Genomic DNA, 57,250 nt, shown 5'->3' with positions numbered 1-57,250 from the left:
GCGTTCCAGATCGGCCTCGGCATCCAGGATAACCATGTCCCGGACTTCCTCCGGCATGGGAATGTCCAGCTTCCAGCGGCCCTCAATGGCCTCACCATAGGTTTTTCCGGCGGACCGGGCGCTGGCGGCCAGCACAGTGAGCTGGAACCAGGGATGGCCGCTGGTGAGGGTAATGAACCGCTGGCCCACCATACCGGTGCAGCCGATGATACCAACTTTGAATTTTTCCATCTCTATCTACCTCCATATCTCTATCCTATGCGAATTCCCGGTAATATGCAAATCCTTTGAAAAAGAAAAAAATCAGCGGCTTTTCAAGCGGCTGATTTTGTACTATAATGTCAGAGATGGTCTTTCATCCCCGCCTTATTAGCCAAAATCAGACAGCGCTCCACCGGCGTCGCCGGTGACAGTCGGGGACGGTACCGCCCGGCGACCAGAGAGGACCCCTCCGGAGGATACTCTCTTCGGCGGCCTCCTCCTTCACTCGGGTCACAGGGCTCCGGAGCCCTCACCGCGCTACCAGGAAAGCCGCGCCTCTATCTGATGGATGTTTTTCTGATACTACCACAACCGCCCAGCGGTGTCAATACATATCAAAAGGAGCAAGCTATGAAGCACAAATGGCTGACTGCCTTCTGCGCCCTGGCCCTTGTCACGGCAAGCCTGCCCGCCGCCCACGCCGACGGCCCCGTGGACCCCCTTGTCCTGGTGGGCCTGGCCTATGGGGGCAACGCCCTGGACGGCGCCAATTTGGAAAACCAGGTGGGCGTGGGCTACCGCTTTGGCTATCTGGACGCCGACCGGACCTTCTTCCAGGTGGGATATACCACCGAGACCGCCGTGTCCGTGGTAAAGACTCAAAACGTCTGGTACGGCTCCTATGACGGCTACACCAGCTACTCCGACGCCATCACCTCCGATATTTTTGTGGGCTGCTGGCACGTACAGCTCCCGCTTATTCCCTCCACCTTTGAGGAGGCGGTCGCCGCCGCCAACGATGTGGGCGGCTTTCCCGCCTGGATCGACGGCGGCTACCAGGTCCGGGTGGGCGCCTACGCCACCCAGGAGGAGGCCCAGAGCGCCGCGTCCCTGCTGGGCGGGACCACGGTGGGAACCAGCGCCTACGCCGTGTCCGTGGTCAAAACAGGGACGGCCGCCGTCTTGTTTCAGTTTGACGGTGGAGCCGACCGCTCCTTGACGGTCAAACCGGGCCAGGATGAGAGTTTAAAGACCGAGATCTGGTTCAAAAAGAACCGTTATTTCGGCGCTTTCCAATATCGGAGGATCGGCGGCGGGGATCTGACCGTCTCCAACGTGATCCCGCTGGAGGACTATATCAACTGCGTCGTGTCCCGGGAGATGAGCCGGAGCTGGCCTCTGGAAGCCCTCAAAGCCCAAGCTGTGTGCGCCAGGACCTACTACGAGATCAACCTGGGCAGGCACAACGCCGACGGGTTCGATATCTGCGCCACCACCCACTGCCAGGCCTACTACGGCATGAGCGAGACCGACGCCCACACGGCCCAGGCCGCCGCCGAGACGGCGGGGCAGAAGGCCTGGTACAACGGGAAACCGGCTCAGACCTATTATTTTTCTTCCAGCGGCGGGGGGACGGAGGACGTGCGAAACGTGTGGGGCAGCACCTCGATCCCCTACCTGTGCGGCGTGGTGGACCCCTATGAGGCCACGGTCTCCAGTAAGATATCCGATTGGAATTGGACCAAGACCCTGACCAGTTCGGAGCTCAACGCCATCGTGGTGCCCACGCTCCAGGCCAAGGGCTATAACTGCGCCGCCATCGTGGACGTCCAGATCACGGAGACTACGCCCACAGGAAATGTAAAGTCAATCTCCTTTATTGATGCGAACGGGAAATCCTGGCCCTTCGTCAAGGAGAGCGGAGTGCGAAATCTCTTGGGCCTCAAGTCTATGCGCTATACGGTCACCGCGGTGGGGGAGACCACCGGCGGGGTATACTATACCGACGGCGGCGGGACCATCTCCTCCATGACTGGGGCTTACGCCATCAACGGAGACGGTTCTGTGGGGAAGATCAGCGGCAACCCCTACGTCATCACCGGCTCCGGCACCCAATTCCTGCCTGCCCCCTCGGGCGGCACGGAGACGGGGGAGAGGGTCTTTACCTTCTCTGGCTCCGGCTGGGGACACAGCGTGGGCATGAGCCAGTGGGGCGCCTACGCCATGGCCCAGCAGGGCAAGACCTTTGAGGAAATCCTGACCTTCTATTACCCCGGCATCGAAATTCGCTGAGAAAGTTGGAATAACACGGATGAAAACCTCAGATTTTTACTATGACCTTCCCCAGGAGCTGATCGCCCAGACCCCTCTGGAGCGGAGAGATGGTTCCAGGCTCATGCTCTTGAATAAAGAGACGGGAGAGATCCAGCACCGTCACTTCTATGAACTGCCCCAGCTCCTCCGCCCCGGAGACTGCCTGGTCCTCAATGACAGCCGGGTCCTTCCGGCCCGCCTCCTGGGCCATAGGGACCCCTCCGGCGGCGCTGTGGAGGTGCTTCTCCTCATTGACAAGGGGGAGAAAAAGTGGGAGTGCCTGGTAAGGCCGGGACGGAAAATGCACACGGGACAAAAAATCGTCTTTGGAGACGGCTCTCTCCTCACCGCCCAAGTTTTGGAGGAGTGCCCCGGCGGTAACCGGATCGTGGAGTTCCAGTACGAGGGCATTTTTTTGGAGATCCTGGAGCAGCTGGGCAAAATGCCCTTGCCGCCCTACATCAAAGAGGAACTCAGCGACCCGGAGCGTTATCAGACGGTCTACTCCCGGGAGGTGGGCTCCGCCGCCGCCCCCACCGCCGGGCTCCACTTCACCAAAGAGCTTCTCAGTCAAGTGGAGGCAGTGGGTGTAACGCTCTGCTACGTGACACTTCATGTGGGCCTTGGGACCTTCCGCCCCGTGAAGGAGGACAACCCCATCGAGCACGAGATGCACTCGGAATACTGCATGATCTCCGCCCAGACCGCCGAGGCCATCAACGAGACCAGACGCAGCGGCGGGCGGGTCATTTGTGTGGGCACCACCTCCTGCCGTACCATCGAGAGCTGGGCTGCCGAGGACGGGACATTGAAAGAGAGCGCCGGTTGGACCAACATCTACATCTACCCCGGTTATCGCTTTAAAGCCCTGGACTGCCTGATCACAAACTTCCACCTGCCGGAATCCACTCTGATCATGCTGGTCTCCGCTCTGGCCGGCCGGGAGCCCATTCTGGCGGCCTACGCCGAGGCCGTGAATGAGCGCTACCGGTTTTTCTCCTTCGGGGACGCCATGTTCATTTATTAAGGAGGAAGTAAAATGGAATTGACCGAGCTTCCCAACGTCGGTCCTGTCCTGGCCGGCAATCTCCAAAAAATCGGCGTCTCGACGCCAGAGGCTCTGCGCGGCATGGGGGCGGAAGAGGCCTGGCTGCGTATCCGTCTCCAAGTGGACAGCGGAGCCTGCCTCCATCAGCTTCAGGCCCTAGCCGGGGCGGTGGAGGGACTGCCCAAAAAAGAGCTCCCGCCCCTGCGAAAAGCCGAACTGAAGGCCTTTTTTGATTCCCATAAATAAAGGAGTTTTTCTGTGTTTGAAGTGATCAAAACCGAGGGCCGGGCCCGCCGAGGTGTCTTTACCTGCGCCCATGGCACCGCCCAGACCCCCGTGTTCATGAACGTAGGGACCCAGGGCGCCATCAAGGGGGCGGTCTCCGCCCACGATCTGAAGGATATCGGCTGCCAGATCGAGCTGTCCAACACCTATCATCTCCACCTCCGTCCCGGAGACGACGTGGTGCGGGAAATGGGAGGGCTCCACAGGTTCATGGACTGGAGCGGTCCCATCCTCACTGACAGCGGCGGCTTTCAAGTGTTTTCCCTTGCAAGCCTTCGTAAAATCAAGGAGGAAGGGGTCTATTTCTCCTCCCACATCGATGGACGGAAGATCTTCATGGGCCCGGAGGAGTCCATGCGAATCCAGTCCCATCTGGGCAGCGATATCGCCATGGCCTTTGACGAGTGCGTGGAGAACCCCGCCGCCTACAACTATGCCAAGGCCTCCTGCGAGCGCACCTTCCGCTGGCTGGAGCGTTGCAAGGTGGAGCATGACAGGCTGAATACCTTGCCGGATACGGTGAACCCTCAGCAGATGCTTTTCGGTATCAATCAGGGTGCCACCTTCCCCGACCTGCGGGTCTGGCACATGGAGGAAATCAAAAAAATTGACTGCGACGGCTATGCCATCGGCGGTCTGGCGGTGGGGGAGCCCACCCAGGTGATGTACGACATCATTGACGCGGTGGAACCTCATATGCCCGCGGACAAGCCCCGGTATCTGATGGGGGTCGGCACGCCCACCAATATCATCGAGGGGGTCGCCCGGGGGGTGGATTTCTTCGACTGTGTCATGCCCGCCCGGAACGCCCGTCACGGGCGGCTCTACACGTGGGAAGGATCCATCAATTTAAAGAACGAGAAATACAGATTGGACGACCGCCCCATTGATCCAACCTGCGACTGTCCCGCCTGCCGCTCCTTCTCCCGCGCCTACCTCCGCCACCTCTTTGTGGCGGGGGAGATGCTGGCCATGCGGCTCGCCGTGCTCCACAACCTCCATTTCTACAACACACTGACCCAGCGTATCCGCGCCGCCCTTGACGCTGGAACTTTTGCCGAGTTTCGGGCGGAATACTCGGAAAAATTGGAACGCAAGATTTAAATTTGGTGGAAAGTCTTGCAATATTCCATTTTCTAAGCTATACTACATTTTACTGCACTATGACTCTAAATTTATTCTTGGAGGGAATTCATCTTGGATCCGAATGTTATGACAATCGTAATGCTGGTGGCCATGATCGCCATTTTCTACTTCATGCTGATCCGCCCGGAGAACAAGCGGAAGAAGGAAGCGGAGAAGATGCGCTCTGAGCTGTCGGTGGGTGACGTGATCACCACCATCGGCGGTATCGTGGGCACCATCTGCGCCGTGAAGGACAACACCATCGTGATCGAGACCAGCGCCGACCGCGTCCGTATGGAGTTCACCAAGTGGGCCGTCTCCAGCAAGGGCACCCAGTCCGTGGAGACCACGAAGTAAGTTCCATCTAAAAAAGACATGCTAAATACCCTCCCCGCATAGGATGTATTGAAAATCCTTACGGGGAGGGTATTTTTATGCGTAAAGCAGAGGAAGAGCAGGGGGCCCGGCTGATGCGATACTGCAAGTCGGTTCTCATCGGCGGCGCGGCCGCCTTCGTGGTGTGTCTGGTGTTCCTGTTCCTGGCGGCCGTTGGCATCTCTCAAGGCCTTCTGGACGCGGGACTGCGTTATCAGCTGGCCGTGGTGGGCTGCGTCTTGGGCAGCTTCTCCGGCGGTTTGTCCGCCGTGCGCCGGTGTCCGGCCCGCGGACTGTTTGTCGGCCTGGCCGTGGGGGCGGTCCTGTTCCTTCTGGAGCTGACTTTGGGACTTCTCATTTATGACACCATGTCCTTTGAAAATGGCGGCCTGGGCCTGCTTTGCGGCGCCCTGTGCGGCGGAGCCGCCGCCGGGATCCTCGGTGGGGGAAGGGGAGGCGCCGGAAAATCTAAAAAACGCCGTTCACGCTGACCGGCGTGTCCACAGAAGAGAGACGCTTACTGTTGGTAACATAAAAATCCCGACGTGGAGCCCGGCCGCATCTCAAACATCTTCTGGGAGCAATGGGTGTCCTATGGCCCATTAAATTTTAAATTTTCCCGGGGAGGGGTATACGGTTTGTAATATTACATTCCGTAATCGCCCGCGCACTTAGAATATAAAGATATTGCGCACTTTCTTTGTGTCGACACAACATCTTGTGCCTGCTCTCTGGTTTTAAGCGACAATTTTTATGTGCGCTTTTCGGTATTTTCTGCGAGTTTACATAATTTAATTTACATAAGTTTTTCTCATAACAAAATTTTTTTAAAAAGGGCTTGCGTCAAGTAGGAAAGTAGATTAAAATAGAAAACACTTTCAAAGTATTTCGCTGATTCCGCACATGGACTTGTCCCACGCCGCATAGAGTGGTCGTGGAGGTGAGGACCATGCGCAGAGCTGTTGCAGGAATATGGGGTTCGCCGGCGGCAGAGGGCACCTCGGCCCTAGTTGTGACGGCGGTCTTTTTTACTCTGGGCGGCCTTTTCGGCTGTTTGATGGCCTTCCGGGCCCAGGGAGGCGGCGGAGATGCTCTGACCGCATATTTGGATCAGTTTTTGGCCTCCGCCAGGGAGGGCGCTCTGGTCCTGCCCGCTTTGCCGGGATTGATCTGGCGTTCCGTTCGCTGGCCCCTGGCGGTGTTCCTGTTCGGATTCACCGCTCTGGGTCTGATCGGGATTCCGGCGCTTTCCGCATTGAGAGGTTTTTTCCTTGCCTTTTCAATCGCCTCTTTTGCCCGCGCCTATGGCCGGCTGGGCATTGAGGTTGCTTTTTTGTTACTGGGTATTACTGGCCTTTTGGCCCTGCCGGTCTTTTTTTTACTGGCGACCCAGAGCTTTCACGCCGCCTGGAGCTTGGCCTGCCGTGGAGAAGGACAGGGAAGGCGTGCGTTGCCCTATCATCGCGACTATTTCCTTCGTTCCGGTTTTTGCGCCGGGGCGATGGGTGTGTGTATCCTCCTGGAGTGTTATCTGGTCCCCGTCCTTGTGTCGGGGACCGCCGGTCTGTTGAACCCATAGGAGGACTTTGGCAAGGGAAGAAGGTGAGCGCAGATGGATCAGTTGGCCCAATACCAGCATTATTTGGTGGAGGAAAAGAAGGCGTCCGGTAATACGGTCAGCTCCTACACCCGCGATGTGGGACAGTATTTTCAGTGGCTTTCCAGCGAAGGCTTGACCTCCGAGGCCGCCACGCAGTCCGACGTGGACCGCTACACCAAATATCTGCTCAGTTTGGGTAAATCCGTCTCTACTGTCACCCGTTCCCTCGCCTCCCTGAAATCTTTTTACTCCTATCTCCAGGAGTGCCGCCTGGTCTCCGCCAACCCAGCCAAGGGGCTGGTGCTGGAAAAGGTGGAGCGTAAGTTGCCACAAATCCTGACCAGCAAAGAAGTGGAGCTCTTTCTGGAACAGCCGGACCCCCACGACGCCAAGGGCTGCCGGGACAAGGCCATGCTGGAACTACTTTACGCCACCGGGATCCGGGTCAGCGAGCTTATCAATTTAAATCTGGAGCACTTGAATCTCAGCGCCGGATTCATCCGCTGTGTCAACGCCAAAAAGGAGCGGGTCATTCCGCTTTATCCCACCGCCATCCGCGCCCTGGCCGACTACATCGAGCATGTGCGTCCCCAGATGATCGACCAGCCGGAGGAGCGTTCCATTTTTGTCAATATGAATGGCTCCCGGATGTCCCGCCAGGGCTTTTGGAAGATCATCAAGCATTATCAGGACATGGCCGGGATCCAGAAGGACATCACCCCCCACACCCTGCGCCACTCCTTTGCCGCCCACCTGCTGGAAAACGGCGCCGACCTGCACTCCATCCAGGAGATGCTGGGTCATGCCGACATCTCTTCCACCCAGGTGTACACTCTGGTGATCAACCAAAAATTGAAGGATGTCTACAACAAAGCCCACCCCCGTACATAATTTTGGTTCTCCTTCTGAATGGAACGGCACTCCCCGGTCGATGACCGCCGGAGTGCCGTTCTTATTTTCCTGTTGAAAAAAGGGGACGGTTGGGCTATAATAATCATGTATCATCGATTTTACCGTTTACGGAGGTATATTTTATGGCTCAGATCACCAAAGATACCATCATCGGCGACATCCTGGACATCGCCCCTCAGACCGCCCCTGTATTTATGTCCATCGGCATGCACTGCCTGGGCTGCCCCTCTTCCCGCGGGGAGACCGTGGAGCAGGCCTGCATGGTCCACGGCGTGGATGTGGACGCTCTGCTGGAAGCGATCAATCAGATGGTCCCCGCCGCGCAGTAAGTCCTACACCTGAAAAAGGAGCGGCTTTGCCGCTCCTTTTTTATTACTTTAATGCGTCAGGAGGGAAAAACCGTGCGGCGTCCCTTTTCTCTTTCTCCCAGGCTCCAGGCCGTGGCGGAACTGGTTCCGCCCGGCGCCAGGCTGGCCGACGTGGGAACGGACCACGGCAGGCTCCCTGTGTGGCTGGTCCAGCACGGGATCGTGGACCAGGTTGTGGCCTCCGACTTGCGCCCCGGGCCCCTGAGCAAGGCCACGGCGCTGGCGGAACGCTGGGGCGTCTCCCATCAGATCTCCTTTCGCCTATGCGACGGGCTGTCCGCCATCTCTCCCGAAGAGGCCGAAGTGGTCACCATTACCGGCATGGGCGGAGAGACCATCGCCGAGATCCTGGCGGCGGTCCCATGGACCCGCCAGAGCGGGCACCGGTACATTTTACAGGCCATGAGCGGGATGGACGGCCTGCGCCGCTATCTGTCGGAGCAGGGCTACTCCATCTCCTCGGAACAGCTGGTCCGGGAGGGGGACACCCTCTACGTGATCCTTCTGGCCCAGCCTGGAGAAATGCCCCCCCTGACCGAGGGGGAAGTTTGGGTGGGCCGCCATGCCCCTGGTATGGACAGTCCCCTCCGAAGCCGCTACCTCGAACAGGAGTTGGAGAAGCTTCGCCGGGCGGCGGATGGGTTGGCCAGGTCCGGCCGGCTTGAGGACCGGGAAAAACTGGCCCGGTTTGAACAGGCGGTCTATGAAGTTGAACAGCTGAAAAAGGAGTGGGAACAATGGCAAATGTAATGGAGATCTACCGTTATCTGGACTCTCTGGCCCCTTTTTCCATCCAGATGTCTTTTGACAACGCCGGTTTTCTCGTTGGCAGGGGAGAGGCTTCCGTTCAAAAGCTGCTGGTCTCCCTGGATATCACCGAGGAAGTCATCGAGGAGGCCCGGTCCCTGGACTGCCAGCTCATCATCTCCCACCATCCGCTGATCTTCCATCCCGCGAAGCGCGTCACAGATGCCGACCCGGTAGGGCGGTGCGTCCTGGCCCTGGCGGAAAACCACATCGCCGCCATCTGCGCCCATACCAATCTGGACGCGGTCTCCGGCGGCGTCAACGACGCCCTGGCCCAAAAGCTGGGGCTTACGGACATCGAACAGCTCCACCAAGACGGGGAGGACGCCTCCGGCCGGCCCTACGGCATCGGCCGGGTGGGCTTCGCGCCGGGACATTTCTATCTGCCCGAATTTGCCGCCTTTGTGCGGGAGCGGCTGGGGGCCGACGGCCTCCGCCTGGAGGATGCGGGAAGGCCCGTCTACCGGGTGGCGGTAGGCGGCGGCGCCTGCGGGGACATGCTGGAGGACGTGATCCGTATGGGCTGCGACACCTTCGTCACCGCCGATGTGAAGTACAACGTTTTTCTGGATGCCCGGGCTATGGGGATCAACCTCATCGACGCCGGTCACTTTTCCACGGAAAACGTGGTCTGCCCGGTCCTGGCCGACTGGCTGGGCCGGGGGTTCCCATCTGTGGAGGTTTTCCTCTCTAAACAGCACAAAGAGGTATTTTATTCCCTTTGACCGTTGCAAAAGGGAATTGAGTATGATAAACTATTTTCGCAACTTTTCAAGAAGGGACAGATCATATGTCGGGACACTCGAAATGGCATAATATCCAGAAAACCAAGGGGGCTGCGGACGCCAAGCGTTCTCAGGCCTTTACCAAGATCGCCCGGGAGATGATCGTGGCGGTCAAGCAGGGCGGCAGCGGCGATCCCAACAACAACTCCCGCCTGGCTACCGTCATCGCCAAAGCCAGGGCCGTCAATATGCCCAACGACAACATCAAGCGCACCATTGAGAAGGCCATGGGCTCCGGCAACGCGGACAACTTTGAAACGGTTACTTATGAGGGCTATGGCCCCTCCGGCGTCGCCATCATCGTGGACGCGCTGACGGATAACCGCAACCGCACCGCACCCGAGGTGCGCCATCTGCTGGACAAATACGGAAAGGGGCTGGGCGCCACCGGCTGCGTCTCCTGGTCTTTCGATCAGAAGGGCGTCATCGTCATCGAAAAGGAAGACCTGGACGAGGATACCGTGATGATGGACGCGCTGGATGCCGGCGCCGAGGACATGAGCTCCGAGGGAGACTGCTTCGAGATCACCACCACTCCCGACGCTTTCGGCTCCGTGCTGGAGGCTATGGAGGCCAAAGGATATTCTTTTGTCAACGCCGCCGTAGAAATGGTTCCTCAGAACTACGTCAAGCTGGAGTCTGAGGAGGACGTGAAAAACATGGAGAAACTCATTGACCTCCTGGAGGAGAACGACGACGTGCAGAATGTCTGGCACAACTGGGATCAGGACTGATTTCCTTTCGTTTCATGTTTCGCCCCCGTGTACCGCCCCATAGGTGGTCGCGGGGGCCTTTTTACGGCTGCCAAACCATTTTCTTACATCTTATAGAAAGGAGGGCGTTCCATGAGACAGCGCAAATTTGCCGTCATTTGGCGTTTCCTTTGCCCGGCGGCGCCTTTGTTCCTCCTCTCGCTGCTGTGCTCTATGCTCAATACTCTTTTTACCGCGCTGACCCCGCAGATCATTCGTTCCGCCGTGGACTCCATCATCGGCAGCCAGCCCTTTCAAGATCTGCCCGCCCCACTGATCCAATGGCTGTCTTCCCTGACCTTTGAAAAGGCCCTCCTCTGGGCCGCCGCCGGGGTGCTGGCCGTCTCTGGCCTGGCCGCCCTGTTCGGGTTTTTGAGCCGGACGGGCACCGCCATGTGCTCGGAGCGCTTTGTGAAGGGCATCCGTGACACCCTGTTCACCCATATCCAAAAGCTGCCCTTCGCCTGGCACACCGCCCACCAGACCGGTGAGATCATCCAGCGGTGCACCTCCGACGTGGAGGTCATCCGCAGCTTCGTCACCACCCAATGTCTGGAGGCCTTCCGGGTCCTGTTCCTCGTTTTTGTCTCCTTCGTCCTCATGTTTTCTATGAGTGTAAAGATTTCCCTGGTGGCCCTGGCTTTTCTGCCGGTAGTGGTCATTTACTCGCTCTTTTTTTACGCCAAGATGGCCCAGCGGTTCCTGGCCGCCGACGAGGCGGAAGGGGAGCTGACCACCGACGTGCAGGAGAACCTCACCGGGGTGCGGGTGGTCCGCGCCTTTGGCCGGGAGGCCTATGAGGTGGGCAAATTTGACGAGAAAAATCAGCGGTTTTCCGACCTTTGGATCAGGCTGGGCAAACTGATGAGCGTCTACTGGGCCTGCGGCGACCTGCTGTGCGGCTTTCAAATCCTGGCCGTGCTTCTGGTGGGCGTCGGCGAGACGGTATCCGGGGCCATCACCCCGGGGACCTTCCTGGCCTTCCTCACCTACAACGCCGCCATGATCTGGCCCGTCCGCGGCCTGGGCCGTGTCCTCTCAGAAATGAGCAAGGCGGGCGTCTCCATCGAGCGCGTGGGCGAGATCATGGACGCCCAGGAGGAGCAGTTCCCCGCCGAGCCCAAGATCCCGGACTGGAAGGGCAACATCGTATTCGACCACGTCACCTTTGGCTACGGCGGAGAGGAACCGGTACTGCGGGACGTCTCCTTCACCGTCCCCGCCGGAACCACCTTCGCCATTCTGGGCGGCACCGGCAGCGGCAAGAGCACGGTGGCCGCCCTGCTGACCCGGCTCTACGACCTGGGGCCGGGGGAGGGGCGCATCACCATCGACGGGATAGACCTGCGGGACATTCCACAGTCTGAGCTGCGGCGGAATATCGGCCTTGTGCTCCAGGAGCCATTTCTCTACTCCAAAACGGTGGAGGAGAACATCAAAGCCACCCGCCCCGCCGCCAGCCGGGAGGAGGTCCGCCGGGCCGCCGGGGTGGCCTGCGTGGATCAGGCCTTGGCCGAAATGGCCCTGGGTTACGACACCATCGTGGGGGAGCGGGGCGTCACCCTCTCCGGCGGCCAAAAGCAGCGGGTGGCCATCGCCCGCACCCTCCTCAGCCAGGCCCCGGTGCTTCTCCTGGACGACTCTCTCTCCGCCGTGGACACCGAGACCGACGAGCGGATCCGGGGCGCCCTGCTCCGGGAGGCCATGGGCACCACCCTGATCCTCATTTCCCACCGGGTCACCACCCTCATGAAGGCCGACCATATTCTGGTGCTGGAGGACGGGCGCGTGGCGGAGGAGGGCACCCACGAGGAGCTGATCGCCCGGAACGGCCCCTACCATCGGGTCTATGAAATCCAGATGAGCCAGGACGACCGGCGTCTGCTGGCTGGGGAAGGAGGTGAGGCGTAATGCCCCGTGAGGAAAAGGAATTTGACACCTCTCTGGACTGGAAGACCTGGAAAGGGATTTTACCTTACTTGAAGCCCTACCGCCGCGAGCTGGGCCGGGTCTTTCTGTGCAACCTGCTGTGCGCCCTCATCGACGTGCTTTTCCCCCTGTTCCAGCGCTACGCCATCGACACCTTTATCGTCGGGGGCCAGACCGGCGGCCTGGCCGTTTTCGGCGTCTCCTACGCCGCCCTGGTCATCCTCCAGGCCCTTCTGGTGATCCGCTTCACCCGCGCCTGTATGCGGGTGGAGATGAACTTCGGCCGGGATCTGCGCCGGGCCCAGTTCGTCCACCTTCAGGAGCTCTCTCTGTCCTTCTACAATGTCACCCCCGTGGGCTATCTCCTGGCCCGGACCATGAACGACACCGGCCGCATCGCGACCCTCATCGGCTGGAATGTCTCCGACCTGCTCTGGGCCATCCTCTATATGGCGGGCTCCTATATCGCCATGCTCTTCCTCAACTGGAAGCTGGCTGTTCTGGTGCTGCTGGTAGTGCCCGTCATCGTCCTGCTTACCGGGTACTTTCAAAACCGCATCCTCAAGTGGAACCGCCGGGTACGCAAGCTCAACTCCCGCATTACCGGGGCCTTCAACGAGGGGATCACCGGAGCCAAGACCTCCAAGACCCTGGTCATCGAGGAACAGAACGCCGCCTCCTTCCAGGACTTGACGGGGGAGATGGAGCGGGCCGGGGTCCGCTCCGCCCGGCTCTCCGCCATCTACGTCCCCCTCATCCTCTTTCTCAGCACCCTGGCCACCGCCCTGGTGCTGGTCCGGGGCGGCTTTCTGGAGCGGGAGGGCCTTCTCCTCCTGGGCACTCTCTCCGCCTTTTTCTCTTACGCCACAGGCCTTTTTGAGCCCATCCAGCAGACCGCCCGAAACCTGTCCGAGTTCATCTCCCTCCAGGCCAGCCTGGAGCGTGTGTTGGGCCTTCTGGAGGAGGAGCCCCAGGTCACGGATGCCCCCGAGGTAACGAAAGCCTACGGCGACGCCTTCCATCCCCGCCCGGAAAACTGGCCGTCCATCCACGGGGACGTCACCTTCGAGGACGTGTCCTTCCGCTATCCCGACGGCACCGAGGACGTGCTCTCCCACTTTGACCTACACATCCCCGCCGGCACCACCGTGGCCATCGTGGGGGAGACCGGGGCGGGGAAAAGCACCCTTGTAAATCTGGCCTGCCGCTTTTTCGAGCCCACCGGCGGGCGGGTTCTGATCGACGGGGTGGACTACCGGGAACGCAGCCAGCTCTGGCTTCACTCCTCCCTGGGCTATGTCCTTCAGACTCCCCACCTCTTCTCCGGCACGGTCATGGAAAATATCCGCTATGGGCGGCTGGACGCCACCGATGAGGAGGTCTACGCCGCCGCCCGGGCTGTCTCCGCCGACACGGTGGTGGAGAAGCTGGAGCAGGGCTACGACACCCAGGTAGGGGAGGGGGGCGACCGGCTCTCCACGGGAGAAAAACAGCTTATCTCCTTTGCCAGGGCCGTGCTGGCTGACCCCCGCATCTTCGTGCTGGACGAGGCCACCAGTTCCATCGACACCGAGACCGAACAGCTCATCCAGAAGGCCACCGCCAGGCTTTTGGAGGGCCGCACCTCCTTCCTCATCGCCCACCGGCTGTCCACCATCCGCCAGGCCGACCTGATTTTGGTGGTCAAGGGCGGCAAGATCGTGGAGCAGGGGACCCACCGGGACCTGTTGGCGAAGAAGGGGTACTATCACGACCTCTACGCCCGGCAGTTTGCGGAGGAGGCCGGGAAATAAGCAAAAAGGAACGGCACCGCTTGTGTGAGCGGTGCCGTTCCATATGGCGCAAGTAAGCCTGTAAGCCGGGTTCTGTCCTTTAAGACAGCCATCTATCTAGGCGCGTCGTTGCCGCCGCGCTCCAGCCACCTCCTGAACACGGCCGGGCCGGCCTGGTGTGTTCCCACGGTGTTGCTCCGGATAGAGTTTACAGCGATGGACTGTTCCCAGCCATCGGGCAGGCTCTTACCTCTGCCTTTCCACCCTTACCTCGTCGGCGCAGACTCCAGTCGCGCCCCACGCCGCAAGCGGCATGGCTCGTTCCTTTCGCCGCGCGTTTCTCCCCACGAAGGGGCGAGGCGGTTTCTCTCTGTTGCACTTTTCCTAGGGTCGCCCCCGGCGGGTGTTACCCGTTATCCTTGCCCTGCGGAGCCCGGACTTTCCTCAGGGAGGACCTTTCGGCCTCTCCCCGCGGCTGCCCAGCTTGCTTGCTGTCTCATTTTATCCTATCAGGGGGCCAATGTCAAACCTGTTTTCATTGAAATCTGCCGCCAAACGCGATATAATATTTTGGCTGATTTTTAGAAGCAAGGAGGGACCACAATATGCGTCTCACCATTCGGGAATACTTGGAGAGTCTCAAGGGCCAGAAGGTAACGGTGCTGGGGATCGGTGTGTCCAACACCCCCCTGATCCAAATGCTGCTGCGCGCGGGCGCGAAGGTGACCGCCTGTGACAAGCGCGGCCGGGAGGACTTCGACGGCCGGATCGAGGCTCTGGAGAGTCTGGGGGCGGTCGTCCATTTGGGGGAGGATTATCTGGACTACCTGGAGGGACAGGATGTCATTTTCCGCACCCCCGGCCTGCGGCCCGACGTGCCCCAGCTGATGGCCGCCCGGGAGCGGGGGAGCGTCCTCACTTCCGAGATGGAGGTCTTTTTTCAGGTCTGCCCCTGTCCTATCATCGGCGTCACGGGCAGCGACGGGAAAACCACCACCACCACCATCATCGCCGGGCTTCTGAAGGCCGCCGGATACAATGTCTATCTGGGCGGCAACATCGGAAAGCCCCTGCTGCCCGACGCGGAGATGATGGAGCCGGAGGACTTCGCCGTGGTGGAGCTCAGCTCCTTCCAGCTCATGACCATGGACCTGAGTCCCCATATCGCGGTGGTCACCAACCTGGCCCCCAATCATCTGGACGTCCACCGCTCCATGGGGGAGTATATCTCCGCGAAGGAAAATATTTTTATCCACCAGACGGCGGAGGACACCGTCATCCTCAACGCCGACAACGACATTACCCGTTCCTTTGCCCCCGGGGCGCCGGGAAAGGTGCGCTTCTTCAGCCGGAAGGAGGAGCCGGAGGGCCCCTCCGTTTTCCTGCGGGACAACGCTATCTGGGTTTCGGACGGGAAGGGGAGCCGGGCGGTGCTGCCCCGGGAGGAGATATTGCTCCCCGGAGACCACAACGTGGAAAACTATATGGCGGCCATCGGCGCGGTGGAAGGGCTGGTGGACGACCAGATCATCCGCGACTTCGCCGCCAGGTTCAACGGGGTGGAGCACCGCATCGAGCTGGTACGGACCCTGGATGAGGTCCGCTATTACAACGACTCCATCGCCTCCAGCCCCACCCGCACCATCGCCGGGTTAAAATGCTTCCCCGAAAAGGTGATCCTCATCGCAGGCGGGTACGACAAGCATATTCCCTTTGACGACCTGGGGCCCGCCATTACGCAGCACGTAAAGTGCCTCATTCTCACAGGGGACACCTCCTCCAAGATCCGTTCCGCCGTGGAGCAGGCCCCCGGCTACGCCGAAGGTTCCCCCGTGATCCAGGAGTATCACGAGTTCCGGGACGCGGTGCTGGCGGCAAACAAGGCGGCACGGCCGGGGGATGTGGTGATCCTCTCTCCCGCCTGCGCTTCCTTCGATCATTTCAAAAACTTCATGGAGCGCGGAGACGCCTTCAAGAAAATCGTACGCGCGCTGTAAGCGCGGTAGAAGGGAAGTCATCAAATGGATTTTTACGATACCCTGCGCCGCCTCTGCTCTCGCTCCGGGCCCTCCGGCTTTGAGGCGGAGGCGGCCCAGACCGCCATGGAACTGCTCTCCCCGCTGGTGGACACGGTCTCCATCGACCGGCTGGGCAGTGTCATCGGCCTGCGCTCCTGCGGCAGGCCGGGGGCGAAAAAGATCCTCCTGGACGCCCACCTGGACGAGATCGGCCTCGTCGTCACCGGCATCGAGGAGGGTTTCCTCCGCTTCGCCCCCATCGGCGGCGTGGACCCCCGTATGCTCCCCGCCCGGGAACTTCTCATCCTGACCAAGCCGGAACCCACCTTCGGCGTGGTGGCCTGCCTGCCGCCCCACGTCCAGACCGCCGCCGACCACGACAAGGCGGTAGCCATTGAGGACCTGCGGATCGACATCGGCCTGAGCCAGGAGGAGGCCCAGCGGCTTGTCCCCATCGGGACCCCCATCGTTTACAAAGAGAGCTGTTTTCCCATGGAGAACGGCCAGATCTGCGGCAAATCCCTGGACGACCGCTCCTGCTTCGCTGTCCTCCTGCGGACCATGGAACTGCTGAGGGACCGGGAGCTGGACGTGGATGTCTACGTCATGGGCAGCGTCCAGGAGGAGGTCTCCGGCTCCGGCGCCATCGTGGGCACCAACGCCATAAACCCCGATTGCTGCGTGGCGGTGGACGTGACCTTTGCCAACACCCCTTGCATCTCCGCCGACGACGCCCCCTGCAAGCTCTTCGGCGGCCCCGCCATCGGCATGGGCCCCAACATGACCTGGGCCCTCACCGACCGCATGGTGGCCAAGGCCAAGGCCCTGGACATCCCCTACCAGCTGGAGGTCATGGAGGGGAGCACCGGCACCAACGGCTGGCATATGCAGACCTGTCTGGAGGGCATCCCCACCTCCGTGGTGTCTCTGCCCCTGAAGTATATGCACAGCCCCATTGAGGTGGTGGCCCAGGAGGATATGGAACACACCGCCCAACTCTTGGCCGCCTTTGTCCAGGACTTTGGAAAGGAGGGGGCGTAATGCTTCTCGATACGGTGAAAACAATGTGTGCCCTCAGCGGCCCCGCCAGCTTTGAGGGGCCGGTCCGGGACTACCTCAGCCGCCGGGCCGCTGCCGCCGGAGCCCAGCTCCGGGTGGACGGCATGGGGAACCTGATCGCCTTCAAGAAGGGCGCCAAGGCCGCCCCCGGCCGCCTGATGCTCTGCGCCCACATGGATGAGGTGGGCCTCATCATCAAGCGGATTACGGACGACGGCTATCTGAAATTAGCCCCCGTGGGCGGCATCGACCGCCGGGTCCTCATCGGCAAGCCGGTCTTTGTGGGGGAGGGGCGTGTCCCCGGCGCCATCGGCCTGAAGGCCATCCACTTGACCGCCAAGGAAGAGCGGGAGAAGATCCCCAAGCTGGAAGAGCTCTATATCGACATCGGCGCCAGGGACAAGGCGGAGGCGGAGCGGCTGACCCATGTGGGGGACTACGCCGTCTTCTCCGACGAAATCGTGGAATTTGGCGACAGGATGCTGAAAGCCAAGGCCATCGACGACCGCATCGGCTGCGCCGTGATGATTGAGCTTCTGGAGCGGGACCTGCCCATAGACTGCACCTTCGCCTTTACCGTCCAGGAGGAGGTGGGGACCCGGGGGGCCTTCGGCGCCGGTTTCTCTGTGTCTCCCGAGATCGCCCTTATCCTGGAGGGTACTACCGCCGCAGACAACCCCACCACGGCGGTCCACCGCCGGGTGTGCGGGCCGAAAAAGGGCCCCGTCATCTGCTATATGGACGGCGCCACCATCTATGACCAGGGCCTTTTCAACCTGCTCCGGGATCTTGCCGAGGAGCACCACATCCCCTGGCAGACCAAGGAATATGTCTCCGGGGGGACCGACGCCAAGGCCATCCAGCGCACCAAAGCCGGTATCCGGGTGGGGGCCGTCTCCGCCGCCGTGCGCTATCTCCACTCGCCGTCCAGTGTGGCGTCCATTCAGGATTTTGAGCATATCGAGACGCTGGCCGGACACTTCATCCAGGCTGTCGCCGATGGGAGGATTTAATATGGAACTGTTTGATCTGATCGAGAAGCTGACCGCCATCCACGGTCCCTCCGGCCGGGAGGCCGCCGTGGCCCAGGCCATCTCGGAGCTGGCCAAGCCCTATGCCGACGAGCTCACCACCGACACCCTGGGCAACCTCATCGTCCACAAGAAGGGGACCGGCCCCAAGCTCATGTTCTCCGCCCACATGGACTCCATCGGCCTGGTTGCCACCTACCTGGAGGACAACGGGATGATCCGCTTCGGCAAGCTGGGCGGCGTTCAGCCCAAGCAGATCCGCAACGTCCCCGTCCGTTTTGAAAACGGCACCGCCGGCACGGTTAAGGTAGATGGAAAGGCCGACGAAAACAACCTCACCCTGGACGACCTCTACCTGGATATCGGCGCCGCCAGCAGGGAAGAGGCGGCGGCCCTGGTAAAGCTGGGCGACACGGCCGTCTACGCCACCCAGACCGCCAAGGCGGGGAGGCGGGTCATCTCCCCCTATCTGGACAACCGGGTCTCCTGCGCCATTTTGCTGCTGGCCCTGAAGCGGCTGAAGGAGAGCAAAAACGACCTTTATTTCGTCTTCTCCGTCCAGGAGGAGGTGGGCCTCCGGGGCGCCAAGACCGCCGCCTATGGCGTGGACCCCGATTTTGCGGTGGCCGTGGATGTCACCGGCGTCTGTGACTGGCCCGGCGCGCCCAAGACCAGCAGCGCCGTGCTGGGCGGGGGAGCCGCCATCAAGATCATGGACGCCTCCATCATCTGCCACACGGCCATGGTGGAAAAGCTCACCGCCCTGGCTCAGGCCGGGAACATCAAGCACCAGATGCACGTGACCACCGGCGGCGGCACTGACGCCGGCGTCATCCATCAAAGCCGCCTGGGGGTCGTCACCGGGGTCGTGGCCATCCCCTGCCGCTACACCCACACCCCCACGGAGATGGTGGACCTGTCCGACGTCTCCGCCTGCGTGGAACTGGTGACCGCCCTGGCCCAGAGCAAATTATAAATCGGAGTTGTAAAACAAAATGCCTTTACAAATAAGTGAAGAGACGCGGCAGCTTGCCGCCCGGGCAGAAGAGGCCCTCAAGGAACAGTTTGCCCGTGTAGACACCATCGCCCAGATCAACGCGGAAAAGGTCCTGGACGCCTTCCAGACCCATCGGGTATCCGAGAGTTATTTTGCCGGCACCACCGGCTACGGCTACGACGATCTGGGCCGGGACAAGCTGGACGAGATCTATGCCCACATCTTCCACACGGAGGACGCCCTGGTCCGCCTTCAATTCGTCAACGGGACCCACGCCATCACCTGCGCCCTTTTTGGCGCGCTGAAGCCGGGGGATATCCTCCTCTACGCCGTGGGCGCCCCCTATGACACCATTCAAAGCGCCATCGGGATCGTGGGAGACGCCCCCGGATCCTTGAAATCCTATGGGATCGGCTACCGCCAGGTGGAGCTGACCGCCGATGAAAAGCCCGATTTGGCTGGTATTTCGCAGGCCGTCCGGGACCCCAAGGTCAAGGTGGTCATGATCCAGCGCTCCCGGGGCTACGCCACCCGGGCGTCCCTCTCCGTGGCGGAGATCGGCGCCATCTGCGACGCCGTGCACAGCGTGCGCCAAGACGTGTCCATCCTGGTGGACAACTGCTACGGCGAGTTTGTGGAGACAACGGAGCCCACCCAGGCGGGGGCGGACCTGGTGGTGGGCTCCCTCATCAAAAATCCCGGCGGCGGTCTGGCTCCTACCGGGGGCTATATCGCTGGCCGGCACGATCTGGTGGAGGGCGCCGCCATGCGGCTCACGGTCCCCGGCATCGGGAAAGAGTGCGGCTCCACATTAGGCAACAACCGCAGTTTCTATCAAGGACTTTTCCTTGCCCCCCATACCACCGCCCAGGCGGTCAAAACCGCCCTCTTTGCCGCCAAAATGATGGAGCTTCTGGGGTATCAGACGGACCCGGCCTCCACCCAGGTCCACCACGATATCATTCAGATGATCCATTTTGGCGCCCCCGACCCCCTGAAAAAATTCTGCAAGGGGATCCAGATGGGGGCTCCAGTGGACTCCTACGTCACCCCGGAGCCCTGGGACATGCCCGGCTACGATACCCCCGTCATTATGGCCGCGGGCTCCTTTATCCAGGGAGCCTCCATTGAGCTGTCCGCCGACGGCCCCATGCGGGAGCCCTACACCGCCTATCTCCAGGGCGGACTGACCTACGAGTCCGGCAAGCTTGGGATTCTTCTGGCGGTAGAGGCGCTGAGGTCCTAAGACAAGCCACGTTTTGCATACTCTGCCCTGAGGGGGTGGAGACTATGGCGAGACAACTGGGGCGCGGGCTTTGGCTCCGTGGACCCAAACGGGTGCGTCGTTGGGGCGGCGAACGGAGCCAGCGGCTTCTGGCGGCGGCTCTGGGGATCGGCTTTGCGCTGTTCCTAATCCACCAGTTTGACGCCGCCCTGCGGCCCCAACTGGTCAGTCTGGCGGAGACCCAGGCCCGCAACCAAATCACGCGAATCGCCGACCGGGCTGTGACGAAAGCGCTGAGCGACCAGTCCATCTCCTATTCTGACATGGTCACCGTTCAGGCGGGCCAAAATGGCGACATCACCACCCTCACCACGGACACCCTTCGCCTCAACAACCTGCGGGGGGTCGTGATGGATGACATCGTCTCCCAGGTGGAAAACTTAGACGAGCGTGATCTGGGCGTCCCCCTGGGGGCCCTTACGGGACTGGACCTGCTTTCCGCTATTGGTCCCCGCCTGCCCGTACAAGTCCTGTCGGTGGCCTCGGCAGAGGCCTCATACCGCAACGACTTCACCGGCGCCGGGATCAATCAGACTCTTCACAGGGTCATGCTGGATGTGACGGTCACGGCCAAGCTCCTTTTGCCTGGTGGTATCGTGGAGACCCAGGTCACAACCCCCGTATGCATTGCCGAAACTGTCATCGTGGGCCAGGTCCCCGAGGCCTATTTGAACTGGAATCAATAAAAAGGGAGGAGGAACGCCATTTGAATTCGATCTTGTCTTACCTCGTTCAAATGGCGTTTCCCGCCCTGCTCGGCGCTCTCGTCTGGCTGATCTGGAGACCCTGGCGGAAAAAGCGTCTGGCCGCTCACGGCCTGATAAGCGGTCCCTTTCGGGAGGGCGCTCTGCTGCTGTTTTTCATGTTTCTCGCCGGGCTCCTCGCGCTGACCCTTACCCCGGCCGGGTTCTGGTCCTCCATTCTCCGGGGGGAACGGCCCCACCTTCCGCCCGCCTTTCAGGGCGGGATCAACCTGGTTCCTGTGCGGGAGAGTATGGCCCTGCTGCGCTACTACGTGCGGCACGGCCTGTGGGACGCCGTCTGGATCAATTTCCCAGGCAATATCGCCATGTTCCTGCCCATCGGCTTTTTTGCCGGACTGTTGGCGGACAAGCCCCGCTGGTGGAAAGGGGTCCTGTCGGCCTTCGCCCTGTCCTTTTTCATCGAGTTTTTCCAGCTGTTCGTCTCCCGAGGTACCGATATCGACGATCTTATTTTGAACACCTTGGGCGGCCTGATCGGCCACTGGCTGTTCCTGCTGCTGCGCCGCGGGGCTCCGGATTTTGTGAAGCGGTGCTCCAAGCTGTAAAAGGGAAGTGCTTAACATGGATTTGAACCAAGAGATTGAGCAGCTCCGGCGAGAGCTGGATCAGGCCAACTACGACTACTATGTGTTGGACGCCCCCACCATGTCGGACTACGATTTTGACCACAAGCTCCGCCGTTTGGAGGAGTTGGAGGCCGCCCATCCCGAACTTCTCACCCCCGACTCTCCCACACAGCGGGTGGGCGGCAAAGTTGCCGACGGCTTTACCGAGGTCGTGCACCGGATCCCTTTGGAGAGCCTTCAGGATGTCTTTTCTCTGGAGGAGCTGGCCGAATTTGACCAGCGGGTCCGTGAGAGCGTGCCGGAGGCGGACTATGACGTGGAACCCAAGGTGGACGGTCTCTCCGTGGCCCTGGAGTACGAAAACGGCGTATTTGTCCGGGGGGCCACCCGGGGGGACGGCCGGGTGGGCGAGGACGTGACCGAGAACCTGAGAACCGTCCGCTCCATCCCGCTCCGGCTTCCGGAGGCCCTGCCCCGGCTCATTGTCCGGGGAGAGGTCTTCCTGCCTAAATCCGTCTTTGCCAAGCTCAACGAGGAACGGGAATTGAACGGCCAGCCCTTGTTCGCCAACCCCCGCAACGCCGCCGCCGGGTCCCTGCGGCAGCTGGACCCTAAGATCGCCGCGGAGCGCCGTCTGGATATCTTGATTTTCAATATCCAGTATATTGAGGGGAAGGAGTTCTCCACCCACGTGGAAACCCTGGAGTACCTGGAAGGCCAGCGCTTCCGGGTCATTCCACACACCTCCTGCGAGACCATCGAGCAGTGTTCCCGGCGGGTCCAGGCCATCGGGGAGGAACGGGAAACCTTTGATTTCGATATTGACGGTGCGGTTATCAAGGTAAACTCCTTGTCAGACCGGGACCTCCTCGGAAGCACAGCAAAATTTCCCCGCTGGGCCGCCGCCTACAAATATCCTCCGGAGCAAAAGCCCTCCAAGGTGACCGAGATCGTAGTCCAAGTGGGCCGAACCGGGGTCCTGACCCCCAAAGCCGTTATTGAACCAGTACGGCTGGCGGGGACCACCGTCACCAACGCCACCCTCCACAATCAGGACTTCATCACGGAAAAGGATGTGCGGGTGGGGGACACCGTTCTGGTCCAGAAGGCGGGGGAGATCATCCCCGAGATCGTCTCCGTCCTGAAAGAGCAGCGCCCCGAGGGCACCGTGCCCTACCATCTGCCCGACCACTGCCCGGTCTGCGGGGCCCCCGTGGTTCGGGATGAGGACGGGGCGGCCCTGCGGTGTACCGGTGCGGAGTGTCCGGCCCAGCTCCTGCGCCACCTGGTCCATTTTGCCTCTCGGGACGCCATGGATATCGAGGGTCTGGGACCCGCCGTGGTGGAAAACCTGGTCAACGCCGGGCTCCTCAAGGCTCCCGGCGACCTGTACCGCCTTCAGGCGGATGAAGTTGAAAAACTGGAGCGGATGGGGAAGAAATCTGCGGAAAACCTGGTGGCCGCCATCGCGAAATCCAAGGAGAACGACCTCTCCAAGCTGCTTTTTGCCTTCGGCATCCGGCAAGTGGGACAGAAAGCGGCCCAAGTCCTGGCCCGGCAGTTCGGTTCTCTGGAGGCCTTGGAGGCCGCCACGGAGGAGGAGCTGACCGCGGTCCCCGACATTGGCGGCATCACCGCCCAAAGCCTTACCGCCTGGTTTCAGGACCCCCAGTCCAAGCATCTGATTGAAACTCTGAAAGAGGCCGGCGTCAACATGAGCAGCCGGGCCGAACCGGTAGGGGACAAGCTCGCCGGCCTCACCTTCGTCCTCACCGGAGAACTGGAGCACTTCAGCCGGAAAGAGGCGGGGGAGAAGATTCAGGCCATGGGCGGGAAGGTGTCCGGCTCCGTGTCCAAAAAGACCTCCTATGTGGTGGCGGGAGAAGCTGCCGGTTCCAAACTCCGTAAAGCGCAGGAACTTAACATTCCGGTTTTAGATGAGACAGCACTGATCGCCCTGCTGGAAGAATAAAAAACGTCTGCGTGGGAAATCCCACGCAGACGCCTTACATATTTGTTCAGCCCTTCCACCAGATAACCTTGTTTTCATCATACTGGTCCTCTCTGGGGTTTACATGTTCGGGGTGCCCAATGGCAATGACCCCCATGGGAAGCTGATTGACGGGGATCTCAAACGCCTTCCGAAAGGAGTCGATCCGATCCTCCGCCGGCGCCAATCCGCACCAACAGGCGCTCAACCCCTGGTGGACCGCCTCCAGCAGCAGGTTTTCAATGGCCGCTCCACAGTCCAGATAGGCGTGTCCCTCCGTAAACGCCTCGTCCAAATCTGCCGAGACAATGATGGCCGCCTGGGCCTGGAGCATCATCTTGGCGTAGGGATGGATCTCACTGATATGGTCCAGGGAAGTCCGGTCTGTTACCACAATGAACCTCCACTCCTGACAGTTTTTTGCCGTTGGGGCGTTCATCGCCGCCCGCAGAAGCTCTGTTAACTCTTCTCGCTTGACAGGCTCCTGTGTATAGTGCCGGACACTTCTGCGCTGAAAAATTTCTGGAAGCATGAAAACGACCTCCTCATTATAAATGACCGGACGGATCCTTGTTATTTCGTTATATCATAAGATTTTACCATCCGCAAGCATTTGTGAAAAAGTTGACAACGAAGTGTGGATGGGTTAGACTAAATAAAATAATTCTTCCTATATCGACAAAGTGAGGTGGACGAATGAAAAAGCAGAAGGTATCCAGCGCAGTCATTCGCCGTTTGCCCCGCTATTACCGCCATTTGACCGATCTCTATCTGGCGGGTGTGGTACGAATCTCCTCCAGCGCGCTTGGCAAATCTATGAATCTGACCGCCTCTCAGATTCGTCAGGACCTGTCTTGTTTCGGGGAATTTGGCCAGCAGGGCTATGGTTACAATGTAGAATCTCTCCGGGATGAGATCGCGGAAATCCTGGGTATGAACCAAAAGCATACCGCCGTTATCCTGGGAGTAGGCAACCTGGGGCGGGCTCTCATGGAAAATTTCCATTTTGACCGCAGCGGCTTTACCCTCACCGCCGCCTTCGATGTGGACCCAAATCTGATCGGCAAGAGCGTTTCCGACGTACAAGTCCATCCAGTTGAGGAACTGGAACGCTACCTGCGGGAGACCTCTGTCAGCGTGGGGGTCCTGACCGTGCCCCGGGCCGCTGCCGCCCCCATGTCGGAGCGTCTGGTGGCCGGCGGAGTAAAGGGTATCTGGAACTTCACCAACGCCGAGCTCGACATGGGCCGGTCCGGCGTCGTGGTGGAGAACGTACATTTTGCAGACAGCCTGCTGGCCCTCAGCTACATGATCTCGGAGGCGCCATGAAACGAAGAAACGCCGTAGCCCTGCTTCTGGCAGGGACCCTGCTCACAGGGGTGGCGGCCATGGCCGCCGACGCCGGCTCCGCGGGAGATCCGCTGATTGCGCTCAACTGGCTGAAAAACACCTTTATCCCCAAAACTGTGACCGCCGCGGAAGAGCGAATCGACGCCCGGACCCAGGAGATGTATCAAAGCGCACGCTCCGCTCAATCCGGCGGAACGGAACTGCGGGTCAAGCGGGGGGACGTACTCCGCCTGGAGACAGGTTCCGGCCTTATCGCCCTGGCCGGATCCCTCTCTGGGACCTCTACCGGCGTGATCGTGGACGTCACGGAGGGAACCCAGCTGGCTTCCGGTGGTACTTTGGCCGTAAACCACCGGTATTTGGCGGCGGAGGAGACCACCGCGGCCTTTTCCGTCACCTCGGATACGGCGGTGGTCCGCCTCACCGGCAGCTATACCATGAGTCCCAGCGGGGAAACAGACTATAACGCTCTTGCGGACGCCCTGAAATCCATGGGGCTGTTTCGGGGGAGCGACGCCGGCTATGGCTCCGGCTACGATCTGGAAAAGGCCCCCACCCGCATCCAGGGCCTTATCATGTTCCTGCGCCTCATGGGCGAGGAGCAGGCGGCTCTGCAATATTCCAGCATCGTCACCTTTGCCGACGTCCCTGACTGGGCTCTGCCCTACGTGGCCTACGCCTACGATAAGGGGTACACGAAAGGCAACGCCGTGGACGAACAGTGGCGGGTGTGGTTCGGCACGGACAGCCCGCTGGCGCCCAACGACTACATGACCTTCCTGCTTCGGGCTCTGGGATATTCTGAATCCTCTGATTTCAGTTGGCTCACCGCCGTGGCCGACGCCAAAAATCTGGGGGTCCTGACAGCGGGGGAGGAGTCCCTTCTCTCAAATGGAACGCCTTTCCTCCGTTCCCATGTAGTTTATCTCTCATACTTCTCCCTTTCTGCCCATTTGAAAGGGGAGAGCACCACACTCCTGGACCGGCTGATCTCCTCCGGGACCGTCAGTGCCCTTGTGAGCGTAGCTGTGGACAGGCTGTAAATAAAATGATGTGTACGCAAAGAGGCGTATGGGCCTGCCCGAAGCTGGGACAGGCCCATGCGTTTTTTCTTTCAGTTGAAAGAGTGGGCGCTCAAAGAGGGGGGAGGAGCTGTTTCAGCCCGGCTAAACTGACACAAACGAGGAAGAAAGAGGGAAAACCCATGAACCGTATTCAAAAGCGCCTAGGCGCGGGACTGTTGTCCGCCGCCATCACACTGTCGCTGTCCCTTCCCACGCTGGCCGTGGAACCGGAAAATGCCCTTTCCGGATACGAGGCCGGTGATGTCCTGACCTGGAAGGCAGTTAAAAATTTCCTTACCGAGCAGGGAGAGCTGGACTTTTCTGTCCCGGAGCTTCGCCCCGCCGCAAATGACCCGCTGACCCAACAGGAGGCCGCCGCTTATCTGCTCCGTTATGCCGGGATGAAAGAATCCCAGTTGGGTGAATATCCCTACGACTACAACTACATGGCGGAAAGCGCCGGTCTCACCAACGGCATAGACTATGCGCCGGAGGCCCAGGTCATTTACAGTGATTTTATGACCATGTTCCAAAATGCCGCCCCACTGTACGACGCCCTCCATGCTGAGCGCAAAGAGCCCCTGTTCCTCAATGGCATGGCTCAGCCCATTTTCGACTATGACGGCGTCATCCGTTTCTGTGTCTATGTGGAGACCAATTACGACACCGACGGTGACGGCAAGCTGGATCTGGTCAAGGCCCTAGTGCAGCTCCCCGGTGACGTGCTGAACGGCATGAAGGTGGCCACCATCTATGAGGCCCGCCCCTATATCACCGGCTGTATCGAGGATACGGAGGGGCTCTATGTGGACGGGGAATTCGACATCGCCTCCCTGTACGCCCGGCCTGCCGCCAGGACGCCCAAGGGCGTCTCCACCACCGCCCAGGCGGCTGAAAACGCTGACCCGGACGATTGGTACTATATCAGCCCCTACGAGAGCGATCCGGAAAACGACTACTACTTTTACGATTATGAGGACCTGACCTGGTACGACCAATACCTGGTCCGGGGCTTCGGCGTCGTGGAGTGCGGCGGCTTGGGCACCAAGGGCTCCGAGGGGTTTGAAACCTGCGGGACCGATTTGGAGATTGACGCATTCAAATGCGTCATCGAATGGCTGACCGGTGACCGGACCGCCTACACCGACCGCACGGGCAATATTGCCATCGAGGCCGACTGGTCCAACGGCAACGTTGGCATGACCGGCCGTTCCTATGCCGGTACAACCCAATTCGGCCTGGCCACCACCGGGGTAAAGGGCCTGAAAACCATCGTCCCCGTGGCCGGCATCGCCAGTTGGTACGATTACACCAACTCCCAGGGCGTCTCCACCGGCGATGTCCCCAATTACAGCGACGACTTGGCCGCCTACTGCGCGGGCCGCTACCTGGATGAGGAGGACTACGCCACCATCGCCGACGCCTACGGCCGCTATTTGACGCAGATCAAAGCGGATCAGCTGGCCAGCAACGGCGATTACAGTGACCACTGGGCCAACCGGGATTACACCTTGAATTGGGAGGGCATCCAGTGTCCCGCCCTGATCGTCCACGGCCTCAATGATACCAATGTCCAGACCAAGCACTTCGACCTCATGTATCAAGCCTACGAAAGGGCCGGAAAGGACGCCAAGCTCCTGCTCCACCAGGGCAGCCACATCACCCCCACCTATGACTCCCAGGGCTACGAGATCACCATTGACGGCACGCTTTACGACGAGATCCTGAACCGCTGGTTCAGCCACTACCTCTATGGCGTGGAAAACGGGATCGAGGATATGTCCCCCGTCACAGTCCAGAGCAACATTGACGGTACGTGGTCCAGCTATGACAGCTGGAAAACCGATGCCCGCACCGCCCTGAACGGCTCCGCCGCCGTCAAGGAACCCACCATGACCCTGGATAAGGACACGCCGAGCGTTTCTTACACCTTCGACGTGGCCGAGGATCTGACCATCCAGGGCCCCGTTCCGGTCCGGCTCAAAGCCGCCCCGGTGTCCGGCCAGCTGGCGGAGCTGGACGGCGTCAAGTTGTCCGTCTCCCTGTCCGATACCAGTGACACTCCCTTCATGGCCTTCGTCAAAGGGGAGAACAGCAGCTATCTTCCCCTGGACACCATCCGGGAGAAGGGAGCCTGGCTGGGCGGCGGGCTGGAGAATTTCGACTTGGTCTCCTTCGCCCAGACCCAGGTCTCTTCCAAGGAAATCGCCACCGGCTGTATCGACCTCTTCAACCCCACCGCCGGGTATGACTCCGCCTCCGCGGGCCAGCGCACTGAGCTGGAGAGCGGCGCAAATTATGACTATACGGTCTATCTTCAGCCCAACTTCTACACCGTGAAAGCCGGGCATCAGCTGGTCCTTACCATTGAGCTGGAGATCCCCGAGACCGCCGGGGACCTGACCCTCACCCTCCAGAACGCCGCCACCCGGACCATCCTTCCCATCCACGGCGAGGCTATGGAAAATCCCTTCCAGGATGTTTCCGCGGACGCCTTTTACACCGACGCCGTCCTCTGGGCCGTTCAGCAGGGTATTACCTCCGGCGTCTCTGCCCGTGAGTTTGCCCCTCTGTCCTCCTGCAGCCGGGGAGAGGTGGTCACCTTCTTGTGGCGGGCCATGGGGGAGCCCGCGTCGAAGCTTGAGATCTCTCCCTTCGTCGACGCCGTCGATGCAGACGCTTATTATTACAGGGCCATGCTGTGGGCCTATGAAAACGGCATCACTGCTGGCACCTCTGCGCAGACCTTCGCGCCAGATACTGCTGTAACCCGGGGTGAATTCGTCACCTTCCTGTGGCGCTGTGTTGATAAACCCTCTGTCTTGACCGGCACACAGTTTGAGGACAACGTCGATGCCGACGCCTATTATCACGACGCCGTCCTCTGGGCTTCCATGGCCGGAGTGACCTCCGGTACCTCCGAGAGCACCTTCAGTCCCGACGGCCCGTGCCAGCGCAGCCAGGTGGTCACCTTCCTGTACCGCTACCTGGCCGGATAAGCCGGAAAGCAGGGAAGAGGCACTTCCTTTCATAGAAAACCCCGCCGCCGGCATAGGAATGCCGGCGGCGGGGTTCCTTTTTCTCCTCCTGGGCATAAGATGGGGAAAACGAAAGGGGGGAGGGCCTTGACGCCTCCTGTCATACCCTATGACCGGGCCGCGGCGGTGGCCTATGCGCACCGGTGGGCCTTTGGCCGAAATCCAAAGTTTTATGACTATGAGGAACTGGGAGGGGACTGCACCAATTTTGCCTCTCAATGCCTGTACGCCGGTACCGGAGTCATGAATTTCACACCGGTCTATGGCTGGTACTACATCGACGCCAACAACAAAGCCCCCGCCTGGACCGGCGTCGAGTACTTCCGCAACTTTCTGACACGGGGCAAAGAGACCCCCGGCCCTTTTGCAGAGGAGACCACTCTGCGCAATCTTCTCCCCGGCGACTTTGTCCAATTTAATTTCAAGGGCGAGGTTTTCTCCCACACCCCCGTCATTATATCTATTGGAAACCCGGCCACACCAGAAAACACCCTGCTGGCCGCCCATTCCTATGACGCCGACTACCGGCCCCTCAGCACCTACTTTTACCAACAGATTCGTTATCTTCATGTTCTCGGAGCCTACCCGCCGGAAAAGACTACTCCTCCGGCTCCGAAGCCGCTGGTTTCTTCCGCCCCGTCCTGACCTTCCCCAGGGGATTGGCCTTTGCCGCCAGACGGAGGTTTTCATTGTCCACGTGGGTGTAGATTTGTGTGGTATTCAGGTTGTCGTGGCCCAGGACCTCCTGGAGCGTCCGCACGTCAACACCGTTTTGCAGCATCAATGTGGCCGCGGTATGCCGCAGCTTGTGGGGGGAGTACTGGCTGCTGTCCAGCCCAGCCTTGGTCAAGTACTTTTTGACCAGCTTTTCCACCGCCGCCTTGGAAATACGGGTCCGGCGGCGGCTCAAAAACAGCGCGTTCTTATCAATGGCTTGTTCGTTCCCTCTGACGGCCAAATAGTCCTGGATCGACTGGATACAGGCGTCATTTAGATATAAAATCCGCTCTTTATTGCCTTTTCCAAGGACACGGAGCTGTTCTCCACGCACGTCCGTCAAGTTTAGACCAATGAGCTCCGAAATACGAACTCCGCAGTTTAGAAAAAGAGTCAGAATGCACCGGTCCCGCTCCTGAAACGGGCCATCTACGCTTTCCAATAATTGGATGCTACTTTCCAGGTCCAAATACCGGGGCAGAGACTTTTTCATCCTGGGAGAGTCCAAATCCTGCATCGGGTTTTCCGCCAAAACCTTCGCCTTATTGGTAAGATATTTGTAGAAAGAGCGGATGGCGGCAACTTTCCGGGCCCGGGAAGTTGCTTTCAGGCCATAGCCGGAATGATCGCTGTTTGGACGCTGGGCCCGATCCCGACTGAGGTAATTCATGTAGGAATAGACGTCGGAGAGCGTCACAGATCGCACCAGATCCAAATCCACGTCACTGATGTCGATGGAGTCAAGCTCAGCCGAACGGGCAGCCATATTTTTTTCGATCTTGATATAACGAAAGAAATTGCGAAGATCCAGAAAATACTCATCCACAGTTTTCCGGGAGTGGCCCTGAATGGTCTCATGATAGACCAGGAAGTCCCGGAGGATCGGCGGCGCTTCTGTACGATAATCCATAAGCAAACTACCAGAGGTTCGGGACAGGATCAACGGCTTTTTTCCGTTTTTCCCTCCCTCCAAGTAAACAAAATTTTCATTTTGTTTACTTGGTTCTCAACCTCCAAGCCTCCTCCCCATACTATAGTCATAGCTAAACCCAGCCTCAGGCCCGCTGAGGCTGGGTTTTCATTTACAGCACAGCCGCCAGAGCCTCCCGGATATTGCGCACTTTGATTAGCTGGAGCCCGTCCGGCGCCGACACTTTTACGCTTCGGGACGGCACCAGGCATTTGGTAAAGCCCAGCCGGTGAACTTCCGACAACCGCTGGTTCAGCGCACTGACGGCCCGCAGTTCCCCTGTCAGGCCCACTTCACCCACGGCGGCCAAGTCGCCGGGTACGGGCTTGTCCCGAAAACTGGACGCCAGGGCAATCACCATTGCCAGGTCCACAGCGGGCTCCTCCAGCTCCAGCCCCCCCACGACATTGACGTAGGCGTCACAGGAATTGACCATCAGCCCTCCGCGCTTCTCCAGCACGGCCAGCAGCAGCATGGTGCGGTTGAAATCCACGCCGGAGACCATCCTCCGGGGCATGTTGAAACTGGTGGGGGTCAGCAAAGCCTGTACCTCCGCCAGCACGGGCCGTACCCCTTCCATGGCACAGGTGACGCAGGTCCCCGGTGTGTCCGTCGGACGGCCCTCCAGGAGCATTTCAGAGGGGTTCGGCACCTCGGAGAGGCCGCTGTCCGCCATTTCAAATACGCCGATCTCGTTGGTCGCGCCAAAGCGGTTTTTGGCCGCCCGAAGGATTCGGTAAGTCGTCTGCTGTTCTCCCTCAAAGTAAAGAACACAGTCCACCATATGCTCCAGAACCTTGGGCCCTGCAATAGACCCTTCTTTATTGACATGGCCAATGACGAATACTGTGACCCCCTGCCCTTTTGCCGCGTTCATCAGGGCCAAGGTGCAGTCCTTCACCTGTCCCACGCTTCCCGGCGAGGTGGTGAGATCGCCATTGTATAAAGTCTGGATCGAATCGACGATGAGGACGTCGGGTTTCAGCTCCCCCACCGCGTCCAGGATATTTTCCAGGTTGGTCTCCGCCATCAGATAGAGCCCATCCCCCCGGACATGGAGACGCTCCGCCCTCAGCTTGATCTGCCGCTCAGACTCCTCCCCCGAGACATAGAGCACATTTGCAAAACGGCACAGATTATCACAGATCTGCAGCATCAAGGTGGACTTGCCAATGCCGGGGGCGCCGCCCACCAGCACCAGAGAGCCTTTCACCGCTCCCCCGCCCAAAACCCGGTCCAGTTCGCTCATCCCGGTTTCAAAACGCAGCTCATCCGTGGTCTCCACCTCAGTGATGGGCCTGGGCCGGGCAAAGCCGAGGCCCCCGGAATCCCGGCGGCCGCTTGTTGACTTCGGTGTTTTGCCCTTTGGCTCCGCCGGACGCTCTACGATGGTATTCCAGGCCCCGCAGGCCGGGCATTGGCCCTGCCAGCGCAGGACCTCATTCCCGCAGTCGGTGCAATAAAAAACGCTTTTTGCCTTGGCCATGGTATTCCCTCACCGTCTTGTGTTTTATCCCTGGTGGCCGTTCTCCTATGCCTCTATGCTTCATCACGATATCACGGACGGCCCCAAAGAGCCACACATAGCCACTTTGTGGATATTATAACACAGGTCCTTCTGTTCCGCCACTCTTGATTTCACCGCTGCGAAGCCAGGCCGAGGCGATGCAGGCCGCCAATTTGATCTGGTAGCCATCGCTTCTCAGCTTCGCCTCTTCTTCCCGGTTTGACAAAAAGCCGCACTCAACCAGCACGGCAGGACAGGTGATATGCTTCATGAGGTATACCGAATCCGGGATCTTGGACGGGCTTCTCTGGTTGGAGGGGTCCATGGCCCGCAGGCTGTCCTGAACGAGTGCCGCCAACGCTTGGCTGTCCTCTCCAGGCCGGTAAAACACCTGGGCCCCGTGGTAGGCCGGGTCCTGAAACGTATTCTGGTGGATGCTGATGACCACGGCGTTCTCCGTCCCCTCAATGGCGGCCACCCGGTTATGGAGGTCCGAAACCTTCTTCTTGCGCAGAGTGTCGGCCTCCGGGTCATGGAGCGAGATGTCGGTCTCCCTCAGCAGGACCGGTACCACCCCGTAAAACCCAAACACCTGGTCCAACTTGAGCACCACCGACAAATTGATCCCGCTCTCCGGCACCCCGGTCAGAGAAACAGCGCCGCCGTCCTCCCCGCCGTGGCCCGCGTCCAGGATCAGCTGCCGTCCGGGCAGGCGCGCCGGCGCCAGGACAGCCTTTTCCATCCGGGACATTCTCCAGACGCCCGCCCCACATACCGCAAGCGCCAGTACAAGGGTCCCCGCTAAAATTTTTTTCCAGCCGTATTTTTTCATGGGTCATCCCCTCCCCTGCCAATTTATGACGTTCCGGCCCCATTATACCCCCGGGCCTCTTTCCGCCCTCTCCCGTCCGGTCCCACCAGATGCATAGGATAGCGCGGAGGAGATCTCTCCCCTTCTACCAAACATAAGGAGGAACGAGCATTGTATCCTGACAATGGAACGAATCCCGCCGCCTGCGCCGATCACTGCGGCACTCTGCCGGAGTGCGCCCCGCTGGCGGTCCCCTATGTCCCCTTCCAGCAGACCGGCTCCAAGCGCTATAACCAGAACGAGGCGCTGAACAACGGCACCCTCTTCCCCGGCCTGAACCTCCCCTTCCACATGAAGGTGGACGCCCCCAACGCCGTCAGCGGCCCTCTGGGCGAGCTCCAAGCCCTGGAATTTGTACTGGTTGAGCTGGGCCTCTACCTGGACACCCATCAGGGCGACGCCGAGGCTTTTGCCCTCTATCAGCAGTACGCCGCACTGGAGAAGGCCGGCCGTGAAAAATACGAGGCCATGTTCGGCCCCTTGACCCAGTTCGCCGTGGCGGCCTGCGACAATTTCTCCGGCTGGATCAAAGATCCGTGGCCCTGGAACTATCAGGAAGGAGGCGACAAGTAAGCCATGTTCATGTATGAAAAGAAGCTTCAGTACCCGGTGAAGATCAAGAATACCAACCCCAAACTGGCCAACATCATCATCACCCAGTACGGCGGTCCTGACGGCGAGCTGGGCGCCTCTCTGCGCTATCTGTCCCAGCGCTACTCCATGCCCTACCCCGAGCTGAAGGCTCTTCTCACCGACATCGGTACCGAGGAGCTTGGTCACCTGGAAATGATCGGCGCCATCGTCCATCAGCTTACCCGAAACCTGACCGAGGAGCAAATCAAGACTGCCGGGTTCGACACCTATTTCGTGGACCGCACCACCGGCGTCTACCCCACGGCCGCCTCCGGCTTCCCCTATTCTGCGGCCTCTATGGCCGTCAAGGGCGACGTCATCGGCGACCTCAGCGAAGATATGGCCGCCGAGCAGAAGGCCCGGGTCACTTATGACAACATTCTCCGCCTCTCCGACGATCCCGACGTCAACGACGTCATCCGGTTCCTCCGGGAGCGGGAGGTCGTCCACTTCCAGCGCTTTGGCGAGGCCGTGCGGCTGGCCAAGGACAAGATGGACCAGAAAAACGTTTACTTTGTCAACCCCGCGTTCGACAAGAAATAACCTCTGCTTTGTCCCGGCAGGCCACTCCTGCCGGGACCTTTTATCCAAAAGAAAAAGAGGCGGCTGAATATTCAGCCGCCTCTTTTTTAAGGCCGTATGGCCACCTTGATCACGCTGTCCCGCCGTTCCTCAAACAGCCGGTACGCCTCCTCGATCTCGTTCAGAGGAAACGTATGGGTAATCAGGGGCGTGGTGTCCAGCTCGCCTTGCGAAATGTGCCGTAAAATCTCCGCACAGTCACAGCCGTCGACGCCGCCCGTCTTGAAAATCAGATTCTTGCCGTACATGTCAGGCAGGGGTAGGGTCTGCGGGCCGTCATAGAGCGCCACCACCGTTACTACCGCGTTGGGCCGGGCACACTGCCAGGCCAGCTGGAAGGTCTCTTCCGCTCCAGCCACCTCTAGCACCACGTCCGCTCCGCCGTGGCCGCTGTACTCTTTGACGGCATCCAGGACCTCTCCCGACCCTACCACCAGCACTTGAGGATAGCGCTCCCTCACGAACTGCCGCCTCTGCGGATCCCGCTCACAGACAATGACCCGTTTCGGCCCCTTTAAAAGCACGCACAGCAGAGCGCAGATCCCGGTAGGCCCGGCGCCCAGGATCAGCACGGTATCCTCCCTTTTGATCTCCGAGATGCGGGCCGCCCAAAAACCCGTGGCCAGAACATCGCCCACAAAAAGAGCCTGCTCGTCGCTCACATTGTCCGGGATGGGGGTTAGCCCCTGGTCCGCATAGGGGACCCGCACAAACTCCGCCTGCCCCCCATCGATGCGGCAGCCCAGAGCCCAGCCCCCGTTCGGATCCTGGCAGTTGTTGACAAAACCATGTTTACAAAAGAAACACTGGCCGCAGAAGGTCTCCACATTTACCGCCACCCGGTCTCCCGGCTTCACTTGTCTGACCCCGGTGCCCACCTCTTCCACGACGCCCACCAGCTCATGGCCCACTGTGACGCCGGGCACCGCCCGGGGCACAGAGCCGTGCTTGATATGCAGATCACTGGTACAAATGCTGGCCAGCGTCACCCGGACCAGGGCGTCCTTTTCATCCAGCAGCACTGGCTTGGGCTTCTCCCGCAGCGCAAAGGTCCCTCTCTCCACATAGGTATAGGCCAGCATAGTGTTTCCTCTCCTTCACTTTTTCTTGATTATAGCCCGCCTGCGGTTTTTTCGCAATATTTTATTCCCCTGCGCATAGGGATAGGAAAAAAGGAGGAATGCCCTTTGTCTCAACCCGGAACCATTACGGCTCACGTCTATACCTCCCGGGCCCAGATCCCCGTAGCCGGCGCCACTGTGGCGGTGAGCCAGCGCCTCGGCGGAAAACGGCACACCCTGTTGGCCATCCGCGTTACCGATGAAAATGGAGAGATCCCTCCCATCCCGGTCCCAGCTCCGCAAGGCAGCGAAACACCTGGAAAGGATGTTCCTTTTTCATCTCTTGATGTCCGAGTGGAGCATCCTGACTATCAAATGGAGATCATTGAAGGCATTCAGATCTTTCCCGGCATCAGCTCGCTCCAGGAGGTTCAGCTGATTCCCCTGGCCGAGCACGCGATTCCCCGCAATACCTATCATGTGGTCAACATCACCCCTCAGCCGCTGTAAGGAGGGTCCGCTTATGCCTGTCGTAACACCCTATATCCCGGAGTATATCACCGTCCACATCGGTGCCCCCAGTTCAGGAGGTGAAAACGTCACCGTCACCTTTTCCAATTATATCAAAAACGTGGCATCCAGTGAGATCTATCCTACCTGGGAGCCCCCTGCCCTCCGTGCCAATATCTTAGCTCAAGTCTCTTTCGCTCTCAACCGGGTCTATACTGAATTCTATCCCAGCCGGGGCTATCCGTTTCAAATCACCTCTTCCACCGCCTATGACCAAAAATTTATCCCCAGCCGTAACATTTTTGAGAACGTGGCGAAACTTGTCGATGAGATCTTTGATGACTATATCCGCCGCCAAGGTCATGTGGAACCCCTCTCCGCCAAATTCTGCAATGGGACTACCACCACCTGCGACGGGCTTTCTCAATGGGGCAGCCAGGATCTTGCGCTGGGGGGCTATAATTCCATGCAGATTCTGCGAAACTACTATGGTGACGATATTGAATTGGTCATTGACGCACCCATTCAGGGGATTCGGCTCTCCTATCCCGGCTCCGCGCTTCGGCGGGACGACAGCGGGCCAGAGGTCGCTGTGATACAAACATCACTTAACCGGATCTCCCAGGACTATCCAGCCATCCCCAAGATCTGGCCGGTGGACGGTATCTTTGGAGAACAGACAGAAAATGCCGTGCGGAAATTTCAGTCCATTTTCAAGCTGACTTCCGACGGTGTTGTAGGAAAATCTACCTGGTATAAGTTGGTCTATCTATATGTCGGCATTACCCGTCTTTCCGAGCTTGTCACCGAGGGACAGACCTTTTTCGGGATCTCCTTCCAATACCCGGACGCAGTGGAACTGGGTGATTCCGGGGAAAAGGTAAACGTTCTGCAATACATGCTGGCTGTTCTCTCGCAATTCAACGACGAACTCCCCTTGATCACAATCGATGGAGTCTTCGGTCCCGTCACGCGGGAAGCGGTTCGGGCGTTTCAGGAAAAGAAGCATCTTCCTGAGACAGGGATCGCAGACCGTAAGACTTGGGACTATCTCTACCGGGAATTTCAAGGGGTTTCGGAAACTGTGCTGGACAATCCCAATCTCTTTCCCTCAGAGAGGCAGTCTGGCGCCGATGCGGACACGGATTACGGAACCACCACGCAAATGACCCAGTTCCCCGGCTATCCCCTGACCCTAGGCAGCCATGACGCATAAGGAGGGACTTCAATGACAACAGATGATCCGCGCTTTCTGGGCCGTCCAGTCCACAGCCTTCAAGCCATGCTTCGGGAGCTGTCCTATCATTACCCCAAACTCCCGCGTCTGGTATCGGACGGCATCTTCGGAGAAGAAACCCTGGAGGCCGTCATGATCTTCCAGCGGGAATTTCAGCTGCCCGTTACAGGGAAGGTAGACAACAAAACCTGGGACGCCGTGGTCCTGGCCTATGCCCGTGTCTCCTCTACTCTGGAAAATCCCCTGCGCGCCAATGGTTTTCCAGACCGATTATACACCATTTCACCCGGAGAGCGGTGTGTCTATCTCCTTATCATTCAGGCCATGTTCAACGCCCTTTCCAGTGTGTTGGAAGAGGTGGAGCCCACCCCTGTGGATGGAAGCCATACGGGGCCATCCGTAAATAATATATGCTGGCTTCAACGCAAGGGACAGATGGAGGAAACCGGCGTGATCGGCAAATACGAATGGAACCTCCTGAGCCGGATCTACGAGGTTTTTCTGATCCGCACCAACGAGCCAAATCCTTGTCATCTTTTAAAGGAATATCCCTCCACCGCCCGAAAAAGTTTATTGGATCCCGCCACTCTGTAATCCGGAACACAGATATATCGCCAGCCAGACAATCGTTGTCAGTTAAACAAAAAGAGTGCCGTACGCAATCGCGTATGGCACTCTTTTTATCTCCGCCGTTATAGAATTGTCCGGATCCGGGCCACCGCTTCCCGGGTGGCTTCCGCCCCGCCGAAGGCGGTCAGACGGATATATCCCTCCCCGCTGGGACCGAATCCGGCCCCGGGGGTCGTCACCACATTGGCCTGGCGCAAAAGCCGGTCAAAAAAGTCCCAGGAAGGCATTTGATCCGGAGTTTTCGCCCAGATGTAAGGGGAATCCACACCGCCGGAGACGGTGAGCCCGGCGGCTACCAGCCCTTCCCGGATCACCCGGGCATTTTCCCGATAAAAGGCCAGCGTCTCCTCCACCTGACGCTTTCCCTCCGGAGAGTAGACCGCCTCGGCCCCCCGCTGGGTCACGTAGGGCACCCCGTTGAATTTGGTGCACTGGCGGCGGTTCCAAAGGCTGTTCAGCGATACCCCATCCCGCTCCAGCTCCTTCGGGATCACGGTGTAGGCACATCGGGCCCCCGTAAAACCGGCCGTTTTGGAAAAGGAGCGGAACTCCACGGCGCAGCTTCTTGCCCCCTCGATCTCAAAAATAGAGTGGGGGATGCCGGGCGTCGTTATAAAGGCCTCATAGGCTGAGTCGAAGAGGATGACCGCCCCCACACGGTTGGCGTAATCCACCCAGGCCTTCAGCTGCTCCCTGGTGGCAACGGCACCGGTGGGGTTATTGGGAAAACACAGGTAGATGAGATCCACCTTTTTCGAGGGGATCTCCGGGGTAAACTGGTTTTCCGAAGTACAGGGCATATAGACAAGCTCCGTCCACTTCCCCGCCCGGACATCATACTCCCCCGCCCGGCCGGACATGGCGTTGGTGTCCACATAGACCGGATATACAGGGTCACACACCGCCACCACATTGTCCACCGAAAAAATGTCCACGATGTTGCCGCAGTCGCTCTTGGCGCCATCCGAAACAAAAATCTCCCCGGCGGCGATGTCTACGCCCCTGTCCTGGTAATCGTGCCGGGCAATGGCCTCCCGCAGAAACTCATACCCCTGCTCCGGACCATATCCGTGAAAGCCCTGGACCGTGCCCATCTCCTCCACAGCTTTATGCATGGCCTGAATGACCGCGGGCGCCAGAGGCCGGGTCACGTCCCCGATCCCCAACTTGATCAGCTTTTTATCCGGGTTTTCCTGGGTATACGCCTCCACCCGGCGGGCGATCTCCGAAAAAAGATAGCTTCCAGGCAGCTTTACAAAATTTGTGTTGATATGAGCCATACCGCTTCCTCCTTATCTGTCCTCCGGCCACTCGCCCTCAAAAACGGTGACGGCGGGGCCTGTCATATACACATGACCATCTTCCTCACTCCAGGCGACGGACAGATCTCCTCCCAGCAGGTGGATGGTGGCCTTCCGCCCCGCTTTTCCAGCCAGAGCCGCCGCCACCAGCGTAGCGCAGGCCCCCGTGCCGCAGGCCAGGGTCTCCCCACTCCCCCGCTCCCATACCCGCATCTTCAGGTGTGTCTCATCCAGCACTTCCACAAACTCCGTGTTGGTCCGATTGGGAAAGCTGGGGTGGTTTTCAAACGCGGGGCCGATGGCGGGCAGGTCCAGGGCGTCGATCTGGTCCAAAAAGACAACGGCATGGGGGTTTCCCATCGAAACCGGACGGGCCTGGTAGGGCCGCCCCATGATCTGGAGCGTCCGGGGCTCCTGCGGAACTGGCAGGCCCATGTCCACCGTAGCGGAGACGACTTGTCCTCTCTCCACCTGCAGGCGCAGTATCTTGACCCCGGCCAGCGTCTCCACCCGCACCGTGGTCTGGTCCGTCAGGCCATGATCATAGACAAATTTACCCACGCAGCGAATGCCATTGCCGCACATCTCCCCCTCGGAGCCGTCCGCGTTGAACATCCGCATCCGGAAGTCCGCCTTCTCCGACGGAAAAATGCAGATGAGCCCGTCGCTCCCCACGCCGAAATGCCGGTCGGAGATCCTCCTCGCCAGCTCCGGCAGGTCCTCCGGCGCCCGCTGGGTGCAGTCCACATAGACGTAGTCGTTGCCCAGGCCCTGCATTTTAGTAAAACGCATCACTGACCCTCCCTCTCAAATCCAGATAGAGACAAACGGCGGCAGTCAAGCCGTCTGACTGCCGCCGTGAGGCGATTGCGCCGGAAAGACCGCCTTGCCTTTTCGTCTTACGCTCTATTTTATATGCTCCAGGTCCCATCTATGATCCTCCGCGCCGTCTGGACCAGCTTTTCCCCGGAATCCATGCTCTTCCTTTGGAGCAGGCGGTGCGCCTGCTCCTCCGTGATCCCGTGCCGGTCCATCAAGACCCCCTTGGCCCCCTCCACAAGGGCCTGCTCCTCGGCGCTGCGCCTGGGGCGGGCCAGCTGTTCCACCCGGCGGCCCACCTGGAGCAGCGTCTGGACGGCGGAAAGCAAATCGCTTCGGGAGACGGGCGCCGCCAGCCGAAAGATCTCGTCGCTCTCCACCATCTCCAACATGCTTTGGATGGCGACGACCAGCATGGAGCAAAAACCGGGCAAATCCTGAAACAGTTCTTCGGCCGTCTCGTCACTAAGTTTGTAGCCGCAGATCACCGTGCTCACACGCTGTTTGCTGACCAGCCGCTTCACTTCGGCGGCGGAGCGGCAGATCAGGCACGTGGCCAGGCCCGCCCGCTCAATGATCTCCCGGATGCGACAGGCGCTTTTCCCGCTCTCAAAGGCGAGGATGACCGTTTCCATTCCAACCACTCCCCTTCACGAAGGAGTCCGCGCCTGTGAGATCAATAATTGATGATGTACTTTTCCCGCTCCCAGGAGGAGACCCGGGTGCGGTACTCGTCCCACTCTTTCCGCTTGCCCTCGATGTAGTTCTCCGCCACATGGCTCCCAAGCGTATCCAAAACCAACTGATCGGCTTCCAGGGCCTCGATGGCCTCTTCCAGGGAGCCCGGCAGGGCGCTGATCCCCCGGGCATCCCGGGCGTCCTCGTCCATGGCGTAAATATTCTCTGTGATCTCCGCCGGGGGGGTCATGCCCTTCTCGATGCCGTCCAGACCGGCCGCCAGGCAGACCGCCAGCTCCAGGTAGGGGTTGCAGGACGGGTCGGGGGAGCGCAGCTCCACCCGGGTCCCCTGCCCTCTGGTGGCGGGGATGCGGATGAGTGCGGAGCGGTTGGAGGCCGACCAGGAGAGATAGCAGGGCGCTTCGTATCCGGGCACCAGCCGCTTATAGGAGTTCACCAGAGGATTGGTCACCGCGGCCATGCCCTTGACGTGATGGAGCAGTCCGGCGATAAAGCTGTAACACTCCTTGGAAAGCCCCTTCTCGCCCTTGGGATCGCAAAAAACGTTTTCGCCGTTCTTGAAAAGGGACATATTGGTGTGCATGCCCGAGCCGGCCACTCCGAAAATGGGCTTGGGCATGAAAGTGGCGTGAAGGCCGTTTTTCTGGGCCAGGGTCTTGACCGCCAGCTTGAAGGTCATGATGTTGTCGGCCGCCTTCAAGGCTTCGGTATACTTAAAGTCGATCTCATGCTGGCCCGCGGCCACCTCATGGTGGCTGGCCTCGATCTCAAAGCCCATCTGCTCCAGGGCCAGGCAGATCTCCCGTCGGGTGCTCTCCCCGTGATCCAGGGGGCCCAAGTCAAAATACCCCGCCTCATCGTTGGTTTTCGTGGTGGGCTTGCCCTCCTCGTCGGTCTGAAAGAGGAAGAATTCCGCCTCGGGGCCCACGTTGAAGGTATCAAAGCCCATGTCCCGGGCCTTTTTCAGCACTCGCTTCAACACACCCCGGGGATCGCCAACAAAGGGGGTACCGTCGGCGTTGTACACGTCGCAGATGAGGCGGGCCACTTTGCCGTGGGCGGGCCGCCAGGGAAATGCCACGAAAGAATCCAGGTCAGGATAGAGGTATTGATCCGATTCATCGATCCGCACGAATCCTTCGATGGAGGAGCCGTCGAACATAATCTCATTATTTACGGCCTTTTCAATCTGGGACGCGGTAAGCGCCACATTTTTCAACTGGCCGAAAATATCGGTGAACTGCATCCGAATAAACTCGATGTCCTCTTCCTTTACCATGCGGATAATATCTTCCTTGGTGTAAGCCATAAGCGGGGTTCCCCTTTCCTCATTGAAAATCGCAACGCCCTGTAATAAAAAAGACGCTCCGCCCATCGGGGTCGGAACGCCTTCGTCCACAACTGATGATTTGAGTATAAAGTTTTTGCCTATCCTTGTCAAGAAGATTCTTGGCGCTTGCGGCATCTTTGTTATAACTATCAGGGAAAAACGCCCGAATTTCCCCATTCCTTATACAATTTGAGCCGCTCTGTCAAATAGGCGCAGCCCTATTCTCCCTCCCCCCGCATCCGGTATCCCACGCCCAGCTCATTGATAATATAACGGCTTTCCCCCGGCTGGGAGCCCATCTTTTTCCGAATGTTGGCCATATTGACTTGCAGCTTCTTCACACTCCCAGGATCGGAGCTGCCCCAGACCGCCTGCACAATGGCAGAATAGGTCAGCATCTTCCCCGCATGCTCGGCCAACACCGCCAGGATATTATATTCCGTCTGCGTCAGCCGTACCTCTACCCCGGCAATCGTTACCATCCGCTTCCCATAGTCGATCTCCAGATCTCCCTGGGCAAACTTGCCCCCGGGCAGCAAATCCACCGCGCTGCGGCTGCTTCTCAGGGCTACCCGCACCCGGGCCAGCAGTTCCGAGGTGCCAAAGGGCTTTGTGACGTAATCATTGGCCCCCAGATCCAAAGCCGCCACCTTATCCCACTCCTGGCTTCTGGCTGAGAGGATGATGATGGGCACGGCGGAGGTCTTGCGCGTTGATTTGATGAAATCCAGCCCATCCATATCGGGAAGGCCCAGATCCAGAATAATCAGATCCGGCTGATGGGAAAGCAGCAGGCTGCCCTGGGAGCCGGTCTCGGCGGCGATGACCTGATAGGAGTTAGCCTCCATGATCGTCTGGATAAAGCCCCGGATATTGTCCTCATCCTCCACCAGCAGGATCTTATATTTATTATTGCTCACTGATCGTCCATCTCCATTTCCAAAGAAAAGCAGAACCGAGCGCCGCCCTCCGCCCGGTTTTCCGCGCGGAGGGTACCGCCGTGGGCCCGTATAATGGTGGAGCACACCGAGAGCCCGATTCCCATATTGTTCCGATTTCCGTCCGCCGGGGCCCCCGTATGCTCCAGATACCCGGTGAATAAGTGCTCCATGCGGTCTTTGGGGATCCCGCACCCGTTGTCCTCCACCACAAAAATCGCCTGGGTCTCCTCCGTATGGACGGCCAGGGTAAGCTCCGTCATCCCAGAGGCGTGCAGGACGGCGTTTTCCAGCAGATTGATGAGGACCTGCTGGATCAGCATTCCGTCCATGGGGATGCTGATGAATTGATCCGGGATGGAGACCGTCACGGGCTGGTCCGGGTACCGCTTGCGAAATTTCATAAGTGTGGCGTCAATGAGTTCCTCCAGCACGGTGGGGGTCTTGATGACCTGGACGTTCTCCCCGTCCAGCCGGGTCACCGACAGCAGGTTTTCCACCATGCGGATAAGCCACTGGGAATCTTTTCGAATCTCCTCCAGCATTTGGATCTGCCTGGGCTGGGACAATTCCTCATAGTTTTCCACCATCACCGAGGCCGACCCATAGATGGAGGTCAGGGGCGTCCGCAGGTCATGGGAGATGGCCCGCAGCAGGTTGGCCCGCATTTTCTCCATCTCGCTCTCGGCCCGCATTTTCTCCTGCTCCTTGATTTTGGTGGTCCGGGTGCTTGTGACGATGGCCACCGTGAGCATCACGGCGGCGGAAAAAAAGCTCTCCGGCAGAATGAAATCGAAGGCGTAATAGGGATATGTAAAGGCGTAGTTCACGGCAAACACGCTGGACAGTGACGCCAAGATTCCCCAAAAGTACCCCTGAGTCTTGAGGGAGATCAGGAAAATACCCAGCACAAAGATCATAGGGACCAGGGACCAGATCCCCATCTGCTCCTGGATCAAAAGATTGACGGCGAACGCCACCGCAAAGACGAGCGTGGTATAAATCCCATCCCTCACATATACATCCAGTGATTTCATGACAGCTCTCCTTTGGTGTAACCTCTTGCCTCATTGTAACACACTGGAAGGGAAAAGGCAGTCCCCTATGGTCTTTCCGCATTGTTTTTCAGCTCTCACTTTACCATTTTTCCGGCAAAGATACGGCAAAGGTTTTTTGCCCCTTATCCCGGCGGTATCTTTGGTAATCCGATGGCGCAAATCCTTGGTCCAGCGGCGGATGCTTTCTCCTCTTTCAAACCTGGCCGGCCACCCGATCCCGCCCGATGCCGCCGCCTCAAATCCTCTTATCCGTTTCTTAACCGCCGCCCGATTGACAGGACGAGTGTCCAAGTGGTAGGTTAATTTCACAAACAACCGCAAGGAGGTGTCACTCATACCAGACACATCGCACAAAACACGCCATTGAGCTACCCCGCTTCCCCTGCCTTGTTCCTGACACGAAACATAGGATAGCTCGGAAGTATCCCAGCAGGCTCTCGCACAGATTTGAAAGGGGTTTTGAGAGAATGAGCAGCGCAGCTTTAGAAAAACGCGACGGCTTCAACAGCAAACTAGGCTTTATCCTGGCATGTATCGGCTCCGCCGTAGGCATGGGCAATATCTGGCTCTTTCCATACCGCATGGCCACCTATGGCGGTGCCTTCCTCCTGGTCTATCTGATCTTCGATGTCCTCATCGGCTTCTCCGGCGTCATCGGAGAGATGAACTTCGGCCGCAGAGCCAAGGCCGGCCCCATCGGCGCCTTCGGCGAGGCCGCGGCCTCCCGGGGTGAAGACAAGCGCAAACTCGGCCAGATCGTGGGCGCTCTGCCCATGCTGGGCGCTCTGGCCCTGGCCATCGGTTACTCGGTGGTGGTGGGCTGGATCTTCAAGTACACCGTGGGCTCCTTCACTGGCTCCGTCCTGGCTCCCGCCGACCCCGCCGGCTTCGGAGCCGCTTTTGGCGGCATGGCTACTACCTTCGGCAACAACATGTGGCTCATCATCGCTCTAGTGGTCACCTTCGCCATCATGACCCTGGGCATCGCCGGAGGCATCGAGAAGGCCAACAAAATCATGATCCCCCTGTTCTATCTCATGTTTGTCGGCCTGGCTATCTACGTGGGCTTTCAGCCCGGAGCGTCCGAGGGCTATAAGTGGATGTTCACCATCGACCCCAAGCAGTTTGCCAACCCCATGCTGTACGTCTACGCTTTGGGTCAGTCCTTCTTCTCCCTGTCCCTGGCGGGCAACGGCACCGTCATCTACGGCTCCTACCTGAGTGACGATACCGACACGGTCAGCTCCGCCGTCCTGATCGCCATCTTCGACACTCTGGCCGCCATGCTGGCCGCCTTGGTCATCATTCCCGCCATGGCCACCACCGGCGCCGTCCTCTCCGAAAGCGGCCCGGGCCTCATGTTCATCTCCCTGCCCTACCTCTTCAAGGCCATGCCCGGCGGACAGATCGTCATGATCGTTTTCTTTGTGGCCGTCCTCTTCGCCGGGTTGACTTCGCTGGTCAACCTCTATGAGGCGCCCATCGCCACCCTTCAGGATAACCTGAAATTCAGCCGCCCCAAGGCCGTCGTTTCCATCGCCGTCATCGGCGCCGTCGTGTCCCTGTGCATTCAGGGCATCGTCAGTGATTGGATGGATTTCGTCTCCATTTACATCTGCCCTCTGGGCGCCGGCCTAGCTGGCATCTTCTTCGCCTGGGTCTGGGGCAGAAAAGCCGTGGAGGACGAAGTCTCCAAAGGCCACGGCAAGCCCATCGGCAGCTGGTACTATCCCCTTTACAAGTGGCTGTTCTGCGGCCTGACTATGGTGGTTTTCTTCGCCGGCATCGCATTCGGCGGCATCGGCTGAGATGTCCATATAAATTCCCTTCTCTCTCTTCGAAAGGATGCACTGCATCCGGACGAGCAAGGAGGCCAGCCCATTGGGCTGGCCTCCTTGCTTTTATTCATAGCGGCACCTTAAATTAAAAAAACTTAAATCTGGCCGGCGGACCTTACTCCCACTCGGCAAATTCAGATATAGTAGGGTGTATTTGAGGTGATTTCGCAGGAAAAACTTTCGCAAATATGTTAATATTCCACCTGCTATTTTCGGCTGTAAAGTTTATTAGTATCAAAATAGTATCACAAAAGGCTGGGAAATACAACAGAATTATGTGGAGCTCTACATAATTCCGGCACGGACGGACGCTGTCAGGCACAGCGGATAACAGCCTTGCAAGAGGCGTTGTACCTGCGCTGGATATATTCTTGATAGGCTTTCTGGTCTGTCATGGAAATTCCCCCTCTCTGAATAATAGTGCGGGGCGGCAGCACTCCTTGCTGTCGCTCCTTGACTGCCTAACTGCGAAACCGGGCGGGGCTGTCAACGGTGGGCGAAGCCCGTTCATCTTGACCGCCCGCTGGCTCGGCTGGCTTTGCTATTTACCCGACAAACTTGAATTTATTGTAAGGTATCACGTTTTACCTTCTTAAGCCTTACTATCATTACCATAGGAATTTCTTTGTTGGTTTTGAAACATTCTTCATAAAATCCATCAATGACAAATCCAGCTCTAAAACAAAGGTTAAAAATATCTTGTATGGAACGATGATAATAAATCTGCTCTTTCGGTTGCCCTTCAATCGCTATATCATAGTAACTGTGCGGTGTCATATATTTTTCAGTCAACGTGACAAAACAAGGGTGTTGCGTTGCAAAGACAAAAATTCCGCTTTCCTGCAACAGTTCATAAACAGCCATAAGAAGTGGTTCAATATCCGTAATATCCATAATTGCCATATTAGAAACTGCTTTCGTAAAGGCTCGATTTCTTTTTAATTCTAATATACTTTTTCTATTGGTCGCATCCGCCACACAAAATTCAATTTGTTTTGCATATTGTGATTGCCGTCTTTTAGCCAATTCTATCATTTTTTTGCTGTAATCAAAAGCGACAACCGAAGCGCCTCTTTGTGCAAGATACGAAGAATAATTTCCATTGCCACACGCAATATCCAAAATATAATCCGCAGGATTAGGAGATAGAAGTTCCGTTACTTTGGGACGCACTACCTCTCTGTGAAATTCATTAGATTCGTCACCCATTGCATTATCCCAAAATTGTGCGTTCTCCTCCCAGATTTTTTTACTTTCCTCTGTTCCCATGTTCTCTCCCACTCCCAAAATTTGCTTTTTTGCTTCCATTAAATCTTCCTTACGATATTCCATTGTTACCCTCCATAACTTCTGATTGTTGCCGTCTTGACGATTATGTATCTTTACATTACCTTCTGAAACATATGGCGCACCTTGTCCAGGCGGTTGTTTGGACGGCGGGGCTGGATGACCGGCTGGCCGACAGCGGCCTGATACCCTTTTAGCTCTGTAAGGCATACGCTCTGCCCGTTGGTGTAAAAGGCCAGATCAGTACGGTATGCCTGTATACAGCGGGCGGGAATCTCGCCAGTAAAGACAACTTCATCCTTTTTTACCTGGGCCGTTTCGATGGTGGCACAGTATTTCGGTGCATCATGATAAGCCCTGGAAAGGTATTCCTGGGGCGCATAGAGGGTGAAGGAGAGATAAGGTTCCAGCAGCTGCGTCCCCGATTCCTTCAATGCCTGTTCCAATACAATCGGGGCCAATGAGCGGAAGTCCGCCGGCGTGCTGACTGGACTGTAATAAAGCCCGTATTCAAAGCAAATCTTACAGTCCGTTACGTTCCAGCCGAACAAGCCCTGCTCCAGCCCGTAACGGATACCATCCCTGACAGCGTTTTGAAAACTCTGGTTCAAGTATCCCAGCGAAACCCGGCTCTCGTATTGTACGCCGGAGCCAAGCGGGAGTGGTGTAACAGACAGTCCGATAGATGCCCAAAACGGGTTGGGCGGCACCTCGATATGGATGGTGTGGCTGGCTGCTTTGAGCGGCCGCTCCATATAAATGACGGTGGGTTCCTTTACCACTGTTTCAATCTTGTATTTTTCCGACAGCAAAGCGGAAACGACCTCCAACTGCACCCGGCCCAAAAAAGAAAGAATGATCTCATGGGTGATGGAATCCACTTCGCAGCGCAAAAGCGGGTCAGTATCCGCAAGTTGCGTAAGAGCGTCCAGCAGCCGTTCTCTTTGCGCTGCCGTTTTCGGCGCAATCGTCGTCCGCAGCATGGGGAGGGGGGCCTCGCGCCACCTTTTACGAGGGAGCCGGGTTTGATCCCCTAATACATCGTTTAACCTCACGCTGTCGCTGGGAAGGATAACAATTTCGCCCGGATAAGCGGTGTCTGTCCGAACAATTTCCCCTTTGGATGGAATACGCATCTCTGTGATTTTCAGCTTTTCTCTCCCGGCCAGGGCCACCGTATCCCGCAGGCGCAGCGTTCCGCTGTATAGCCGCAGATAGACACGCCGCTGGCCGCAATCGGTGTACTCAACCTTGAAAACGCTGCCGCATAGGGTGGCGCTCCCCTGTTCCCCAATCGGTTGGAACAGTCCTGTCACCGCATCCATCAACGGTTGAATGCCAAGGCCCTTTTTGGCGCTGCCATGATAGACCGGAAACAGGGAGGCTTCTTGAACCCGCCGCTGTTCCTCCCGCGCAAGTTTTTCCTGGCTGATTGGTTCTCCTGCGATATACTTTTCCAATAATGCATCGTTATTTTCGATGACCGCATCCCATGCTTCTATGTCGGTATTTTCCTCCAGGACTATTTCCGGGGACAGCGACACCGTCTGCTTGATGATAATATCGGCGGAGAGCTTATCCCGAACAGACTGAACCACGCTCTGCAAATCAACGCCAGCCTGGTCGATCTTGTTGATAAAGATAACGGTGGGAATGTTCATTTTCCGCAGGGCATGGAACAGAATACGGGTCTGGGCCTGCACGCCATCTTTCGCGGAGATCACCAAGATGGCCCCATCTAAAACAGCCAAAGAGCGGTACACCTCCGCCAAAAAATCCATGTGGCCGGGCGTATCCACAATGTTAACTTTACATCTGTGCCACTGGAAGGAAGTGACTGCCGCTTGAATGGTAATCCCACGCTGCCGCTCCAAAAACAAGGTGTCCGTCCTCGTTGTCCCTTTTTCGACGCTCCCTGGTTCTGAAATGGCTCCACTGGCATATAGCAGACTCTCCGTCAAGGTCGTCTTTCCAGCGTCTACATGGGCAAGAATCCCGATATTGATAATGTTCATGTCTATCCTCCATACAAGGCCCGAATGGGCGCAAAAATCCCCAGCGGCTAATACTTTTACCGCTGGGGATCATGACTTCGGACACACAGAAACATACACGACTTACATAAGCCGCGGTCCGTCACGATATTTACTAAAAAGGCAAAAGTATTCTTAAAATTGGGTACAAAAACCAAGCCCCTGCAAGGGGCAATCATTTTTGCGCCCATTATCAAATTTTATTTAAGAATACCTTGCCGCATATTTGATAGACTCCTCAAATCAGGATAATAGCAGTATATCATAGTACGCTCTAAAAAACAAGAAATCATTTTACCGATTCCACAAATAAAATCGGAGGGTATTCACTGGAATACCCTCCGGTTTTGGTGATTATCGTGCGTCTATCCGAATTTTTGACTTTGCGGCCCGTTTCCGTTCCTTTTCGGCATGTTCCTGCTGGTAAGCTGCCTCTAATATTCTGTCCACTTGTTCTGGGCCAAAGGCCCTTTTGACCCGCTCATAGTCAGCGGAGACTTGCCGCATGGCCTTGTTTTCCAACTTGACCTCCTGCAATCGATCAGACAGGCGGATGTTGCTCTCCCTCACCCGGCCATAGTCCCCTTGCAGACGCTCAAATTTCCCCCGCAGCTCCACATAGGCCAGATACAGGGAGCGCAGCACCTTGACGATTTGGGCCAGCAGGGGCTTTGCCTTTTTCTCTCGGTAGGCCCGGCCTGTTTCCAGCGTTCCCGGCTCCGGCAAAATCTCCTCCGGATTGGCGGAGAAATCCGCTGCCAACCGCTCCATATTTTTCACCGCCGGGGCAAGTTCTTTGAGCCGCCGTTCCTGGCTCTCCACCTGGTTTTCTTTCTCCGCCTTGACCGTCTCCAGAACGGCGATCTCCTTTGCCCGCTGCTCTTTCTTGTAGTCCAGCACAGACAAGTGCTTGTCGTGGGTGCCTTTGTCCTCCCACTCAATCCCGTGGCGCTCCATGACCAGGGAAAGCTGCTCCTTTTCCGAGCGCACCCACTGGCTCCACTCTGTGTCCCCTCTGGTGCCGCCCTGGAAACCCTGGGCCGCTAACGCCTGTTTCAAAGATACCCTCGTGTCCAGCCCTCGCTTGCTCCCGGTGGTGAATGGTACAAAGTCAATGTGCAGATGGGGCGTAGCCTCGTCCATGTGGAGGTGGGCAGAGAACACCCGGAGTTGGGGGTTGCGCTCTTGAAAGCCCTTCATGTACTCGTCCAAAACCGCTGCCGCAAGCTGTCCCTCCTCGCTGTCGGCGCTCATATCATCTCGATTGCCCACTTGCAGGATGATTTCATGGAACGGCTTTTCCTGCTTGCCGGAGCGGATCTTCTCATAGTAATCCTCTATCCTTCTGTCGGCCCTGGTTTGTTTAGCGTTGTACCGTTCCAGAGCCTCGTCAAAGAGTTCATGGTACACCGCCTTGATATTCTCCTGGCAGTAGGTTATATTCAAGTGGGAGCGTTCCGGGTCAGTGTTCTTGGCGTGGAATTTTCTACTGTTATGGTTCACCGATCCTTGGCCCACCATGGCGCTGATTGTCCTTTTCAAATCAATCCCTCCTCCCTTTTCCGCCGCGCAAGCGGCGAGCCTTTGTTACTTTCTGCGAAAGTAACGCAAAAGCACTTTTGACAGCCTGACGGCCATCAAAAGCGCATTTGCGCCCTACGGGGTGGTGTGGGGGCTTTGCCCCCGGCAACTGCGGTTGCCTCCCCCAGCAGGGCCGCCCTTTGAAAAGGGCACCCTGCACCCCGCCTAAACTTTGTCACTCGCCGTTGGGCAGGGTGGAAAGGCCAGGGGCCTTTCCACCGCCCGGCAAGTGTTTTCCGTGGGCCGAAAGTCAAGGGGTACGGGTTGTATTGACTTGCGGCAATCTCCACCCGCAGGTATGCCCCCCTTGACTTTCGCCCCCGCTCCCCGTGACAGCCGTGACGACCGTGACGATGTTTTACACACCGCCTCCGCACTCCGAAAAGCTGTCACAGCTGTCACGGTCGTCACGCCTGGGGTTCCTCCAACGTGAGCTTGATACTCCGCCCGGCATGGGTTCGGGCGCTTTCATAGTGGATGTGGTACTCATAGGACAGCCGCCACGCCCGGACATTCAGCCGCATAGCCAGGGCATTGGGTTTCATATCCAGCCCCAGGGCGGCGACAAGTTCCGTGGCCGTCCCTCTCCACTCTGGCCGTTCCGCCGTTACCAGGGCGGCAACAGCCTCCAACACCGGGTCAGGCGGCTCCTGCCGCAGCTCCGTTTCCCGCCGCTCCAGCTCCCACACAAGCCGTTCCTCGTCCCGCTTGAGGTAGAGGCGCTGGTCTTGCTGATCCCGCCCAGAAATGTCCAGGGTGGCGGCGTTGTCTGCCCGCCGCTCCTTTTGGAGCAGAAAGGCCCCGTCTGCCGCACCCAATAAGCCGTTGGTGCCGGAGATCATATCAAACTTATCATCGGCCTGCTGCTTGCGGGTGTGATGTACAACCAGGAGGCAAACCCCGCTTATATCGGCAAACCGTTTCAGTTTGGTGATTACCTCATAGTCGTTGGCATAGCTGTACTTCTCTGCCCCGGCCTCCCGGATTTTTTGCAGGGTGTCGATGATAATAAGCCGGGTGTCCGTGTGTTCCCGGACAAAGCCCTTTAGCTGCTCCTCCAGGCCACCGCCGAGCTGCTTAGCTCCGATGGCAAAGAACAGGTTTCCGGTACTCTCTACTCCAAACATCCGGTACAACCGCTCCTGTAAGCGACGGTGGTTGTCCTCCAGGGCCAGATAGAGGACTGTCCCCTGGCGCACCTCATACCCCCACAGGGAAAGGCCCATACTCACATGATAGGCAAGCTGGGCCATGAGAAAGGACTTGCCCACCTTGGGAGCGCCCACAAAGAGATATGTCCCCGCATAGAGCAGACCGTCTACCACAGGAGGTCTGCCGGGGTACACCTGTTCGTAGAGGTCATTCATAGACACGGTAGGCAGATAGGCCGGGTCATTGACCCGGCTTATCTGCCGCAGGATTTCCTCCAAATCTCTTTCCGGGGGCTTGTGTTCTGTCACGCCCTCTGCTATACTTTGGTTAGGTTTTTGTGAGAGCGACTGTCCCCCGTCTGCGCCAACAGGCGGATATGGGGCAGTCGTTTTCTCTTGCAATCTATCCATCTATCAATCCTCCCTCATGCCGTCCATGATGGCGGCGATCAGCCGGATGGTGTCCAGCAACTCCCCATCCACGCCATTCCCGGCCTCGATACGCTCCAGTTCTTCCAGAACGGCGGCCAGCTCGTTCCGCAGGGCCTTATACACCCTGGGGTTGCCCTGTACCACCACATCCCGGCACAGCAGCCGTCGGGTGATGTAGTCCTGTTTGGTAAGGCCGGAGAGCCGCACAGCGGTTTCAATTTCCCTGTCCTCATCCGGGGACACCCGGAAAGCCACAGTTTTGTTTCTCCAGCGGTTGTGTCGGTCAAGATTTTTCACTGACATGATTTAGGCCCCCTTTCGCTCCATGTCCAGTTTGTCCGCCATCTCCGCCTGCCGGGTGGGGAACAGGTGGGCGTAGCGGTAGGTAATATCAATGCTTTCATGTCCCACCCGGTCAGCGATTGCCAGGGCCGTAAAGCCCATGTCAATGAGCAGCGAAATGTGGGAGTGCCTCAGGTCGTGTATTCTGATCCGCTTTACCCCGGCCTCTTTCGCACCCCTGTCCATCTCCCGGTGGAGGTAGGATTTTGTCACCGTGAAAATGCGGTCGGTGGGCTTCACCCCATACAGGCTCTTGATATAGTCTCGCATTTCTTCACAGAGGAAAGCGGGCATTTGAATGACCCGGTTGCTCTTAGGGGTCTTGGGGTCGGTAATCACATCCTTGCCCTTAATCCGCTGGTAGGACTTGGAGATGGTGACGGTCTGTTTCTCAAAGTCGAAGTCGCCAGGAGTGAGGGCCAGCAGCTCCCCCTCCCGGACGCCGCACCAGTAGAGCATTTCAAAGGCGTAATAGGAAAGGGGCTTGTCCATCATGGCCTCGGCGAATTTCAGATACTCCGCCTTTGTCCAGAACAGCATTTCCCGTCCCTTTGGCTTTCCCATATTGCCCGCCTGGGCAGCGGGATTGACCTTTAGATTGTAGTGCCGTACCGCATGGTTGAACACGGCGCTCAACTGATTGTGCAGCGTTTTTAAGTACACCGGAGAGTAGGGCTTGCCGTTCTTGTCCCGGTAACCCAGCATTTCATTCTGCCAGGCGATGACCTCCTTGGAGTGAATGTCGCACATCTTCCGCTTGCCGAAGTACGGCACCAACTTCTTGTAGAGGATATGCTCTTTCGTCCCCCAGGTGTTTTCCTTGATACGGCCTTTCATGTCCGCCACATAGACAGCCACGAAGTTTTCAAAGGTCATTTCCAGGTCGGCGGTCTGTTGTTGCAGGAATGTCCGCTCCCACTCCAGAGCCTCCCGCTTGGTGGGAAAGCCCCGTTTCATTTTCTTTACTTTCTTGCCCGTCCAGTCCTCGTAGTAAAAGGACGCATACCATGTGCCCTTTGCCTTGTCTTTGTATGCCGGCATTGTGGTTCCCTCCTTATTGTCTGTCCCGCAGCCCATAGAATTTTTCCTCGAAGTAGCGCCTGCTTACCCGTCCGGGAATGGTGAGAAAGCCTTTTTTCTTCAGCTCCTCGTTCATCTCCCGCACCAGCTTGTAGGCGTAGGGCTTGGAAATGCCCAGCTCCCTGGCGACCTCCTCTGCTCTCACAAACAGCTCCTTTTCCATGGTCAGCACCTCCTTATTTTAGTTTCGCAAATATGTTAATGTCACCATCTTCATTATACATTAACATAAGTGTTAATGTCAAGAATTTATTTCGCATTTTTGTTAAAGATTATCTTGCATCTTTCGCTTTTTTGCGCTATACTATTGGCAAAGGCGGTGGGATATTATGACAGTCGGAGACAAGATAAAGAAAATCCGCACCTTTCGAGGCATGACACAAAAGGAATTGGGGCTTGCTATCGGCTTTGAGGAAAAGGGAGCGGACAACCGGATCGCCCAGTATGAGACGAATTACCGTGTTCCGAAACGGGAACTGCTGGACAAGATGGCCGAGGCGCTGCGGGTAGACCGCCAGAACTTCTACACCATCGCCCCCGGCTCTGCCGAGGACTTCATGCGGACATTCTTCTGGCTGGACGAGGACAGCCCTGGCGCTATCCGCCTGTTCCAACTTGTCCGCAATCCGGGCAGAGCAGGGGCCGCTGATGATACCGCTGTACGGTACAATGATAGCGATGACTGGCCCGCACACCCTCCCGTGGGTATGTACTTCCAGTATGGCCTTGTGGACGAGTTCATGCGGGAATGGCTTTTTCGTCAGCAGGAGTTACACGCCGGGGAGATCACCAGGGAAGAGTATTTTGAATGGAAACTCAACTGGCCCCATACCTGCGACGATGGCCTGGAAAGCGAATATTATATCCCTTGGCGGAAAAATAAATAAGACAAGCAAAAAAACCGCCCTGCTGAATTTGTCGTTCAGCAGGGCGGTTTTGCTTGTCCTTTTGGGATTTTTCTCTTGAGAATACCGGGCGGACACAAATAGTATCAATCCAGTATCAAGAGCAGTATGGACGGGCAAAAAAGCCTGTATTCATGCGGGTTTTCGCCGTTTCGAGCGTCATTCCCACTCGATGGTCGCAGGCGGCTTACTGGTGACGTCGTAGACGATGCGGTTGATCCCCTTTACCTCGTTGACGATACGGGTGCTGATCCGATCCAGCACGTCGTAGGGGATGCGGGCCCAGTCGGCAGTCATGAAGTCGCTGGTAGTGACTGCCCGGAGGGCCAGAGTATAATCGTAGGTACGGCCATCTCCCATAACCCCCACACTGCGGGTGTTGGTGAGGACGGCAAAATATTGATTGATGGACTTATCCAGCCCCGCCGCGGCGATTTCCTCCCGATAAATGGCGTCGGCATCCCGGAGGGTGTCCAGCTTCTCCTTGGTCAGGTCACCGATGACCCGAATGGCAAGGCCCGGCCCCGGGAAGGGCTGACGCATGACCAAGTATTCCGGCAGGCCCAGCTCCCGGCCCAGCTGACGCACCTCGTCCTTGAAAAGAAGGCGCAGGGGTTCGATGATCTCCTTAAAATCCACGTAGTCGGGCAGCCCGCCCACATTGTGGTGGGACTTGATGACCGCGGCGTCTCCCGCGCCGGATTCGATGACGTCGGGATAAATGGTGCCCTGGGCAAGAAAATCCACCTTGCCGATCTTCCCGGCCTCTTCCTCAAATACCCGGATAAACTCCTCACCGATGATCTTCCGCTTGTGCTCCGGCTCGGAAACCCCGGCCAGCTTCAGAAGGAACCGGGTCTCAGCGTCCACCCGGACAAAGTTCATGGCCCATTTCCCGAAGGCGGCCTCCACCTCGTCCCCCTCGTCCTTGCGCATAAGGCCGTGATCTACAAAGACGCAGGTGAGCTGCTCCCCAATGGCCTCCGCCAGAAGGGCGGCGCACACGGAGGAATCCACACCGCCGGAGAGCGCCAGAAGGACCTTACCCGTCCCCACCTTTTCCCGGATGGCGGCCACGGAGGTCTTGAGGTAATCCTCCATGGTCCAATCACCCTTGGCACGGCACACCTCATAGAGAAAATTCCGGATCATGCCGGCCCCGTTTTCCGTGTGGTTGACCTCCGGGTGGAACTGGACGCCGTAAAATCCCCGCGCCTCGTCACAGATGGCCACATTGGGACAGGCGTCGGAATGGGCCACCAGAGAAAAGCCCTCCGGCACCTTCTCCATGTAATCCCCATGGCTCATCCAGGAGATGCCGGTGTCAGGCAGGCCACGGAAAAGCTTGCAGCCCGTATCGAAGAATGTCTCCGTCTTTCCATATTCCCGGGCGGAATCGGCCTGGGCGGCGGTGACCCGCCCGCCCAGATTGTGGGCCAAAAGCTGGCAGCCATAGCAAATACCGAGAATAGGGACCCCCATGCGGAAGATCTCAGGATCCGCCTGAGGTGAGTTGGGATCATAGACGCTCCCCGGTCCCCCGGTAAAGATAACGCCGATGGGGGCCATGGCTTTGAGCTCAGCTACCGGAGTGGTATAGGGCTTTACCTCGCAGTACACCCCGCACTCCCGTACCCGCCGGGCAATCAACTGGTTATACTGCCCTCCAAAGTCCAAAACGATCACGATCTGATGATCCATTTATGTTCCTCCTTACATTTGCCAAAGGAAATCGTCCATTTCACCCGCATCAAAATAGAGGGCCCTCTCCCGCTTCTCTATGCCCCGGACCGGGAGAAAAATATCCAGCTTTACCGCCCGGTGTCCGCAGCTGGGACAGCGGTAGGCAATGATGCCGCAGGCATATTGCCCTGTTGGAATATCCGCCTTTTTTGACACTGGCGTCAGGTTTTTTCGGTAGTATTCCGGCTCCGGGTGCGCCACATAGTGCCCCACTGTCATGGGCATGGCATAGAGCTTCCTGCGTATGACCTCCATCTCCGCGGTGCACTGGCTGCACCAGTCGTCATGAAAGACCTCCCGCATTTTTCGAAACAGCCCCATCTTACTGCGCCCCGATCCCTGCGGCGGCGTTTAAAACCTCCACCATCACATCGGCTTTGGAAATACCGGTGAGTACGTTGTCACTCTCCAGCCGCCAGCGGCGGTTGGAGATGAACGTATTTACCCGGATCTTCACGCCATCCACGAGAAAGACAAAACTCACCCGGCTGGTACCGTTCAGAAATCCGGGGCCGCCCGAACCGTCGTCCACCCACGCCTTGGTAATATGGCTGGCAGGCACGACGAAAGTCTTTCCCGGGTTCCAGCGGAACATCATGGCCAACTCCTTGTGCACCAAATCTACCGCTACCGTGCAGCCGTCGCTGGTAAAAGTGTGATTGCGGACAAAGCCCTGTTCGTCCAGCGCCTTCACCCGCTTGGCCTGGCCCTTATCATAAAGCGCCTCGCCCAAAAAACTCCACCAGAAGACAGCTAATATCACAAGCGCCGTGAGCAGGA

General features: G+C 58.3%; 55 protein-coding genes, 1 other RNA gene and 1 riboswitch (2 of these 57 cut by a window edge). Of the genes, 33 read left to right on the top strand and 23 right to left on the bottom strand.

Annotated elements, in window-relative coordinates; genetic code table 11:
- Nucleotides 1–231 carry the 5' portion of an aspartate-semialdehyde dehydrogenase gene (gene asd, locus AAEU42_RS08285; protein ID WP_342233065.1) on the bottom strand. Its footprint begins 855 nt before the window's first position, so only the first 231 of its 1,086 coding nucleotides appear in the window; its start codon is at nt 229–231; its stop codon lies off the left edge, out of view.
- A gap of 145 nt (nt 232–376) precedes the next feature.
- Nucleotides 377–550: riboswitch (Lysine riboswitch) on the bottom strand.
- 62 nt (nt 551–612) lie between these two features.
- Here asd and AAEU42_RS08280 point away from each other — a divergent pair.
- The 14 genes from AAEU42_RS08280 to AAEU42_RS08215 all read left to right on the top strand — a co-directional run bounded on the left by AAEU42_RS08280 (nt 613) and on the right by AAEU42_RS08215 (nt 14,074).
- Nucleotides 613–2,274, top strand: coding sequence for a SpoIID/LytB domain-containing protein (locus AAEU42_RS08280; protein WP_342233064.1), 1,662 nt, complete (start codon nt 613–615; stop codon nt 2,272–2,274).
- Between the two features lie 19 nt (nt 2,275–2,293).
- Nucleotides 2,294–3,322, top strand: a complete 1,029-nt coding sequence (gene queA / locus AAEU42_RS08275; RefSeq protein ID WP_342233063.1) for a tRNA preQ1(34) S-adenosylmethionine ribosyltransferase-isomerase QueA — start codon at nt 2,294–2,296, stop codon at nt 3,320–3,322.
- A gap of 12 nt (nt 3,323–3,334) precedes the next feature.
- Nucleotides 3,335–3,589 (top strand): TfoX/Sxy family DNA transformation protein, encoded by a 255-nt coding sequence (locus AAEU42_RS08270; protein ID WP_342233062.1) that lies wholly within the window; start codon nt 3,335–3,337, stop codon nt 3,587–3,589.
- A 12-nt stretch (nt 3,590–3,601) separates the two neighbouring features.
- Entirely contained in the window at nt 3,602–4,732 is a 1,131-nt protein-coding gene (tgt, locus tag AAEU42_RS08265) for a tRNA guanosine(34) transglycosylase Tgt (RefSeq protein ID WP_342233061.1), read from the top strand.
- Between the two features lie 108 nt (nt 4,733–4,840).
- Nucleotides 4,841–5,110, top strand: coding sequence for a preprotein translocase subunit YajC (gene yajC, locus AAEU42_RS08260; protein ID WP_342233060.1), 270 nt, complete (start codon nt 4,841–4,843; stop codon nt 5,108–5,110).
- Between the two features lie 77 nt (nt 5,111–5,187).
- Nucleotides 5,188–5,619 carry a TIGR04086 family membrane protein gene (locus AAEU42_RS08255; protein ID WP_342233059.1) on the top strand — a complete coding sequence of 144 codons (432 nt, stop codon included), beginning with the start codon at nt 5,188–5,190 and terminating at the stop codon, nt 5,617–5,619.
- A 458-nt stretch (nt 5,620–6,077) separates the two neighbouring features.
- Complete coding sequence (locus AAEU42_RS08250; RefSeq protein ID WP_342233058.1) at nt 6,078–6,707, top strand: stage II sporulation protein M; 630 nt, start codon at nt 6,078–6,080, stop codon at nt 6,705–6,707.
- A 33-nt stretch (nt 6,708–6,740) separates the two neighbouring features.
- Complete coding sequence (gene xerD, locus AAEU42_RS08245) at nt 6,741–7,619, top strand: site-specific tyrosine recombinase XerD (protein ID WP_342233057.1); 879 nt, start codon at nt 6,741–6,743, stop codon at nt 7,617–7,619.
- 143 nt (nt 7,620–7,762) lie between these two features.
- Complete coding sequence (locus tag AAEU42_RS08240) at nt 7,763–7,969, top strand: DUF1858 domain-containing protein (RefSeq protein ID WP_342233056.1); 207 nt, start codon at nt 7,763–7,765, stop codon at nt 7,967–7,969.
- Nucleotides 7,970–8,041: 72 nt separating this feature from the next.
- A complete protein-coding gene (locus tag AAEU42_RS08235; protein ID WP_342233055.1) occupies nt 8,042–8,758 on the top strand; it encodes a tRNA (adenine(22)-N(1))-methyltransferase in 717 nt (238 codons plus the stop codon).
- The gene (locus tag AAEU42_RS08230; protein ID WP_342233054.1) at nt 8,746–9,540 is read left to right on the top strand and encodes a Nif3-like dinuclear metal center hexameric protein; all 795 of its coding nucleotides are present in this window, start codon (nt 8,746–8,748) and stop codon (nt 9,538–9,540) included. The genes AAEU42_RS08235 and AAEU42_RS08230 overlap by 13 nt, the downstream gene beginning before the upstream one ends.
- A 65-nt stretch (nt 9,541–9,605) precedes the next feature.
- Nucleotides 9,606–10,334 carry a YebC/PmpR family DNA-binding transcriptional regulator gene (locus tag AAEU42_RS08225; RefSeq protein ID WP_342233053.1) on the top strand — a complete coding sequence of 243 codons (729 nt, stop codon included), beginning with the start codon at nt 9,606–9,608 and terminating at the stop codon, nt 10,332–10,334.
- 111 nt (nt 10,335–10,445) lie between these two features.
- Entirely contained in the window at nt 10,446–12,263 is a 1,818-nt protein-coding gene (locus tag AAEU42_RS08220) for an ABC transporter ATP-binding protein (RefSeq protein WP_342233052.1), read from the top strand.
- Complete coding sequence (locus tag AAEU42_RS08215) at nt 12,263–14,074, top strand: ABC transporter ATP-binding protein (protein ID WP_342233051.1); 1,812 nt, start codon at nt 12,263–12,265, stop codon at nt 14,072–14,074. Before AAEU42_RS08220 ends, AAEU42_RS08215 begins: the two co-directional genes overlap by 1 nt.
- 45 nt (nt 14,075–14,119) lie before the next feature.
- On the opposite strand, the gene rnpB is transcribed toward AAEU42_RS08215, so the two are convergent.
- Nucleotides 14,120–14,544: RNase P RNA component class A (gene rnpB, locus AAEU42_RS08210), an RNA gene on the bottom strand.
- 114 nt (nt 14,545–14,658) lie between these two features.
- Between rnpB and murD the strand changes: the two genes are divergently transcribed.
- From murD to ligA, 8 genes are read left to right on the top strand one after another with little or no spacing between them, the layout of a single operon-like run.
- Nucleotides 14,659–16,050 carry a UDP-N-acetylmuramoyl-L-alanine--D-glutamate ligase gene (gene murD / locus AAEU42_RS08205; RefSeq protein WP_342233050.1) on the top strand — a complete coding sequence of 464 codons (1,392 nt, stop codon included), beginning with the start codon at nt 14,659–14,661 and terminating at the stop codon, nt 16,048–16,050.
- Between the two features lie 24 nt (nt 16,051–16,074).
- Complete coding sequence (locus AAEU42_RS08200) at nt 16,075–17,112, top strand: M42 family metallopeptidase (RefSeq protein ID WP_342233049.1); 1,038 nt, start codon at nt 16,075–16,077, stop codon at nt 17,110–17,112.
- Entirely contained in the window at nt 17,112–18,143 is a 1,032-nt protein-coding gene (locus AAEU42_RS08195; RefSeq protein ID WP_342233048.1) for a M42 family metallopeptidase, read from the top strand. The genes AAEU42_RS08200 and AAEU42_RS08195 overlap by 1 nt, the downstream gene beginning before the upstream one ends.
- A 1-nt stretch (nt 18,144) precedes the next feature.
- Nucleotides 18,145–19,137, top strand: coding sequence for a M42 family metallopeptidase (locus tag AAEU42_RS08190; protein ID WP_342233047.1), 993 nt, complete (start codon nt 18,145–18,147; stop codon nt 19,135–19,137).
- A gap of 19 nt (nt 19,138–19,156) precedes the next feature.
- Entirely contained in the window at nt 19,157–20,404 is a 1,248-nt protein-coding gene (locus tag AAEU42_RS08185; RefSeq protein ID WP_342233046.1) for a methionine gamma-lyase family protein, read from the top strand.
- Nucleotides 20,405–20,448: 44 nt separating this feature from the next.
- Complete coding sequence (gene yunB, locus AAEU42_RS08180) at nt 20,449–21,129, top strand: sporulation protein YunB (RefSeq protein ID WP_342233045.1); 681 nt, start codon at nt 20,449–20,451, stop codon at nt 21,127–21,129.
- A gap of 20 nt (nt 21,130–21,149) precedes the next feature.
- Nucleotides 21,150–21,752, top strand: a complete 603-nt coding sequence (locus AAEU42_RS08175; RefSeq protein ID WP_342233044.1) for a VanZ family protein — start codon at nt 21,150–21,152, stop codon at nt 21,750–21,752.
- A 16-nt stretch (nt 21,753–21,768) separates the two neighbouring features.
- On the top strand, nt 21,769–23,745 hold the full coding sequence (gene ligA, locus AAEU42_RS08170; RefSeq protein ID WP_342233043.1) for an NAD-dependent DNA ligase LigA: 1,977 nt from the start codon (nt 21,769–21,771) through the stop codon (nt 23,743–23,745).
- 46 nt (nt 23,746–23,791) lie between these two features.
- On the opposite strand, the gene AAEU42_RS08165 is transcribed toward ligA, so the two are convergent.
- Nucleotides 23,792–24,295 carry a nitroreductase family protein gene (locus AAEU42_RS08165; RefSeq protein ID WP_342233042.1) on the bottom strand — a complete coding sequence of 168 codons (504 nt, stop codon included), beginning with the start codon at nt 24,293–24,295 and terminating at the stop codon, nt 23,792–23,794.
- A gap of 164 nt (nt 24,296–24,459) precedes the next feature.
- Here AAEU42_RS08165 and AAEU42_RS08160 point away from each other — a divergent pair, with 164 nt between their 5' ends.
- The 4 genes from AAEU42_RS08160 to AAEU42_RS08145 all read left to right on the top strand — a co-directional run bounded on the left by AAEU42_RS08160 (nt 24,460) and on the right by AAEU42_RS08145 (nt 29,860).
- Nucleotides 24,460–25,092, top strand: coding sequence for a redox-sensing transcriptional repressor Rex (locus tag AAEU42_RS08160; RefSeq protein WP_342233041.1), 633 nt, complete (start codon nt 24,460–24,462; stop codon nt 25,090–25,092).
- A complete protein-coding gene (locus AAEU42_RS08155; RefSeq protein ID WP_342233040.1) occupies nt 25,089–26,156 on the top strand; it encodes a hypothetical protein in 1,068 nt (355 codons plus the stop codon). The genes AAEU42_RS08160 and AAEU42_RS08155 overlap by 4 nt, the downstream gene beginning before the upstream one ends.
- Nucleotides 26,157–26,317: 161 nt before the next feature.
- A complete protein-coding gene (locus AAEU42_RS08150; RefSeq protein ID WP_342233039.1) occupies nt 26,318–29,176 on the top strand; it encodes a CocE/NonD family hydrolase in 2,859 nt (952 codons plus the stop codon).
- 126 nt (nt 29,177–29,302) lie between these two features.
- Nucleotides 29,303–29,860 carry an amidase domain-containing protein gene (locus tag AAEU42_RS08145; RefSeq protein ID WP_342233038.1) on the top strand — a complete coding sequence of 186 codons (558 nt, stop codon included), beginning with the start codon at nt 29,303–29,305 and terminating at the stop codon, nt 29,858–29,860.
- Here AAEU42_RS08145 and AAEU42_RS08140 read toward each other — a convergent pair.
- From AAEU42_RS08140 to AAEU42_RS08130, 3 genes are all read right to left on the bottom strand, one after another.
- The gene (locus AAEU42_RS08140; protein WP_342233037.1) at nt 29,814–30,842 is read right to left on the bottom strand and encodes a tyrosine recombinase XerC; all 1,029 of its coding nucleotides are present in this window, start codon (nt 30,840–30,842) and stop codon (nt 29,814–29,816) included. The two genes, AAEU42_RS08145 and AAEU42_RS08140, sit on opposite strands and share 47 nt — an antisense overlap.
- Nucleotides 30,843–31,014: 172 nt before the next feature.
- The gene (gene radA, locus AAEU42_RS08135) at nt 31,015–32,388 is read right to left on the bottom strand and encodes a DNA repair protein RadA (protein ID WP_342233036.1); all 1,374 of its coding nucleotides are present in this window, start codon (nt 32,386–32,388) and stop codon (nt 31,015–31,017) included.
- Between the two features lie 115 nt (nt 32,389–32,503).
- On the bottom strand, nt 32,504–33,151 hold the full coding sequence (locus tag AAEU42_RS08130) for an N-acetylmuramoyl-L-alanine amidase (RefSeq protein WP_342233035.1): 648 nt from the start codon (nt 33,149–33,151) through the stop codon (nt 32,504–32,506).
- A gap of 240 nt (nt 33,152–33,391) precedes the next feature.
- On the opposite strand from AAEU42_RS08130, the gene AAEU42_RS08125 reads away from it, so the two are divergent.
- Both AAEU42_RS08125 and AAEU42_RS08120 read left to right on the top strand, forming a co-directional pair.
- Entirely contained in the window at nt 33,392–33,853 is a 462-nt protein-coding gene (locus AAEU42_RS08125) for a spore coat protein CotJB (protein WP_342233034.1), read from the top strand.
- A 3-nt stretch (nt 33,854–33,856) separates the two neighbouring features.
- Complete coding sequence (locus AAEU42_RS08120) at nt 33,857–34,456, top strand: manganese catalase family protein (RefSeq protein WP_342233033.1); 600 nt, start codon at nt 33,857–33,859, stop codon at nt 34,454–34,456.
- Between the two features lie 86 nt (nt 34,457–34,542).
- On the opposite strand, the gene AAEU42_RS08115 is transcribed toward AAEU42_RS08120, so the two are convergent.
- A complete protein-coding gene (locus AAEU42_RS08115) occupies nt 34,543–35,577 on the bottom strand; it encodes an alcohol dehydrogenase (protein WP_342233032.1) in 1,035 nt (344 codons plus the stop codon).
- Nucleotides 35,578–35,682: 105 nt separating this feature from the next.
- On the opposite strand from AAEU42_RS08115, the gene AAEU42_RS08110 reads away from it, so the two are divergent.
- From AAEU42_RS08110 to AAEU42_RS08100, 3 genes are read left to right on the top strand one after another with little or no spacing between them, the layout of a single operon-like run.
- A complete protein-coding gene (locus AAEU42_RS08110; protein ID WP_342233031.1) occupies nt 35,683–36,066 on the top strand; it encodes a spore cortex-lytic protein in 384 nt (127 codons plus the stop codon).
- 13 nt (nt 36,067–36,079) lie between these two features.
- Nucleotides 36,080–37,282 (top strand): peptidoglycan-binding domain-containing protein, encoded by a 1,203-nt coding sequence (locus AAEU42_RS08105; protein ID WP_342233030.1) that lies wholly within the window; start codon nt 36,080–36,082, stop codon nt 37,280–37,282.
- Nucleotides 37,283–37,294: 12 nt separating this feature from the next.
- Nucleotides 37,295–37,897 (top strand): peptidoglycan-binding domain-containing protein, encoded by a 603-nt coding sequence (locus tag AAEU42_RS08100; RefSeq protein ID WP_342233029.1) that lies wholly within the window; start codon nt 37,295–37,297, stop codon nt 37,895–37,897.
- Nucleotides 37,898–37,995: 98 nt separating this feature from the next.
- On the opposite strand, the gene AAEU42_RS08095 is transcribed toward AAEU42_RS08100, so the two are convergent.
- From AAEU42_RS08095 to AAEU42_RS08070, 6 genes are all read right to left on the bottom strand, one after another.
- Nucleotides 37,996–39,213: an LL-diaminopimelate aminotransferase gene (locus tag AAEU42_RS08095; protein ID WP_342233028.1), complete on the bottom strand. Its 1,218-nt coding sequence runs from the start codon at nt 39,211–39,213 to the stop codon at nt 37,996–37,998.
- A 12-nt stretch (nt 39,214–39,225) separates the two neighbouring features.
- Nucleotides 39,226–40,026 carry a diaminopimelate epimerase gene (gene dapF / locus AAEU42_RS08090; protein WP_342233027.1) on the bottom strand — a complete coding sequence of 267 codons (801 nt, stop codon included), beginning with the start codon at nt 40,024–40,026 and terminating at the stop codon, nt 39,226–39,228.
- 119 nt (nt 40,027–40,145) lie between these two features.
- A complete protein-coding gene (locus AAEU42_RS08085) occupies nt 40,146–40,688 on the bottom strand; it encodes an ANTAR domain-containing response regulator (protein ID WP_342233026.1) in 543 nt (180 codons plus the stop codon).
- A gap of 41 nt (nt 40,689–40,729) precedes the next feature.
- Nucleotides 40,730–42,061 (bottom strand): type I glutamate--ammonia ligase, encoded by a 1,332-nt coding sequence (gene glnA / locus AAEU42_RS08080; RefSeq protein ID WP_342233025.1) that lies wholly within the window; start codon nt 42,059–42,061, stop codon nt 40,730–40,732.
- A gap of 239 nt (nt 42,062–42,300) precedes the next feature.
- Nucleotides 42,301–43,002: a response regulator gene (locus tag AAEU42_RS08075; protein WP_342233024.1), complete on the bottom strand. Its 702-nt coding sequence runs from the start codon at nt 43,000–43,002 to the stop codon at nt 42,301–42,303.
- On the bottom strand, nt 42,999–44,057 hold the full coding sequence (locus AAEU42_RS08070) for a sensor histidine kinase (RefSeq protein WP_342233023.1): 1,059 nt from the start codon (nt 44,055–44,057) through the stop codon (nt 42,999–43,001). Before AAEU42_RS08070 ends, AAEU42_RS08075 begins: the two co-directional genes overlap by 4 nt.
- Before the next feature lie 488 nt (nt 44,058–44,545).
- Between AAEU42_RS08070 and AAEU42_RS08065 the strand changes: the two genes are divergently transcribed.
- A complete protein-coding gene (locus AAEU42_RS08065; protein WP_342233022.1) occupies nt 44,546–45,886 on the top strand; it encodes a sodium-dependent transporter in 1,341 nt (446 codons plus the stop codon).
- 594 nt (nt 45,887–46,480) lie between these two features.
- Here AAEU42_RS08065 and AAEU42_RS08055 read toward each other — a convergent pair.
- The 7 genes from AAEU42_RS08055 to AAEU42_RS08025 form a co-directional block, all read right to left on the bottom strand.
- Nucleotides 46,481–47,248 carry a class I SAM-dependent methyltransferase gene (locus AAEU42_RS08055; protein ID WP_004010385.1) on the bottom strand — a complete coding sequence of 256 codons (768 nt, stop codon included), beginning with the start codon at nt 47,246–47,248 and terminating at the stop codon, nt 46,481–46,483.
- A 50-nt stretch (nt 47,249–47,298) separates the two neighbouring features.
- On the bottom strand, nt 47,299–49,218 hold the full coding sequence (tet(W), locus tag AAEU42_RS08050; RefSeq protein WP_031474227.1) for a tetracycline resistance ribosomal protection protein Tet(W): 1,920 nt from the start codon (nt 49,216–49,218) through the stop codon (nt 47,299–47,301).
- 372 nt (nt 49,219–49,590) lie between these two features.
- Nucleotides 49,591–50,778, bottom strand: coding sequence for a plasmid recombination protein (locus AAEU42_RS08045; RefSeq protein WP_228275371.1), 1,188 nt, complete (start codon nt 50,776–50,778; stop codon nt 49,591–49,593).
- A 446-nt stretch (nt 50,779–51,224) separates the two neighbouring features.
- Nucleotides 51,225–52,379: a helicase RepA family protein gene (locus tag AAEU42_RS08040; protein WP_031474225.1), complete on the bottom strand. Its 1,155-nt coding sequence runs from the start codon at nt 52,377–52,379 to the stop codon at nt 51,225–51,227.
- Nucleotides 52,380–52,382: 3 nt separating this feature from the next.
- Entirely contained in the window at nt 52,383–52,703 is a 321-nt protein-coding gene (locus tag AAEU42_RS08035) for a plasmid mobilization protein (RefSeq protein ID WP_004010381.1), read from the bottom strand.
- Nucleotides 52,704–52,706: 3 nt separating this feature from the next.
- Nucleotides 52,707–53,783 carry a site-specific integrase gene (locus AAEU42_RS08030; protein WP_004010380.1) on the bottom strand — a complete coding sequence of 359 codons (1,077 nt, stop codon included), beginning with the start codon at nt 53,781–53,783 and terminating at the stop codon, nt 52,707–52,709.
- A gap of 13 nt (nt 53,784–53,796) precedes the next feature.
- Entirely contained in the window at nt 53,797–53,985 is a 189-nt protein-coding gene (locus tag AAEU42_RS08025; protein ID WP_004010379.1) for a helix-turn-helix domain-containing protein, read from the bottom strand.
- A gap of 166 nt (nt 53,986–54,151) precedes the next feature.
- On the opposite strand from AAEU42_RS08025, the gene AAEU42_RS08020 reads away from it, so the two are divergent.
- Nucleotides 54,152–54,709, top strand: coding sequence for a helix-turn-helix domain-containing protein (locus AAEU42_RS08020; protein WP_004010378.1), 558 nt, complete (start codon nt 54,152–54,154; stop codon nt 54,707–54,709).
- Nucleotides 54,710–54,886: 177 nt separating this feature from the next.
- On the opposite strand, the gene guaA is transcribed toward AAEU42_RS08020, so the two are convergent.
- The 3 genes in view from guaA to AAEU42_RS08005 are tightly spaced (at most 12 nt apart) and all read right to left on the bottom strand, a layout consistent with a single transcriptional unit that may run on beyond the window.
- Complete coding sequence (guaA, locus tag AAEU42_RS08015; protein ID WP_342233021.1) at nt 54,887–56,428, bottom strand: glutamine-hydrolyzing GMP synthase; 1,542 nt, start codon at nt 56,426–56,428, stop codon at nt 54,887–54,889.
- 12 nt (nt 56,429–56,440) lie between these two features.
- Entirely contained in the window at nt 56,441–56,791 is a 351-nt protein-coding gene (locus AAEU42_RS08010; RefSeq protein WP_342233020.1) for a hypothetical protein, read from the bottom strand.
- A gap of 1 nt (nt 56,792) precedes the next feature.
- Nucleotides 56,793–57,250, bottom strand: the 3' portion of a protein-coding gene (locus AAEU42_RS08005) for a hypothetical protein (protein ID WP_342233019.1). It continues 133 nt past the right edge of the window; the window shows 458 of its 591 coding nt (coding positions 134–591); its start codon lies off the right edge, out of view — the gene reads right to left on this strand; its stop codon occupies nt 56,793–56,795.

The organism is Pseudoflavonifractor phocaeensis, assembly GCF_038439875.1.
In the GTDB taxonomy this organism is placed as follows: domain Bacteria; phylum Bacillota; class Clostridia; order Oscillospirales; family Oscillospiraceae; genus Vermiculatibacterium.
This window is presented reverse-complemented; position numbering and strand designations above follow the sequence as displayed.

Coding starts and splice junctions, on each gene's coding strand:
- AAEU42_RS08105 (WP_342233030.1), top strand. CDS start 36,080: ATGCCTGTCGTAACACCCTATATCCCGGAGTATATCACCGTCCACATC.
- AAEU42_RS08160 (WP_342233041.1), top strand. CDS start 24,460: ATGAAAAAGCAGAAGGTATCCAGCGCAGTCATTCGCCGTTTGCCCCGC.
- dapF (WP_342233027.1), bottom strand. CDS start 40,026: ATGCGTTTTACTAAAATGCAGGGCCTGGGCAACGACTACGTCTATGTG.
- AAEU42_RS08200 (WP_342233049.1), top strand. CDS start 16,075: ATGGATTTTTACGATACCCTGCGCCGCCTCTGCTCTCGCTCCGGGCCC.
- AAEU42_RS08150 (WP_342233039.1), top strand. CDS start 26,318: ATGAACCGTATTCAAAAGCGCCTAGGCGCGGGACTGTTGTCCGCCGCC.
- queA (WP_342233063.1), top strand. CDS start 2,294: ATGAAAACCTCAGATTTTTACTATGACCTTCCCCAGGAGCTGATCGCC.
- AAEU42_RS08070 (WP_342233023.1), bottom strand. CDS start 44,057: ATGAAATCACTGGATGTATATGTGAGGGATGGGATTTATACCACGCTC.
- AAEU42_RS08040 (WP_031474225.1), bottom strand. CDS start 52,379: ATGGATAGATTGCAAGAGAAAACGACTGCCCCATATCCGCCTGTTGGC.
- AAEU42_RS08220 (WP_342233052.1), top strand. CDS start 10,446: ATGAGACAGCGCAAATTTGCCGTCATTTGGCGTTTCCTTTGCCCGGCG.
- AAEU42_RS08255 (WP_342233059.1), top strand. CDS start 5,188: ATGCGTAAAGCAGAGGAAGAGCAGGGGGCCCGGCTGATGCGATACTGC.
- AAEU42_RS08215 (WP_342233051.1), top strand. CDS start 12,263: ATGCCCCGTGAGGAAAAGGAATTTGACACCTCTCTGGACTGGAAGACC.
- ligA (WP_342233043.1), top strand. CDS start 21,769: ATGGATTTGAACCAAGAGATTGAGCAGCTCCGGCGAGAGCTGGATCAG.
- AAEU42_RS08280 (WP_342233064.1), top strand. CDS start 613: ATGAAGCACAAATGGCTGACTGCCTTCTGCGCCCTGGCCCTTGTCACG.
- AAEU42_RS08185 (WP_342233046.1), top strand. CDS start 19,157: ATGCCTTTACAAATAAGTGAAGAGACGCGGCAGCTTGCCGCCCGGGCA.
- AAEU42_RS08100 (WP_342233029.1), top strand. CDS start 37,295: ATGACAACAGATGATCCGCGCTTTCTGGGCCGTCCAGTCCACAGCCTT.
- AAEU42_RS08065 (WP_342233022.1), top strand. CDS start 44,546: ATGAGCAGCGCAGCTTTAGAAAAACGCGACGGCTTCAACAGCAAACTA.
- guaA (WP_342233021.1), bottom strand. CDS start 56,428: ATGGATCATCAGATCGTGATCGTTTTGGACTTTGGAGGGCAGTATAAC.
- AAEU42_RS08030 (WP_004010380.1), bottom strand. CDS start 53,783: ATGCCGGCATACAAAGACAAGGCAAAGGGCACATGGTATGCGTCCTTT.
- AAEU42_RS08155 (WP_342233040.1), top strand. CDS start 25,089: ATGAAACGAAGAAACGCCGTAGCCCTGCTTCTGGCAGGGACCCTGCTC.
- radA (WP_342233036.1), bottom strand. CDS start 32,388: ATGGCCAAGGCAAAAAGCGTTTTTTATTGCACCGACTGCGGGAATGAG.
- AAEU42_RS08010 (WP_342233020.1), bottom strand. CDS start 56,791: ATGGGGCTGTTTCGAAAAATGCGGGAGGTCTTTCATGACGACTGGTGC.
- AAEU42_RS08130 (WP_342233035.1), bottom strand. CDS start 33,151: ATGGAAAAGGCTGTCCTGGCGCCGGCGCGCCTGCCCGGACGGCAGCTG.
- AAEU42_RS08250 (WP_342233058.1), top strand. CDS start 6,078: ATGCGCAGAGCTGTTGCAGGAATATGGGGTTCGCCGGCGGCAGAGGGC.
- AAEU42_RS08025 (WP_004010379.1), bottom strand. CDS start 53,985: ATGGAAAAGGAGCTGTTTGTGAGAGCAGAGGAGGTCGCCAGGGAGCTG.
- AAEU42_RS08035 (WP_004010381.1), bottom strand. CDS start 52,703: ATGTCAGTGAAAAATCTTGACCGACACAACCGCTGGAGAAACAAAACT.
- AAEU42_RS08120 (WP_342233033.1), top strand. CDS start 33,857: ATGTTCATGTATGAAAAGAAGCTTCAGTACCCGGTGAAGATCAAGAAT.
- AAEU42_RS08165 (WP_342233042.1), bottom strand. CDS start 24,295: ATGCTTCCAGAAATTTTTCAGCGCAGAAGTGTCCGGCACTATACACAG.
- murD (WP_342233050.1), top strand. CDS start 14,659: ATGCGTCTCACCATTCGGGAATACTTGGAGAGTCTCAAGGGCCAGAAG.
- AAEU42_RS08230 (WP_342233054.1), top strand. CDS start 8,746: ATGGCAAATGTAATGGAGATCTACCGTTATCTGGACTCTCTGGCCCCT.
- AAEU42_RS08055 (WP_004010385.1), bottom strand. CDS start 47,248: ATGGAATATCGTAAGGAAGATTTAATGGAAGCAAAAAAGCAAATTTTG.
- yunB (WP_342233045.1), top strand. CDS start 20,449: ATGGCGAGACAACTGGGGCGCGGGCTTTGGCTCCGTGGACCCAAACGG.
- AAEU42_RS08140 (WP_342233037.1), bottom strand. CDS start 30,842: ATGGATTATCGTACAGAAGCGCCGCCGATCCTCCGGGACTTCCTGGTC.
- AAEU42_RS08225 (WP_342233053.1), top strand. CDS start 9,606: ATGTCGGGACACTCGAAATGGCATAATATCCAGAAAACCAAGGGGGCT.
- glnA (WP_342233025.1), bottom strand. CDS start 42,061: ATGGCTTACACCAAGGAAGATATTATCCGCATGGTAAAGGAAGAGGAC.
- AAEU42_RS08240 (WP_342233056.1), top strand. CDS start 7,763: ATGGCTCAGATCACCAAAGATACCATCATCGGCGACATCCTGGACATC.
- AAEU42_RS08085 (WP_342233026.1), bottom strand. CDS start 40,688: ATGGAAACGGTCATCCTCGCCTTTGAGAGCGGGAAAAGCGCCTGTCGC.
- yajC (WP_342233060.1), top strand. CDS start 4,841: ATGACAATCGTAATGCTGGTGGCCATGATCGCCATTTTCTACTTCATG.
- AAEU42_RS08020 (WP_004010378.1), top strand. CDS start 54,152: ATGACAGTCGGAGACAAGATAAAGAAAATCCGCACCTTTCGAGGCATG.
- AAEU42_RS08190 (WP_342233047.1), top strand. CDS start 18,145: ATGGAACTGTTTGATCTGATCGAGAAGCTGACCGCCATCCACGGTCCC.
- AAEU42_RS08095 (WP_342233028.1), bottom strand. CDS start 39,213: ATGGCTCATATCAACACAAATTTTGTAAAGCTGCCTGGAAGCTATCTT.
- AAEU42_RS08195 (WP_342233048.1), top strand. CDS start 17,112: ATGCTTCTCGATACGGTGAAAACAATGTGTGCCCTCAGCGGCCCCGCC.
- AAEU42_RS08115 (WP_342233032.1), bottom strand. CDS start 35,577: ATGCTGGCCTATACCTATGTGGAGAGAGGGACCTTTGCGCTGCGGGAG.
- AAEU42_RS08270 (WP_342233062.1), top strand. CDS start 3,335: ATGGAATTGACCGAGCTTCCCAACGTCGGTCCTGTCCTGGCCGGCAAT.
- xerD (WP_342233057.1), top strand. CDS start 6,741: ATGGATCAGTTGGCCCAATACCAGCATTATTTGGTGGAGGAAAAGAAG.